General features: G+C 67.0%; 33 protein-coding genes and 1 pseudogene. 17 read left to right on the top strand and 17 right to left on the bottom strand.

The features are described from left to right. The 3 genes from U9979_RS09815 to U9979_RS09805 all read right to left on the bottom strand — a co-directional run. Nucleotides 1-451 (bottom strand): glycosyltransferase (locus U9979_RS09815; RefSeq protein WP_416219837.1); only part of this gene is annotated, 451 nt, incomplete at its 3' end. Then, nucleotides 448-1731, bottom strand: coding sequence for a glycosyltransferase family 4 protein (locus U9979_RS09810; protein WP_322779118.1), 1284 nt, complete (start codon nt 1729-1731; stop codon nt 448-450). The genes U9979_RS09815 and U9979_RS09810, both read right to left, overlap by 4 nt. 111 nt (nt 1732-1842) lie before the next feature. Then, a complete protein-coding gene (locus U9979_RS09805; protein WP_322779117.1) occupies nt 1843-3156 on the bottom strand; it encodes a nucleotide sugar dehydrogenase in 1314 nt (437 codons plus the stop codon). 162 nt (nt 3157-3318) lie between these two features. On the opposite strand from U9979_RS09805, the gene U9979_RS09800 reads away from it, so the two are divergent. Beyond that, nucleotides 3319-3999 (top strand): protein tyrosine phosphatase, encoded by a 681-nt coding sequence (locus tag U9979_RS09800; RefSeq protein WP_322779116.1) that lies wholly within the window; start codon nt 3319-3321, stop codon nt 3997-3999. Here U9979_RS09800 and U9979_RS09795 read toward each other — a convergent pair. Then, nucleotides 3938-5539, bottom strand: coding sequence for a bifunctional diguanylate cyclase/phosphodiesterase (locus tag U9979_RS09795; RefSeq protein ID WP_322779115.1), 1602 nt, complete (start codon nt 5537-5539; stop codon nt 3938-3940). The genes U9979_RS09800 and U9979_RS09795 overlap by 62 nt on opposite strands. Before the next feature lie 1044 nt (nt 5540-6583). On the opposite strand from U9979_RS09795, the gene U9979_RS09790 reads away from it, so the two are divergent. The 6 genes from U9979_RS09790 (at nt 6584) to U9979_RS09765 (ending at nt 13532) form a co-directional block, all read left to right on the top strand. Continuing rightward, nucleotides 6584-7897: an O-antigen polymerase gene (locus U9979_RS09790; protein WP_322779114.1), complete on the top strand. Its 1314-nt coding sequence runs from the start codon at nt 6584-6586 to the stop codon at nt 7895-7897. 230 nt (nt 7898-8127) lie between these two features. Then, on the top strand, nt 8128-9054 hold the full coding sequence (locus U9979_RS09785; protein WP_322779113.1) for a hypothetical protein: 927 nt from the start codon (nt 8128-8130) through the stop codon (nt 9052-9054). Continuing rightward, on the top strand, nt 9048-9941 hold the full coding sequence (locus U9979_RS09780; RefSeq protein WP_322779112.1) for a class I SAM-dependent methyltransferase: 894 nt from the start codon (nt 9048-9050) through the stop codon (nt 9939-9941). Before U9979_RS09785 ends, U9979_RS09780 begins: the two co-directional genes overlap by 7 nt. Nucleotides 9942-10161: 220 nt before the next feature. After that, nucleotides 10162-10989: a glycosyltransferase gene (locus U9979_RS09775; RefSeq protein ID WP_322779111.1), complete on the top strand. Its 828-nt coding sequence runs from the start codon at nt 10162-10164 to the stop codon at nt 10987-10989. A 114-nt stretch (nt 10990-11103) separates the two neighbouring features. Continuing rightward, a complete protein-coding gene (locus U9979_RS09770) occupies nt 11104-12432 on the top strand; it encodes a glycosyltransferase family 4 protein (protein WP_322779110.1) in 1329 nt (442 codons plus the stop codon). 134 nt (nt 12433-12566) lie between these two features. Continuing rightward, nucleotides 12567-13532, top strand: a complete 966-nt coding sequence (locus U9979_RS09765) for an NAD-dependent epimerase/dehydratase family protein (protein WP_322779109.1) — start codon at nt 12567-12569, stop codon at nt 13530-13532. 195 nt (nt 13533-13727) lie between these two features. Here the strand turns inward: U9979_RS09765 and U9979_RS09760 are convergent, their stop codons facing one another. Together U9979_RS09760 and U9979_RS09755 are read right to left on the bottom strand one after the other, a co-directional pair. Next, complete coding sequence (locus U9979_RS09760) at nt 13728-14951, bottom strand: DegT/DnrJ/EryC1/StrS aminotransferase family protein (RefSeq protein WP_322779108.1); 1224 nt, start codon at nt 14949-14951, stop codon at nt 13728-13730. A 79-nt stretch (nt 14952-15030) separates the two neighbouring features. Next, on the bottom strand, nt 15031-15681 hold the full coding sequence (locus U9979_RS09755) for a sugar transferase (protein WP_322779107.1): 651 nt from the start codon (nt 15679-15681) through the stop codon (nt 15031-15033). A gap of 280 nt (nt 15682-15961) precedes the next feature. Between U9979_RS09755 and U9979_RS09750 the strand changes: the two genes are divergently transcribed. Beyond that, the gene (locus U9979_RS09750; RefSeq protein ID WP_322779106.1) at nt 15962-16639 is read left to right on the top strand and encodes an acetyltransferase; all 678 of its coding nucleotides are present in this window, start codon (nt 15962-15964) and stop codon (nt 16637-16639) included. Between the two features lie 26 nt (nt 16640-16665). Here U9979_RS09750 and U9979_RS09745 read toward each other — a convergent pair whose 3' ends face one another. The 3 genes from U9979_RS09745 to U9979_RS09735 form a co-directional block, all read right to left on the bottom strand. Continuing rightward, entirely contained in the window at nt 16666-17847 is a 1182-nt protein-coding gene (locus tag U9979_RS09745) for an RNA polymerase sigma factor (protein WP_322750238.1), read from the bottom strand. A 40-nt stretch (nt 17848-17887) separates the two neighbouring features. After that, complete coding sequence (gene dnaG / locus U9979_RS09740; RefSeq protein ID WP_322750237.1) at nt 17888-19783, bottom strand: DNA primase; 1896 nt, start codon at nt 19781-19783, stop codon at nt 17888-17890. A 239-nt stretch (nt 19784-20022) separates the two neighbouring features. After that, nucleotides 20023-21273: a deoxyguanosinetriphosphate triphosphohydrolase gene (locus tag U9979_RS09735; RefSeq protein WP_322768771.1), complete on the bottom strand. Its 1251-nt coding sequence runs from the start codon at nt 21271-21273 to the stop codon at nt 20023-20025. A 95-nt stretch (nt 21274-21368) separates the two neighbouring features. Here U9979_RS09735 and U9979_RS09730 point away from each other — a divergent pair, with 95 nt between their 5' ends. Next, a complete protein-coding gene (locus U9979_RS09730) occupies nt 21369-21524 on the top strand; it encodes a hypothetical protein (protein ID WP_322750235.1) in 156 nt (51 codons plus the stop codon). Nucleotides 21525-21567: 43 nt separating this feature from the next. Next, nucleotides 21568-22107: a PH domain-containing protein gene (locus tag U9979_RS09725; protein WP_322750234.1), complete on the top strand. Its 540-nt coding sequence runs from the start codon at nt 21568-21570 to the stop codon at nt 22105-22107. A gap of 132 nt (nt 22108-22239) precedes the next feature. On the opposite strand, the gene U9979_RS09720 is transcribed toward U9979_RS09725, so the two are convergent. Both U9979_RS09720 and ppdK read right to left on the bottom strand, forming a co-directional pair. Next, the gene (locus tag U9979_RS09720; RefSeq protein ID WP_416219830.1) at nt 22240-24114 is read right to left on the bottom strand and encodes a transketolase; all 1875 of its coding nucleotides are present in this window, start codon (nt 24112-24114) and stop codon (nt 22240-22242) included. A gap of 221 nt (nt 24115-24335) precedes the next feature. Continuing rightward, nucleotides 24336-27029, bottom strand: coding sequence for a pyruvate, phosphate dikinase (gene ppdK, locus U9979_RS09715; protein WP_322779105.1), 2694 nt, complete (start codon nt 27027-27029; stop codon nt 24336-24338). Nucleotides 27030-27247: 218 nt separating this feature from the next. On the opposite strand from ppdK, the gene U9979_RS09710 reads away from it, so the two are divergent. The 4 genes from U9979_RS09710 (at nt 27248) to U9979_RS09695 (ending at nt 32003) form a co-directional block, all read left to right on the top strand. Further along, nucleotides 27248-28348 carry a hypothetical protein gene (locus U9979_RS09710; RefSeq protein ID WP_322779104.1) on the top strand — a complete coding sequence of 367 codons (1101 nt, stop codon included), beginning with the start codon at nt 27248-27250 and terminating at the stop codon, nt 28346-28348. Beyond that, a complete protein-coding gene (locus U9979_RS09705) occupies nt 28348-29598 on the top strand; it encodes a toxic anion resistance protein (protein ID WP_322779103.1) in 1251 nt (416 codons plus the stop codon). Before U9979_RS09710 ends, U9979_RS09705 begins: the two co-directional genes overlap by 1 nt. Next, on the top strand, nt 29595-31229 hold the full coding sequence (locus U9979_RS09700; RefSeq protein WP_322779102.1) for a substrate-binding domain-containing protein: 1635 nt from the start codon (nt 29595-29597) through the stop codon (nt 31227-31229). Before U9979_RS09705 ends, U9979_RS09700 begins: the two co-directional genes overlap by 4 nt. 75 nt (nt 31230-31304) lie before the next feature. Beyond that, nucleotides 31305-32003, top strand: coding sequence for a hypothetical protein (locus U9979_RS09695; protein ID WP_322779101.1), 699 nt, complete (start codon nt 31305-31307; stop codon nt 32001-32003). A 17-nt stretch (nt 32004-32020) separates the two neighbouring features. On the opposite strand, the gene U9979_RS09690 is transcribed toward U9979_RS09695, so the two are convergent. The 4 genes from U9979_RS09690 to recO form a co-directional block, all read right to left on the bottom strand. Further along, nucleotides 32021-33439 (bottom strand): glycine--tRNA ligase, encoded by a 1419-nt coding sequence (locus tag U9979_RS09690; RefSeq protein ID WP_322750410.1) that lies wholly within the window; start codon nt 33437-33439, stop codon nt 32021-32023. A 132-nt stretch (nt 33440-33571) separates the two neighbouring features. After that, the gene (locus tag U9979_RS09685; RefSeq protein WP_322750406.1) at nt 33572-33898 is read right to left on the bottom strand and encodes an antibiotic biosynthesis monooxygenase family protein; all 327 of its coding nucleotides are present in this window, start codon (nt 33896-33898) and stop codon (nt 33572-33574) included. Nucleotides 33899-33966: 68 nt separating this feature from the next. Next, nucleotides 33967-34785 carry an isoprenyl transferase gene (locus U9979_RS09680; RefSeq protein WP_322779100.1) on the bottom strand — a complete coding sequence of 273 codons (819 nt, stop codon included), beginning with the start codon at nt 34783-34785 and terminating at the stop codon, nt 33967-33969. Between the two features lie 117 nt (nt 34786-34902). Next, the gene (gene recO, locus U9979_RS09675) at nt 34903-35634 is read right to left on the bottom strand and encodes a DNA repair protein RecO (RefSeq protein ID WP_322750404.1); all 732 of its coding nucleotides are present in this window, start codon (nt 35632-35634) and stop codon (nt 34903-34905) included. Nucleotides 35635-35935: 301 nt separating this feature from the next. On the opposite strand from recO, the gene U9979_RS09670 reads away from it, so the two are divergent. Together U9979_RS09670 and U9979_RS25160 are read left to right on the top strand one after the other, a co-directional pair. Next, nucleotides 35936-38590: a S8 family serine peptidase gene (locus tag U9979_RS09670; protein WP_322779099.1), complete on the top strand. Its 2655-nt coding sequence runs from the start codon at nt 35936-35938 to the stop codon at nt 38588-38590. A 23-nt stretch (nt 38591-38613) separates the two neighbouring features. After that, nucleotides 38614-38835, top strand: a pseudogene (locus U9979_RS25160) (NUDIX domain-containing protein); the annotation flags it as partial. A gap of 304 nt (nt 38836-39139) precedes the next feature. On the opposite strand, the gene U9979_RS09660 reads toward U9979_RS25160, so the two are convergent. Beyond that, complete coding sequence (locus tag U9979_RS09660) at nt 39140-40075, bottom strand: N-acyl homoserine lactonase family protein (protein ID WP_416219847.1); 936 nt, start codon at nt 40073-40075, stop codon at nt 39140-39142. Between the two features lie 89 nt (nt 40076-40164). Here U9979_RS09660 and U9979_RS09655 point away from each other — a divergent pair, with 89 nt between their 5' ends. Then, entirely contained in the window at nt 40165-40971 is an 807-nt protein-coding gene (locus tag U9979_RS09655) for an ABC transporter permease (RefSeq protein ID WP_322779097.1), read from the top strand. A gap of 79 nt (nt 40972-41050) precedes the next feature. Here the strand turns inward: U9979_RS09655 and U9979_RS09650 are convergent. Further along, nucleotides 41051-41356: KH domain-containing protein (locus U9979_RS09650; RefSeq protein WP_322779096.1), on the bottom strand; the 306-nt coding region annotated here is incomplete at its 5' end.

Genomic DNA, 41356 nt, shown 5'->3' with positions numbered 1-41356 from the left:
CGCACACCGCCACCAGATCGGTCGCGCCGACGTCGATCAGACCTCGGTCGACCACGCGCGCCAGGCGTTCCCCGGCCGGACCGGTGCGTCGCCAATCCTGGCCGGTGTGGAAGTGGGCGACGCGCCGCGACACGCCGGCCACTCTGGCAAGTCCGAGCACAGCCCCCGAGGATGTCGGCACAGATGAATGCACGACCGAGGGCCGCAGCCGGCGCAGGAGTCGGATGAAGGTCAGTGGGAAGGATGGGCCGGGTCGGCAGTGGTGCACCTCTCCGCCGAGCGCGTGGATTTCGTCCTCCCACGCTCCCGGCTCGCCGGCCAGGGCGCAGAACACCAACCGGAACTCATCTGGATCGAGCCTGCGCATCAGTTCGACGGTACGACGCTGCGCACCAGCCCGGTCCATGGCGCCGACCACGTGCAGCACCGTCCGCGGCGCTCCCACGCTCACGATCGCGACCCGGGCTCGGTCACCCGACGGGCGAACTCGACGTAGAAATGCCGGGCGCGTTCCTGGAGGAGCCGGGCACGATATCCCTCCGCCGTCGCCCTGTTACGAACAGACATTGCGGCCAGGCGCCCAGGCGAGACGAGCACCTCCTCGATGCGGGCGGCGAGCTGGGCAGGGCGTCCCGGGCGCACCAGATCCGCACCCGCGAGCAGTTCCACCGTGCCGCCGACGCTCGAGGCGATCGCGGGAACGCCGCGGGCCGCGGCCTCCAGCAGCACCCGGGGAAGTCCTTCGGTGCGCGAGGGCAGAACGAACAGGTCGGTCTCGTCGAACGCGGCGCGTATCCCGGGCCGGTCAAGCACGGTCACGAAGGTCACGACACCGCCGATACCGAGATCGCGCGCCCGGGCCACCAGCGCGTCATGGCGGCGACCAGTGCCGACAATCGTCACAGTGATGCCGTCGTCGCGTCGGGCGATGCGGGCCACCGCGTCCAGAAGCACGTCATGGCCCTTGTGGTTGTGCTCCTGGGAACCGATCGCCAACAATCGGGCGGGTGCCGGCGGGCGGGCGAGCTGCCCACGGGGCCCGGCGCAGTAGTCACTCTCGTCCAGCCGGACCGTCGAATAGGACGTCGTGAACGCATCGTCCGGTGGCGGGTGGTCACGCTGTAGTACCCGACTCGTGACATAGCTGACCGCGACCGCGCCCGTGCGCTGGCGGGCGAACTGGCGCCGAGCCGGTCCGGCGGCCCACCCGCCGAGGATCTCCCCGGCCATGTTCGCCGGGTCACCGACCACCTCCAGCGCATACGGAATCCCGCGCACCCGCAACGCGGCGACCAGCGCGGTGCTGACCAGGCTCGGCATCCTGGCGATGTAACAGGTGCCGGACGCCGCCGTACCGGCTGTACCGGCCGGGCCAGTCGCGCCGGCCCGACTGGCGTCGCGGCACACCCGTCCGATGGCGCGGCGCAGTGCGGGCAGGGCGCACAGATAGCCTCGCGCGCCGCGATAGTCGGTGAGCGGGTGGACGGTGACCCCTGGACCATCGGCCCGCTGAGTGCTGATGATTCCCTCGGTGATCTCGGCGTCGGTTTGGCGCGGGCCGCGCGACCAACTCGGCGGCGCCGGCGCCGCCACTCTGGCGAGCACTGTGACGGAATCGAAGGCATCGAGGTAACGCGACCACATGGGATAGGCGTCAGCGGGTGTAGGCGATCGGATGCTGCCGTCGGGCAATCGGTGCAACCGTGCGTCCGTCGCGACGACGACCCGCATTCCACCTGCCCTCCATACCAGACCGGACCGGGCCGGAGCACTCCGGCCGGCACGCACATCCTCGCACCCAAACTGTAACCTACAGCATTTGTAAGACCACCTGTAGTTACGTTACAGGAGCGTGATGTCGGCTTCGCCTTCGGCGGCTACCGCGGTGCCGTCGTGGCGTGCGGACCGCGGTGAGGGCAACCAGCAGCGGGTGTCGAGCACGGCGCGGGCGTAGCGTGCCACTAGGTCCCGCCCGAAGGCGTCGTGATCGACCAGGACGACCACCAGGTCGGCAGCGGCCAGTTCCTGGGCGTCGGCCTCGACGAAGGTCACCCCCGACGGCAGGCACGAGTCGTCGACGTGCGGGTCCGCGGCCCGCACGTCCGCGCCGAGCGCATCAAGGAGCACGGCGACCCGCACCGCCGAGGACTCCCGCGCGTCACCGGTGTTCTTCTTGTAGGCCAGACCCAGCAGGAGAATCCGGCTTCCGTTCACGGCCATCCGACGACGGTTGAGTATTTCCACGACCCGCCGTACGACGTGGTCGGGCATGTTGTCGTTGACGTCGTTGGCGAGCTCCACGAACCGGAAGCTGCGCCCGAGGCTACGGCGCACCCGCCACGACAGGTAGGACGGGTCGATGGGCAGACAGTGCCCGCCGACCCCGGGGCCGGGGCTGAACCGCAGGAAGCCGAACGGTTTCGTCGCCGCCGCCTCAATGGCCTCCCAGACGTCGACGCCCAGCTCATGGGCGAACATCGCCAGTTCGTTCACCAGTGCGATGTTGACGTGGCGGAAGGTGTTCTCCAGCAGCTTGGTCAGTTCCGCGGTGCGCACGCAGCCCACCGGCACGGTCCGCTCGACCAGGGTGTCGTAGAACTCCCGAACGGCCCGCAGCGACGCCACGTCGATCCCCGAGACCACCTTCGGGGTGTTGACCAGGTTCCAGGTCGGGTTACCCGGGTCGATCCGCTCGGGCGAGTACCCGAGGAAGAAGGAGCCCCCGGCGACCAGCCCGGAGAACTCTTCCAGGATCGGCCCGAACAGTTCGTCGGTGGTTCCCGGGTAGGTCGTGGACTCCAGCACCACGGTCGCCCCGGGCGCGAGGCGCGCACCGAGGCTGCGCCCGGCGCTTTCGATGTAGGACAGATCCGGGATACCTTCACGCAACGGCGTCGGTACCGTCACCACAGCCACGTCGAACCCGGCGGCGTCCTCATAGTTCGACGATGCGTAGTACCGGCCGCTCTCCAGAGCGGCGGCCACCGTCGAATCCGGGACGTCCTCCACGTAAGACTCGCCGATTCCCAGGCGCTTGACCCGGCCTTCGTCGATCTCGATCCCGACCACGGACCAGCCAACCTCGACCGCCCGCATCGCCAGCGGCAGGCCCACATAGCCCTGACCCACCACCACCAACTTTCCGCAACGACTCATATACAGATCGTGACAGACCTAACGCCCCCTGGAGGGATGTCGTGGCAGGTGTCGCGCCCCAGCAACAAGCAACCGCATTAGCAAGCGACACATCAACTACATTGAGTAATATTATTGATACTAAAAAACATCCAAGCCCGGACCCGAGGAGGGGCGGACGACGTGGCACTTTCGGCGACGATCAACCAACCAATCTCGTCCACGCCGCCCTGGCAGGTGCTGGTGGTCTGTACGGGCAACCTGTGCCGATCACCGATGACCGAGTATCTCGCCGTCGCGGCATTGCGGGCAAACCTTGGCACCGAGGTGCATTCGGTGACCGTCAGCAGCGCCGGAACACACGCCCGTAACGGCATGCCGATGCACCGGCATGCCGCCGCAGTCCTGGCAGAACGAGGCATCAACCCGGCCGGCTTCGCCGCGCGCCGCCTTGACGGCACGATGGTGAGCGACGCTTGCTTGGTGCTGTGCGCCGGGCGCGAACACCGCAGCTTCGTGGTGGCAATGGCGCCGAAGGCGGTGCGCCGTACCTTCACGCTCCGAGAGTTCGCCCGGCTGACCGCCGGCATCGCCTCCACCGGCATCCCGGCACACACCGGCCAGGCGAACCCCTGCCCAGCGGAGACGATCCGGGCAGACGGTGTCCGAACCTGTGGAGACGCGCTTGTCGCCCACGCGGCGGATCACCGGGGTCGACTCCGGCCCGAGCATCCCACCGACGACGACATCGCCGACCCGATCGGAGCATCGATCGAGGCGTTCCGATCCTGCGCCGAGCAGATCAGCGCCGCGCTGGCGCAGCCGCTGGCACTGCTGACCCGCGCCGTACAGATGAACACCTGACCCCCGCCGGCACACCAACACCCATGGTAATCATGGCCGGGGACAACCCGGTGCGACTGGCCCACTGGCGTAACCAGGGGAGAACCTGGTCGCCATGCATCGGCCGGGACACGAAGTAGCCCTGTACCTCGTCGCATCCCCAGGCCGCCAGTAGCGCCCATAGGCCGGTTGTCTCGACGCCCTCGGCGACCATCCGCAGTCCGAGCGTGTGCGCCAGGGCGATGGTCGAACGGACGATCTCCGCAGCGGTCGAGTCCCGTTCGACCTCTCGCAGGAAGGCCCGGTCGAGCTTGAGCTCATCGGCCGGTAGGTCGCGCAGGTAGGCCAATGAACAGTAGCCGCTGCCATAGTCGTCGAGGCTGACCCGGACGCCGAGCATCCGCAGCCGGGCGAGCGTGCGCTGAGCATGTTCACGCCGCGCCATCAGGGAATCCTCGGTGATCTCCACACACAGCGCAGCGGGCGGCACATCCGCCTTACCCAGGGCGTCACGCACCTCCAACGCGAAGCCGGAATCGACGATCACGGATGCCGGAACGTTCACCGATACTGACAGCGCTGCGCCGCCGGCGCGCCAACGTGCGCACTCGTCCAACGCGGTCCGAAGGACGAGCGCGGTCAGCGCCGGCATCAGGCCCATGGCCTCCATGTCGGGGAGAAAGAGATCTGGCGAGCGGACGCCGTCGACGGGATGTCGCCACCGCACCAGCGCCTCCATGCCGGTGACGCAGCCGGTACGCAGATCGGCTTTGGGCTGGTACCGCAGTTCGATCTGCCCACCTCGCAGTCCCGCGCGCAGCTCAGTCCGCAGCCGCAGCCGGGCCGGGCTGGGCCGGACCAAGCCCGTGTCGTACACACGGTGACTAATGTGTGACTTCTTCGCCTCGCGTAGGGCCAAGGCGGCATTGCCCAGTAGCTCGCTGACATCGGTACCGTGATCGGGAGCTATGGCGATACCTACCTTCACCTCAAGTGGTGCCCGCATACCGGCCAGTACGAACGGCATTCCCAGCGCATCCCGGACACGGACCGCCACATGGTCGACCACCGTCCGTGCCTGTTCGCCGTCGATCCCACGAAGCAGCACGGCAAACTCGTCGCCACTGATCCGTGCGAGCAGGTCACCGGGCCGTCGGACCGCACTGATCCGCCGGCTCACAGCGACCAGCAGACGATCGCCGTACTCATGACCGAGGCCACCGTTGATCTCGCCAAAACGGTCGACGTCGATCAGCATCAGCGCCGTGGTCGGCCCGGACACCCGACGGCCAGGCGATAGGCCGCCGCTCCCGGCACCTACCGCTGGTGGCTTCGGGACGTCGGTGAGCAGGCGTGCGGCCTCCTCCAGAAACCCACGCCGATCGGTCAGCCCGGTCAGTTCGTCGATCCGCGTGAACTCACCGTCGGTCTGTTCCGCCCGACGCGCACGGGTCCGCAGTACTGTCCGAGCGATCACAAAAATGACCGACAGCCACAGCAGGTCAACGACCCATACGGCAACTTCGCGGCGCAACATGATCAAGATCGGCAATCCAGCCATGATCGCTCCGATGGGCACCGAGGTCACCGGTGCACCGTGCCCAACACCTGCACCGGCACCGGCACCGGTTGGCCGAGCGGCCCGGTGGATCCGGTCGGCACAACCCGACAGGAGTGACGAGCCCTCCGCCGACGCAGCCGAGTGAAGCTTCCGGTGCCGTGCCCTGTTCGCCGACATGAACATCGCAATCATTGAGCTGATAATGTCGCGATGAGCTCACTGCCGGCGCATCCTGTGCCATTGCCAAGCATCGAGTCCCCCGGATTTCGAACGTGCTGATTGTTCAGCGTGACCCGTCCGAGGGTAACGGGTTGCTCTTCCCCTATATGCGGCACTTCGGTCGCAGTCGATCAGCTTCAAGCCGCACTACCAGGCATTTCCCGCGTATGAGCTCGGTCCGCGTCGAAGACAACCACCGGAAGCCACAACGTGGTCCGTTTAAAAGCCCACAGCGTGGCTGCCCGAGGGGACGTCAACACCGATCGGATCGACCGCACTGTGACGTCGCTCTGCGCGCAGTGGTTGCTGGCCAGGACAGAAGTGCCGCGAACGGCACTGATAGCAGTAACGGCGGCGCCAGTCGCTCTAAGTATACCAATTAATGCCATATGCCCACAGCGGGCTGGGTATACGCCGCCGCGCCACGCAAGCTAATACCCAACGTAACCCCATTGCTACGCTAAGATTCATGCCAGCAGACATCGAGGCCCGCACCCAGCCTCCAGACGCTGTCGCCGAGGAGAGGCCCGTGAAGTTCCTGCCCGTCATAGGCTCGTGGCCGAGCTAGCTCGCATAGACCGCAAAACTCGGGCCGCCCGATCATCATGCCGGGCTCCCCACCGGAGGTCGGCTTCGGTAAGGCTCGAGCCCGGCTCACACAAAGCGCCGGAGGATCGGCAGCGGATGCCCATGCCCATGCCCATGCCCTGACATCGGTGCCGACGGTGACCTCGTTCCGTAACACGGACCGCGTCGCGGCAGGCCGAATCTCCGGAGCTCCAGTTTTCGACGTTCTGGACCTTCAACCATGCACGGAGTATTAGCTTGTCCACTGACGGGATCATCGCCCTCACTCTGGCTGCCATACTGTGCCTGACGACAAACATAGTCACGAAGCGACGCTCAGGGCGAGTCAATCCGGTCTTCATTCACAATCTTGTCTGGATTGCCGCGCTCCTGATCTTCGCGGCCGGCCTCATCCAGTACAATCATCTTTCACTGCACGCCTGGATGTTACTCGTCGCAGGGCTTGCCGGGGCGAACCTTCCCGCGCTCCTGCCTCCCGGGCCGGCGGTCGCGGGCACGAATATTCACTCCACCAAGCCCGCCACCAAGCCTTGGCCGGGATGCACGCTGATCCTTCCAGCACTCTTCGCCATCGGATTCGTGTGCTACCTACAAGCCATCAGCGGCACCTACGGCATCGGCCGAATACTCTCCGATCCAGCATTCATACGCAGCAGGCAGGGCAGTGACCAGTTTGTTGATTCATTTCCACTCTACGCACGACTGCTCTACTTCCTGGGGCCGTTCGTATTCTTCTGTTATGCGAACCCGAAGATCTCCGGGATCCGAGCGCCGCGTACCGTCCGCTGGATCGTCATCATTTCGGTGAGTGCCGCGCTCCTGATGTCACTGGGACGTACGCTGCCCTTCGTCGCCCTTGCGTGGCACAGCACCGCCGCTCTGCTCACGAGCCGTCAGAAAGTTGACAACAGGACCAGTCGTAAGCGACGCCTTGCCATACCGCTCATCAGCGTCATAGCCGCCCTTGCGGCTTTTCAGTACATCGGGTCGCAGCTCGGCAAGCTGGGTTCAGCCGACGCACGTTATCAAAGCTATGTCACCAGCACAAGCCTGCAAGGCAGCCCATGGACATCGTTGATCGTATATGCGACTAGTGGAATCCCGGCCTTCGGAAGCCTTGTCGACGATCCCACGTCGCACCTGGAGTACGGCCGCCAGACAGCCAGCCCCCTCCTGAAAATCGTTCCCATAACGACAGCCGGGAAAGAAGTCTCACAGTTTGTCAACGTCCCGTTCCCAACCAATGTATACACGTGGTTCGAGCCATATTACCGTGATTTCGGCGACGTCGGCGTCGTGGTCTTCTCCCTCCTCATCGGTTTCGCGCTCACCCATACCGCCGACCGAGCATCGGAGGGGCCGATTCAACTCTCAGCAGCCGCCCTGCTAATTGGCCTCAGCGCGTGGGCGCCATTCGTCAATAAATATGTGTCCTCGTTTACCTTGGAATATCTTGTAATTCTTGTGATTATTCACAGGTCGCGAAAACAGCTGGCAACCGACCGAACGACCCCGGAACTTGCCGCCACGGCGCGGCTGCGGCCGGCATGAGGCAGCGCCTCATTGGACTTCTGGTCAGCCTGTCGGCCGCCAGTTACCTCACCAGCTTCCTCCGGGAACGGTTTCTGTATCGCAAGGCAGTCGGTCTTCCCGCGCTCGACCACGCTGTCATCGTCCTCGGCTCTGCAGCAGTGTTCGCCAACGTCCTGGGCCTGTTCCTGGGGACCTTGTGGCTTACCGGCCGACTACACCGAGCCAGATGGCCGTTCCTTGTTCCCGGCATGGCGACGGCTCTCGTCGTTGTTGTCGCCGAGCCAGCCTTCTTCATCATCATGGTACTGGTCGGCGCCGCGGCTACCTACGAAACAAACCGACAACGCTCCGCCTTCGCCGGACGGCAGTCGGTGGCCCTGTTCGGCGCATTGACCGCCATTATTCCCACGCTCACAGTCTGGTCCGTCCTGGGAACCACTACCGTGCCACGTATTCTCGATGGCTATGCCGCCGGTGCGTTCTGGCAGGCGTCCTTCGCGACCGCCGCCGCATACGGCACTACCCAGCCGGCGGCGAATGTCCAGTCCCGCCCGGTACTCTGGCCAGTCGCATATATTGCAGCCACCCAGATCCATGCGATGATTGATCGCTTTCTACTGGCGGGTACTGGAAACGGTATGGCGGCATCCGCCGCCTTCGGATATAACCTGGCCGATGCCGTTGTGCTGGTATTGGCCGGTCCGCTTGCCGCCGAGATCGTCGCCGGACGGCTCTCCTTCGATCGGTCACGGCGCCTGCTGCTCATCGGTGGCGTTGTCACAGCCACGTATCTTCTGTCGATACCCGCTGTCCTGGGAATAGCAGTCAAGGGCGGTAACGCAACGGGTGAAGAGTTCGATCAGCTGGTGCTCTTCGCGCTTCTCTACGGAACAGGAATGATTCCAGCTCTCTGGTGGATCATTACAACCCGAGAGATGCTCAGTCACCAGATTTGGTGGGCGCTTGCAGCACGCACCGCAGGCCTGATGCTCGTCGTGCACTGCGCCTTTTCGGTCCTGCTCCGGGTCATGGGAGCTTCGCAATTGATCCCATTCGGCTGGCTCATCGGTACTGCCGCCGGTGCGATGATCTGCCGACGTCCAACGTCGCTGCGACGAATTCCTAAACATGCTGTGCGATCCGAGCACAGAGAGGAGAACGTTCCATCATGTTGACGCAAACCGTCATCCCTCCGTCGGTGATGCACGCTCATGTGGTGAATATTGTCACCGCCGAGGTGCGCGACTGGGAACGCGGACAGAAGCTACGAATTCTAGACGTCGGCTGTGGCGACGGACGGTTCATCGGTTTCGCGCATCAGCGGTTGCCTATCATCACCGAGCGGCCGGTCGAAATCTACGGCTTCGATGTCTCAGACGCCGGGCTGCAACGCTCCGACTTCTTCGCCCGCACGATCGACGGACTGACCCAGATAGATCCTACAGTCAACTGGCCGGCGAGACTACAGCAGGTCACGTCAGGGGACCCCTGGCCGTTCTCTGACGGCTGGTTTGACATTGTGGTGTCAAACCAGGTCGGAGAACACGTCCGGGACATCAGTCGGTTCCTGGCGGAGGCTGCCCGCGTAACAAGGACCGGGGGGTTTTCCGTACATGTGTTCCCGCTTCGCGGCTATCTGGTGGAAGGGCATACCGGTATTCCATTTGCCCATCGGATCCTGTCACACGACTTCCGCGAAACCTATCTGCGAACGGTGGCGAGGTTTGGCCTCTCCCGGATCGGTCCGCTGCGCCAAAACCCCAAAGAAAGCGCAACAGAATTCGCGACCACGCGGTCTGACTACGTCTCGTTCGAGACGTGTTACCACACCTGGCCGGAGCTTGCACAAGCCGCCTGTGCGGCGGGATGGCGAGCCTCCTACAGGTACACACCCAACGTATATTTGCTCAAAGCCGGCTACCTCGCCGGAGTCGATCTGGCCAATGTTTATCGTCGTCCCCGGCCGATCGTTGATGCACTGACCTTCCGACCGCTGAGTCGGATTTCAAGCGTGACGGTATTTCTCGAGCGGAAACATACATACGATGCTGATTCAGTCTGATCACCCTGTACTGCATGTGGTGACCCCATATGGACCGGGCGGAGGCAGTTCCCGGGTGCGGGTGCTTGACTGGCTCCGGTGGCTCCGGCTGGATGCCGAGGTACACGATTACCTCGGCCGACACAATGCAGACCCCCGCGCGTTGGCCTGTCAGCCGCTGGCAGTTGCCGGCGCTGAACGAGCGACACGCAGACTACGGCGTCGACGAACCGATCGGCTGTTGCTGCACCGTGAGGCGAGCCCATTTAGTCGTGGCCACCTCGAACGGCAGATCCTGTCAGCCGCCCGCCTCGGAATCTATGACTTCGACGATGCGCTGCAATGGGATTCGGGCGGCGGATGGACACGGAACATCATCCCGAAGCCAGCGAAATGTATCGCCGCGGTCAGGGCAGCGGACAGAGTCGTCGCCGGCAATGACGTGCTCGCGGACTGGGCCGCTGGCTTCAGCCGAGACGTGGTCATGATTCCAAGCTGTGTCAACCCGGAAGCCTATACACGAAAGAATCTCTACACGCTTTCCGATCCGCCGCTGCTGGGCTGGGTCGGCAGTCCGAGCACTGAACGCTACCTCCGCCTTGTCGAACGTCCGCTTCTCGAACTTCATCTCCGGACCGGGGTCCGTTTTCGGATCGTCAGCGCCGGCGCGGCGTCCCTCGGCGCCCTCGACGTCATGGTCGAGCGGGTACCCTGGAGACAACTCGACGTCAGCCGCCACCTTGCGGAAATGGATGTCGCCATCGCTCCGCTCGACGACGGGCCCTATGAACGTGGTAAATGCGCATACAAAATTCTCCAGTACGGAGCGTCCGGCGTGCCCGTTGTCGGTTCTCCGGTGGGCGCGAACCAATTGGCGCTCCAACGGCTGGGTGGCACGGCAATCACCGAGCCTGGCGACTGGTTTGATGCGATATATACCCTTCTCACCATGAGTGCCGCTAAGCGCGCACAAATCGGTGAACACGCCAACCTGGCCGTCCGAGAACACTACTCGTTCGCTTCCTGGGAATCGAGATGGCGCAGCGCGGTTGGGCTCGATCCCTGCTGACGGACGGACGCTGAGAATCGCTCCTCCAACCCCTGGAAATTCGTCCGACAATGACCGAATCCTGCGGCCGATCCGAGCAGATCCGAGCAGATCCGAGAAAACACCCGCTTCCAGATGCTCGCTTTTTGCAAAACATCCACTACCGTGAGTAGTATGACTATCACGGATATTCCGCATGCCAGCGGCCCCGGTGGAACTTCAGCGCAAGGGGTTGCCATCAGACTGATGTTCATCGTGACCGTTCCGATGAGCGCCCGTATCCTGCTCCGTGGCCAGCTCGCCGATATGAAAAGTCGTGGCTATTCCGTAACCCTCGTCTCGTCTCCAGGACCTGACCTGTCGGCAACCGGTCAGCGCGAGGGTGTCAAAGCCATTCCCGTGCAAATGGAACGTCAGATATCTCCCTTGCTAGACCTGCGGGCACTATTCGATCTCATCCGCGTCCTGCAAAAGGAGCAGCCGATGATCACAAAGGTCGGGACACCCAAGGCGGGGTTGCTCGGCGGGCTTGCGGCCGTGGCCACCGGTGTGCCCTGCCGTGTGTACGTACTGCACGGCCTACGCCTGGAAACCGCCACCGGGCTGAAACGCGCACTCCTGTGGAGCGCGGAGCGCGTTGCCTGTCTCAGCGCACATCGAGTCCTCTGCGCAAGCCCGAGTTTGCTGCGGGAGGCCGAACGACTTCACCTGCTGCCTCGCGGAAAAGGCGTTCTTCTCGGTGGTGGCACCACCAACGGAGTCGACAGCAGTCGATTTACAGCCACCGAAGAACGCCTGCGTGCGGCTAGTACACTCCGCGAAGGACTTGGGGTTCCCGAGGATGCCAAGGTCATTGGCTTCGTGGGTCGGCTCACCGGCGACAAGGGTGTCGTGGAACTACTCGCGGCGCACCGAATCCTCAGGCGCAGTTTTCCCGATCTGTGCCTCCTGCTTGTCGGCGAGCCGGATCCGGACGATCCGCTACCCGCTCATGCGGCGTCGATGCTGGCCGCACCAGGTGTGATCATGGCTGGCTGGATGGTTGACACCGCGCCGGCATACCACGCAATGGATGTCCTGGCGCTTCCCACTTACCGAGAGGGATTTCCGGGCGTCCCACTTGAAGCCGCCGCTGCGGGTCGACCGGTGGTCACGACAAGCGTCACGGGTGCAGTTGATGCGGTCGTGGAGGGCGTCACCGGGTACATCGTCCCGCCGAGGGATCCGGGCGCCCTCGCCGATGCGCTGGGCCGTCTGCTCGCCGATCCGGCCCTGGCTGTGGAGCTGGGGAGGAGCGGGCGAGAACGGGTCGGACGTGATTTCAGTCAGGCCACTGTCTGGGATGAGAATGCTGCCCTTTTCCGGGAACTTCTCACGGAGCGGAGCAACAGCATGAAAACCGATACGAGACTCAGGAGGATGGTGAAGCGAATTCGTGGAACAGCCGCGGTTGGGAGTACTTGAACCGGCTGCGGACAGCTGGCGGCTGGCAGAGACGCAGCTACGGGACGCCGTCTCCCTACGACCGAGTCAAGGTTTTCATCCGAAATTCTTCCTTTAGCTCAAGAATCGATCGAGGTGGCGCAATGAGGATAGTCGTGACCGGTGGTGCCGGGTTTATCGGCGCGAATCTGTGCAATACACTTCTCGCGCGGAAGGTGTCGGAGGTGATAGTGATCGATGACTTCAGCACCGGAACCCACATGAATCTTGAGGGACTCGCCGTGGACGTCCACGAGGCCAGCATCCTTGACCGCAGCGCAGTCGACAAAGCCGTCGCACGAGCCGACACCGTCATCCATCTAGCTGCTCGTCCATCGGTACCACGGTCACTGGCCGATCCGCTCGCCTCGAACGAGGTGAACGTAACGGGCACACTTAATATTCTCGAAGCGGCGCGACGAGTGGGGGCTCACGTGGTCGTCGCGTCATCGTCCTCCGTCTACGGCGGTAATCAGAAGCTGCCGAAAAAAGAGGGCATGTTGCCCTGCCCGCTGAGCCCGTACGCGGTAAGCAAGCTCGCGGCTGAAAACTATACCCTGGCGTATGCCGCCTGCTTCGAGGTACCAGTCCTCGCAATTCGCCTCTTTAACGTGTTCGGCCCGATGCAGTCCTCCGGACATGCTTATGCAGCGGTCATCCCACAATTTGTCGAGGCTGCGGTTCGAGGACACGAACTGCAGGTCCACGGAGACGGGCGGCAGACCCGGGACTTTACCTACGTGCGGTCGGTGACTGAGATTCTAGCCGATGCGGCGCTGCGGCGGGTTGTTCACAACGGCCCGGTAAACCTGGCATTCGGTACCCGGACGAACCTGCTGACAGTGATTCAGATTCTTGAGCGAATAATCGGCCGTCGGCTGGATGTCGAGTATCTCACGCCGCGGCCCGGTGACGTCCGTGACTCGCAGGCTGACACCGGAATCCTGCGGACGCTCTTCCCGGCGGCGACGCCATATCACCTGGAATCTGCATTGGCCTCGACCGTCCAATGGTATATGAACAGATTTGCCACCGAATACCGTCGGCCCGGTGAAACGCCGATTTCACTCGCCGCGGAATGAGGATACGATAAGAGGGAGTCGCCCACGGTGTTCCGTCGGCCGCCGCGCACCTGCCCCTCGTTGTTGTCGCTACAGATACATACCGCTGGCGCGGCACCCGATACATGGGGTTTTCCGCGTCGACGGTGCTGCGGCGGTCGATCTCGCTTCCCCGGGTTACCCGCCGGCGTGGCAGCGGGCGTCCCCGGTGGCTATTCATGCTGTGGCGACGGCGAGTACCTTTTCGACGGCGTCAGCGACGTCGGCCATATCGCTCAGGTCGATGGTCGGATGGACGAGAAACGCCAGCGAGGTCTCACCGAGTTCGCGGGCCACGGGTAGCCGGGCCGGCGGGCGGAGGTCCAGCCCGAACGCCCGCTCCAGATAGACCTCACCGCAGCTCCCGACCGCGCACGGAACACCTTCTGCGCGGACAGCCTCGACAATCCGGTCACGGCTCCAATCGGCCCGCAACCGCTGCGGGTCGAGATAGGCGTACAAACGGTAAAAAGATGCTTCGAGGTTTTCTCCGTCGGGTGTGGGTACCCGCAGCGACGGCAGTTCCGAAAGCCGCTTCGCCAGTGCCGCCGCATTCTCCCGCCGACGTTCGATCCACCTGGGCAGGTCGGGTAGGACGACTCGGCCCACAGCCGCGGCAAGCTCATGCATCCTGGCATTGCTGCCGAAGGACGTGTGGGCCCAACGAAAACCGGATCCGTGGTGCGGGGTCGCGAGGATATCGGGGTCCTTACCATGGTCCTTGTACGCCCAGACGGCCCGCCAGATCGCCGGGTTGTCGGTGGTGACCATCCCACCCTCGCCGGCAGTAGTAAGAATCTTGTCCTGACAGAAGGACCAGGCGGCGACGTCACCAAGGCCGCCGACCGGCCTTCCGTCGTAGCCGGCGCCGTGTGCCTGGGCGCAGTCCTCGACCACAGCAAGACCGTGCGTACGCGCCACACTCAGGAGCGGATCCATGTCAACCGGCCAGCCTCCCAGGTGCACGGCGATCACGGCACGGGTCCGCGGCCCGATCGCCGGACCTACCGTCCCGGTGGTGAGGTTGCCGGAATCTCGGTTGACATCGACGAAGACGGGCCGGGCACCGACGGCGATCACGCAGGTTGCCGACGCCACGAACGTCCGGCTTGGCACCAGCACCTCGTCGCCCGCGCCGACACCGACGGCGCGTAGGGCAAGCTCGAGCGCGAGCGTGCCGTTCGCGACGGCTACGCCGTGGGCGACGCCGACCGCGGCGGCGTACTCACGTTCGAAGGCCCGCCCGTGCGATCCGGTCCAGTAGTTGACCAACCCGCTCCGCAGCACCTCCCCGACCACGGCGATCTCCTGTTCGGCGAACCGCGGCCAGCCGGGGAAAGCTGCCCGGCGGACGGGCATTCCCCCGTCGACGGCGAGCTGGGCCGTGGTGATGCTCCGCATGAAAGCTCCCGTGATTTCGGTCGAGGTTACATACCTGTTCGCAGGCTGCAGTGACGATTCACGTCAGGGAAGACTCGCGTCAGTGACGATTCAGCGGGGTATCCGCGGTGGCAGCATCGGTTCGCTGTGCGGGAATACTTGTCGTAGCGGTGTCGGATTCAAGGTCCGGGTTCAGGCCGCCGGCTCCGTACGTGCCGTCTCCCCGGACAAGGGTGACCAATGTGCGCGCGATGATCTGAAAGTCCAGCCAGGTGCCCCGGTTGTCCACATACCAGACATCAAGGTCGATGCGGCGTGCCCATGGAATCCCGTTTCGGCCGTTGATCTGTGCCCATCCGGTGAGGCCTGCCGGTACGTCGAGGCGCCGCCGCTGAAAAGGCGTGTACCGGTCCACCTGGCTGCGTACCGTTGGACGCGGCCCGACCAGACTCATATCATTTCGCACCACATTGATCAGCTGAGGCAGCTCGTCGATGCTGGTCGCGCGCAGCAGGCGACCCACTCTGGTGATGCGGTCGTCTTCGCGGTGTGTGACAAGACCGAGGCCTCGACTTTCCGCATCCACGACCATTGTCCGGAACTTCAACATTGTGAACGAACGGCCGTTCTCCCCGATCCGTTCCTGGCGGAAGAACACCGGACCGCCGTCTTCAAGGCGAATTGCCACGGCTGCGGCCAGCAGTAGGGGCGCGCACCCGACAAGGCCGACGACCGCCCCGGCGGCGTCCACCGCCCGTTTCGCCCGTCGACTGCGGCGCTCATACCTGACAAACCGATCACAGCGGTCACAGCGGTCACAGCGGGTCGCGGTCGCCGTCGGTGTTGGCTGGGCCGTGGGTGCGGGTGCGGGTGCGGGTGCGGGTGTCGGTTCCGATACGAGGACACGACCCGGTACGTTCGCTGCTGGCGCGTAGGAGGGGCCGTCGGAGGAATGGGTGACGCTCATAATGCACGCACAGTAACACTACTGAGCGCGCTCGTACGACTACCAATCGGCGAAGGAGGCGGGTGTGGGCCACGATCCAACGACGCTGGTCGTGGTCGGGGCCGGCGGCCACGGCCGGGAACTGATCGATGTCGTCGAAGCCGTCAACGCGGTCTGCCCGACCTACGAGCTGCTCGGGGTACTTGACGACAACGAACCCGACCCGGACAGGCTGCGCCGACGCGGGGTGCGCCATCTGGGCCCGGTACGGCTCCTCGCCGAGATCGATGCGGCCTATGTCGTCGGCGTCGGCGCGCCCGCCGTACGCCGAGCCGTCGACTCGATGGCAACCAACTGGGGACGCCGGGCGGCCACGCTGGTGCACCCTCGGGCCGTCATCGGGCGGGACGTGCTTCTAGGCCCAGGCAGTGTGGTCTGCGCGCTGGCAAGCATCACCACGAACGTGCGGACCGGCCGGCACGTCCATCTGAACATCGGAGCAACCGTCGCGCACGACTGCCAGCTCGGAAACTACGTCACCCTGTCTCCGGGCGCGCATGTCAGTGGCACGGTGACGCTCGAGGACGACGTGACGATCGGCACCGGCGCGACGGTGATCCAGGGACTGACCGTCGGAATCGGTACGACGGTCGGGGCCGGCGCAGCCGTGGTCCGTAGCCTTCCAGCCGGAGTGGTCGCGGTCGGTGTACCCGCCCGTCCGCGGGCAGCGGTCATCGCGCAGCAGAACCCCGCGGACTCGTGATCCGTGTCGACCGCGAACCCCAACTACTACTCCAGGTAGTCGCGCAGCTTCTGCGACCGGGACGGATGGCGCAGCTTCGACAGTGTCTTCGACTCGATCTGCCGGATGCGCTCGCGGGTGACCCCGAACTCCCGGCCGACCTCCTCCAGCGTGCGCGGGTGGCCGTCGGTCAACCCGAACCGCAGCTGGATGACTTTCTTCTCCCGGTCGGAGAGGGTGTGCAGAACCGAGTCGAGCTGCTCCTGCAGCAGGATGAAGCTGGCCGCGTCCACCGGCACGACCGCGTCGCAGTCCTCGATGAAGTCACCGAGGTGAGAGTCTTCCTCCTCACCGATCGGGGTCTCCAGCGACACCGGCTCCTGGGAGACCTTGAGGATCTCGCGTACCTTGTCGGGCGTGAGATCCATCTCCTTGGCGATCTCCTCCGGGCTCGGTTCGCGACCGAGGTCCTGCAGGAGCTGCCGCTGGATGCGGATCAACTTGTTGATCGTCTCGACCATGTGCACCGGAATGCGGATGGTGCGTGCCTGGTCGGCGATGGCACGGGTGATCGCCTGGCGGATCCACCAGGTGGCGTAGGTGGAGAACTTGTAGCCCTTGGTGTAGTCGAACTTCTCCACAGCGCGGATCAGACCGAGGTTGCCCTCCTGGATGAGATCCAGGAACAGCATGCCGCGGCCCACGTAGCGCTTGGCGATCGACACCACAAGCCGCAGGTTCGCCTCGACCAGCTTACGCTTGGCAATCTGCCCGTCACGCTCAATCGCCTCGAGGTCACGACGCATCTGCGGAGAGGTCTTGCGGGTCGCCGCCGCGATCTTCTCGGAGGCGAACAGGCCGGCCTCGATCCGCTTGGCGAGGTCGACCTCCTCCTCCGCGGTCAGCAGCGGAACCTTGCCGATCTCCTTGAGATACATGCGGACCGGATCGGAGGTCGGCGCTTTGAGCGCCAGCTCCTCCTCCTCACGGCGACGCCGGGCGAGCAGGTCGGCCTCGTCGGCGTCCTCCCCACCCGCCTCGAGAATCTCGATGCCCTCGTCGTTGAGGACCTGCAGGACGGCGTCGGTCTGCTCCGGTGGCAGCTCGGCCGCCTGCAGTGCGACCGTGACGTCCTCGGTGGTGAGGAAACCGATCTCCTTGCCCCTGGTGATGAGGTCCTTGACCTCGTCCACCTGGGCCTCGCGCGGTAGGACGGCTGGACTGCTCATGGGCGGAATCTCGTCACTTCCTTCTCGGGATCGACCCAGGTTACGCGGCACCCAGGCCCCGTTCCCGGAGCTGGCGCTTGTGCTGTTCCAAGGCGATCAGCTCACCATATGCGCGCTTGAACGTCTCGGCGTCGGTCACGGGGTTGAGCCGCTGCACACGCGACTTCACCTCCGTGATACGACGGGTCACATGCAACTCCTGTATACGTGACATCTGCTCATCGACATACCTGTCGTCGACATCGTGGTCGCAGAACACGGCTTCGACGGCAAGCCCGGTGACGAACCGCCGCAGCTCGTCGTCGCCGGCTGCCGTGGCCACCATGCCAACCCAGCCAGGGACATCACCGGCCGCGGACAAGCCCGCGCATACGCCACCTGCCGTAACGACGGCCATACGGACAGCACGGTGCGCGGGAACTGTGAACAGCTCGGCCGGCAACGTGTCGAACGCCGGGCCGGCCAATCCGGGATACTGGAGCGCAACCTTGAGCACCTCCCGTTCGACTGCCACAGCTGCGTCGTCCGCAGTGCCCTCGCGCGGCCGCAACCGCGCCGGGCGGGCGGGCGCGGAGCCACCACCGGACGCGTCACCACCGCCACCGCGTACGGAGTGCTCTGCGACCCGCCGCACCACAAACTCTTCATCCAGAAAACCGAGCCAGTTGTCAAGGTTAACCGCATAACGGTGTCGCAGGCCCCGGTCTTTCAGCCTGTTAATCAGCGGCGCGACCGCGTCCAGCGCCGCCAGCCGTCCCTCGGTCGTGTCGAGGTTGAACTCGGCCAGTTTCCCCCGGATCGCGAACTCCACCAGCGGGACGCGCGCGGCGACGAGATCGCGAACCGCCTCGTCGCCGCGGGCCAGCCGCAGGTCGCACGGGTCCAGCCCGGACGGTTCGACTGCCACGAAGGTCTGGGTGACGAACCGCTCCTCGAACTCGAAGGCACGAATGGCGGCCTTGCGGCCGGCCTCGTCGCCATCGAAGGTGAACACGACCTCACCGCGGTGCTCGCTCTGATCCATCAGCAGGCGCCGCAATACGGTCACGTGCTCGCTGCCGAACGCGGTACCGCAGGAGGCGACCGCGGTCGGGACGCCGGCGAGATGACAGGCCATCACGTCGGTGTAACCCTCGACGACCACGACCTGATACCGCCGGGCGATCTCCCGCCGGGCGAGGTCGGCACCGTAGAGCAGGCTGGCCTTCTTGAACAACGGGGTCTCGGGGGTGTTGAGGTACTTGGGTCCGGGATCGTCGGCGGCGAGCCGACGGGCGCCGAAGCCGACGACATCCCCGGCGAGGTCACGAATCGGCCATACCAGCCTCCGATGGAACCGATCGATGAGGCTCCCGCGACTGCTTTGTTTGGCCAGGCCGCCGAGGACGAGCTCCGCGGCGGTGAAGTGCCGGCCCATCAGGTGACGGGTCAGGGTGTCCCAACCTGCCGGCGCATAGCCGACGCTGAACCGCGACACCGCGTGCTGGTCGAAGCCCCGGGCCGTGAGAAAATCCCAGCCTTCGCGGGCGTCGGCTGCGCTCAGCCGTTCGGCGTAGAACTCGGCCGCCACGCGGTGAGCGTCAAGGAGCCGCTGGCGCTGGCTGGTGACCACACGGCTGGTCACCCCGCCGCCTTCGTAGCTCAGGGTGATCCCGGCACGACGGGCGAGTCGTTCCACCGCCTCCGGGAACGACAGCGCGTCGATGGCCCGGACGAATGCGATCACGTCGCCACCGACACCGCAACCGAAGCAGTGGTAGGCGCCGACCTGCGGACGGACGTTGAACGACGGGGACTTCTCGTCATGGAACGGGCACAGACCGCGCAGCTGACCGCTGCTGACGGGACGCAGCTGTACATAGTCGCCGATGATGTCCGCGATCGGCGAACGGTCACGCACGGCGGCAACATCTGCGTCGCGGATGCGTCCGGCCATACGTCCCTCCCTGCATCCCGGGCGGGGTGTCGACGGGCCGGGGTCACACCGGGGTCCGCTGCCCCTGCACTGATGCCCTCGGCCTGCCACCGCCCCCGCGGGTCCGCCCTTTCCCCCGTGATGGTACTTGTCAACGGCGCCAAGGTGCCGATCTTCTGACCGACCGGCCACCGTCGATGACCCGGAGCGTTCGGCCTCCGGCGATGCGACAGAACCACGATCGCATCGCCTTCGGTCCGCTAGAGGGCGACCGGCCAGGGGCGCCCGGTCAGCTGCGCGTGCCGCCGGCCGGCGCTCGCGTCGGTGAGGCGGGCGACCTGGTCGACGGCGACCCGCAGACGGGCCGCGTCATCGCAGGCGGCCAGCCAGGCCGGGCGCAGCAGGGGGTCGAGCGCCTGCGGTGCCCGCACGAGGAGCAGCGCGAGAAGCTCGGCGATGACCTCGCGCTGGCGGCGCTGCCGGACGTGCGCGTCGCGGCGGTCCATGACGAACCGGGCCGTCACCCCTTTGAGCAGGCAGCACTCGGCAACCGTCGCGGCGGGCACCACGAGGTCGGCGTGGTAGCGCCGCAGCGGACGATCGCCGTACGCCTGCCGGGTGGCCGCGACCGCGGCGACGCACAGCCGCGCGATCAGCTCGCTGGTCATGGCCCGCACGGCGCGCAGCGCGCTCGGCGTCGGCACCGGCCCCGCGACCCACCACGGCTGCCGCCGCAACCGGTCCAACGCCTCGTCAAGCGCGCTCTGCGACGCCGCCGGATAGCGGTCCGCGGTCGAGGCCACGAGATCGGCCCGCGCTCCGGAGTCCGCCAGCCGGCCCAGGTCGATCAGGCCGGCGACGACGCCGTCCTCCAGGTCGTGCGCGCTGTACGCCACATCGTCGGCCCAGTCCATCAGCTGCGCCTCCATACACCGTCGACCGGCCGGCGCGCCGTCGCGAACCCAGGTGAAAATCGCCATGTCGTCGGCGTAGACGCCGAACTTCGGCGTGTCGTCCCGCTTGGGCCAGGGGTACTTCAGCGACGCGTCCAGGGTGGCCCGGGTGAGGTTCAGACCGGCCTCCCGGCCGTGGACATCCACGATCTTGACCTCAAGACGGGTCAGCTCACGCAGGCTCTGGGCGTTTCCCTCGAACCCCCCGCAGTCGCGGGCAGCCGCGTCCAGGGCAGCCTCGCCGTTGTGACCGAACGGAGGGTGTCCGATGTCATGCGCCAGGCAGGCGGCGTCGACCAGGTCCGGATCGGCGCCCAGCGAACGGGCCAGGCCCCGGCCGACCTGAGCGGTCTCCAGGGAATGGGTGAGCCGGGTACGCGGGAAGTCGTCGTCGAACGGACCGACGACCTGCGTCTTGCCGGCCAACCGGCGTAGTGCGCTGGAGTGCAGGACACGCGCGCGGTCCCGCTCGAACCACGTTCGATCGTCGGGTGTACTCTTCTGTCGCTCCTCGCCCCAACGGACCACGTCGGACGCTTCGTACCACTCGCCGGCCACGGCGCCGAGCGTATAGGCGCGATTTCCATACGTCCGAGGTGCGAAGCGGCGATACTTTGTGGTCAGCCGTCCCAACTTCGGCCCGGAGGCCCGCCGTGGACAAGATCGTCAAATACGGTCTCATCGCGTTCGTCATCTTCTTCGTTGTCACCGCACCTGAAAGTGCGGCAAACATCATCAACCGGGCCATTGACGGTCTGCACTCCGCTGGCAGCGGCTTCTCCAACTTCGTGACCGACACGGTCCTGTGAGGAGACGCGAGCTGTCGGTGCAATCCCGGCGACGGCGGTGGCCTTGGTGAGACTCCGGATCCCTGACCCCGCAGCCAGGGACGACAAGTACCTCGCCACTCGCGAACGACTGGTCATCATGGTCCGGATGCACTGGGCCGTTCTGCTGCCTGTCTTCCTTCAGACACTGGGCTCCATCGTGCTCGCGGTCCTACTCACGATCCTGCTCAGCGGGCTGAACCTCGGCAACGTCGTTGCCGCCCTCCCCTGGTGGTTCGCACTCTTCATGCTCTTTCGGATGCTGTGGCGTGTCGCCGACTGGCACTTCGACCACTTGATGATCACCGACAAGCGCCTCCTGAAGGTCTCGGGGATCTTTTTCCGCAAGGTGCAGACCATGCCCCTGGAGAAAGTGACAGATCTCACCTACAACCGGGACCCGATGGGTCGGCTTCTCGGATACGGCGAGTTCATCGTCGAATCGGCCGGACAGGATCAGGCTCTATCAAAGATCCAATTTCTACCTCGACCGGACCGGCTCTATCTGACGATGTGCGACATGATGTTCGGGGGCGCGCCGGCGCCCAGCAGCTCCGACGACTGACCAAGCAGTACAAGACAGTACAAGGTAGTACAAGAACAGCGAGACTCCCCTGCTACCGGGATGCCGGGCGCAGGGGAGTCTCGTCGTGTTCCAGCGTGTTCCAGTGCGTTGTGACGATCAGACCTGTGAAGATCAGCGCAGCAGGGCGCGGGCCGCCGCCACGATGTGGCTCGCCGAGATTCCCGCCGCGTCCAGCAGCTCGGTCGGCGTACCCGACCCCGGTAGGTCGCGGACGGCCAAGTGGCGCAAACGCACCGGCACATCGGCAGCGGCGAGTGTCCCCACCACCGCGCTAGCGATGCCGCCCTCGGGGTAGTGGTCCTCGACCACTACCAGCCGGCCGTCGGTCGCCCGCGCGGCGGCCACCACCGTCGCCTCATCCACCGGCTTGACCGAGTAGAGGTCGATCACCCGTGCTGCAATGCCTTCGGCCGCGAGTGTCTGCGCAGCCGCCAGGCACTGGTGCAGGGTGACGCCGGCGCCGATGAGGGTGACCACATCGGCGTCCGACCGGCGCGGCACCTTCGAGCCCCCGACGGTGAAGGACTCGTCCGGACCGTAGATCACCGGGTAGGCACCACGAGTCGTACGCAGGTAGCTGACCCCGTCGAGATCGGCCATGATCTCAACAAGCTTGGCCGTGCTGGTCGCGTCACTGGGATACAGGACGGTCGAACCGTGCACCGCCCGCATCATCGCAAGATCTTCCAGTGCCATCTGGGACGGACCGTCCGCGCCGATCTCGACACCCGCATGCGAACCCGCCAGCCGGATGTTCGCCTGTGAGATCGCGGCCATCCGGATGAAGTCGTATGCGCGCGAGAAGAAGGCTGCGAACGTGGAAGCGAACGGAATGTAACCGCGTACCGACAGTCCCACCGCTGTCGCGACGAGCTGCTGCTCGGCGATGAACATCTCGAAGAATCGCTCCGGGTGGACCTTGGCGAAGTCCTCGGAGTGGGTGGAGTTGCTGACCTCGGCGTCCAGGGCAACCACAGCTGCCCGCGCTCCGACGGCGACGAGCGCTTCGCCGTATGCCTTTCGAGGTGCGACCTTCGCACCGAGGGGGTAGGTCGGCAGTTCGACCGTAACCGGGGCGGGCGCCGGCGGCCGCTCGATGGACGCCGGTGGCACCGCTCCCCGGACGCGCAGGTTGCGTTCGCCACCGAGTTCGGCGATCGCGCGCTCGGCCATGTCGGGCGGCAGCGCCTTGCCGTGCCATCCGTCGGCGTCGACGATCTCGGAGAAGCCCTCCCCCTTACGGGTGCGGGCGAGGACGACCACCGGGCGGTCAGCTTCGGCAGCCTCGGTCAGGACCTTGTCAATCGCGGCGATGTCATGCCCGTCGACCATGAGTGCCCGGCAGCCGAACGCCTCGACCCGGCGGGCGTAGGCGTCGAGGTCCCAGCCGAGCTCGGTTGCGCCACGCTGACCGAGGCGGTTGACATCCACGACCGCCGTCAAATTCGACAGCTGGTAGTGAGCCGCCTTGTCCAGCGCCTCCCAGATCGAACCCTCGGCCATCTCACTGTCGCCGCACAGCACCCACACCCGGTAGGGAAGTCGGTCAAGGAGTCGCCCGGCGAGTGCCACGCCGACCGCGTCCGGCAGCCCCTGCCCGAGCGATCCGGTCGCCACGTCGACCCAGGGCAGAATCGGCGTCGGATGACCCTGCAGGCGCTGGCCGAAACGGCGGTATCCGGTCATCAGTTCATGATCGGAAACCACGCCGACAGCCTTGAACATCGCATACAGCAACGGGGACGCATGCCCCTTGGAGAAGATCAGGTGATCGTTGGCCGAGTCGTCCGGTTTGTCCCAGTCATACCGCAGGTGCCGTCCGAGCAGAACCGCCATCACGTCCGCGGCTGACATCGACGACGTCGGGTGGCCCGAACCCGCGGACGTCGACGATCGGACCGAATCGACCCGCAGTTGCTGAGCCAGTTCCCGGATCTGATCAAGATCGGTTGGATCAATCATGATCTCGGATTCGGGAGTTACCACGCCAGCCTCCTAATACGCCTGCGTATCCGTACATGGATATCCGCCTACGTGCGCTCCCGCTGCCCCGACCGGTCCGCTGTTCCTGGACGGTCCAGGCCATACCCCGGGTCCCACAGTCCCGAACGGTACCAGCGGCAGAAGTTCACGACGGTGACGAACGGGCCATGACTGGGGGGCCGTTCGCGGGACCGCAAGCACCTTCGTCCCGGCCGGAGTGCCCGCTAACCGCCCTGGCCGGCACGGTCCAGGATGGCCGCCCGGCCGGCTTCCAGCCGGGCGATCGGCACCCGGAACGGGGAACACGAAACGTAGTCGAGTCCGACCTGATGGAAGAAGTGCACCGAATCCGGGTCGCCACCGTGCTCGCCGCAGACACCCAGTTTGATCTCAGGCCGGATCGCACGCCCCTCCTCGACCGCGATACGCACGAGTCGGCCGATTCCATCGCGGTCAAGCGACTCGAACGGGGAGACGCCGAAGATCCCCAGCTCGAGATAGCGGGAGAAGAAGGAGGACTCCACGTCGTCCCGGGAGAAACCCCAGCCCATCTGGGTGAGGTCGTTCGTGCCGAACGAGAAGAACTGCGCGGCCTCGGCGATCTGGCCCGCGGTCAGGGCGGCCCTCGGTACCTCGATCATCGTCCCGATCAGCGCGGGAACATCGACCCCGGTCTCGGTCGCGACCTCGCGCAGCACCTGTTCAGCCTGGTCGCGGACGACCTCCAGTTCCTGGACCGCGGCCACCAACGGCACCATGATCTCCGGATGTGGATCTCCGCCGGCCCGGCGGCACCGCACGGCCGCCTCGGCGATCGCCCGCACCTGCAGGGCGAACAGACCCGGGATGAGCAGCCCCAGCCGTACCCCGCGCAGCCCCAGCATCGGATTCTGCTCGTGCAGCCGGCGGACCGCCTCCAACAGCGCGCCATCACCGTCCGACACCGGCTGGCCGGTGGCGGTGGCGACGCCCAGGCGCACCGAGAGTTCGGTGAGATCCGGGAGGAACTCGTGCAGCGGAGGGTCGATCAGGCGGACCGTCACCGGCAGACCGTCCATCGCCGTGAAGATCGCAACAAAGTCGTCACGCTGAAGCGGTAGGAGTTCAACCAGTGCGGCAGCGCGGGCCTCGGCGTCAGCGGCGAGGATGAGCCGCTCGACCAGCTGCCTGCGTTCACCCAGAAACATGTGTTCGGTACGGCACAGTCCGATGCCCGCGGCGCCGAACCGGCGGGCGCGGGCGGCGTCGTCGGCGGTGTCGGCATTGGCGCGCACGCCGAGCCGGCGGGCCTGATCCGCGTGGGTGATGATCCGGTGCACCGCGTCGACCAGGGGGTCGGTCCCGTCCGCGACCAGCGTCCCCTCGAAGTACTGGACAACCGGCGACGGCACCACCGGCACCTCGCCGAGGTAGACCGCGCCCGACGACCCGTCAATCGAGATCACGTCCCCTTCGCCGATGACGATGCCGCCCGGCGCGACCGCGCGGCGGGCCCGGGTGTCGACATCGATCTCCTCGGCCCCGCACACGCAGGTCCTGCCCATGCCGCGGGCCACCACGGCGGCATGGGAGGTCTTCCCGCCACGCGATGTCAACACGCCGCGCGCGGCAATCATGCCGTCGAGGTCGTCGGGAGTGGTCTCCCGGCGCACCAGGATCACCGGTGTACCGGCGGCGGCGAGCTCCACGGCCCGGTGCGAGTCGAAGACCACCTGACCGACGGCCGCTCCGGGTGAGGCGTTCATACCCTGGGCAATCTTCTCGGCCTGCCCCGTCAGCCCGAACCGGGGGAACATCAGCTGGGCGAGCTGGGCGCCGGTGACCCGCGTCACCGCCTCATCCATACTGATCAGGCCCTGATCCACGAGCTGGACCGCGATCCGGAAGGCAGCGCCCGCGGTACGTTTGCCCACTCTTGTCTGCAACATCCACAACTTGTTGCGTTCGACGGTGAACTCGATGTCGCACAGGTCCCGGTAGTGGTGCTCCAGAATCGTCATTATCTCGGTCAACCGGGCGTACGCGGGTGGGTCGATGGACGCCAACGCCGTCAGGGGCAGGGTGTTACGAATTCCCGCGACGACGTCCTCGCCCTGCGCATTCTGCAGATAATCGCCGTAGCCGCCCTGCGCACCGCTGGCGGGATCCCGGGTGAATGCCACGCCGGTGCCCGAGTCCATGCCGAGGTTGCCGAACACCATGGCCACGATATTGACCGCGGTGCCGAGGTCCGCCGGAATGCGCTCCTGGCGGCGGTAGAGACGGGCCCGCTCACCGTTCCAGGAGTCGAAAACCGCACGGATGGCCGAATCCAGCTGTTCCCGGGGGTCCTGCGGGAAATCCCGCCCGGTCCGGTCCCGGATTATCGCCTTGAAGGTCTCGGCCAGAATCCGCAGGTCGGCTTCGTCGAGATCGAGGTCGCTCGTGGTCGCCCGTGCCTTCTTCGCCGCGTCCAGAGCCTGGTCGAACAGTTCGCCGTCCACGCCGAGGACCGTCGTGGCGAACATCGCCAGCAGGCGGCGGTAGGAGTCCCAGGCGAAGCGCTGCGAACCGGACTGCTTGGCCAGACCGGAAACCGAGGCGTCGGACAAACCGACGTTGAGGACGGTGTCCATCATCCCCGGCATCGAGAACTTCGCGCCCGACCGGACCGAGACCAGCAGCGGGTCGTCCGGCTGCCCCAGGCGCTTGCCCATCACCTGCTCAAGGGCGCCCAGGTGCGCGCTGACCTCATCGCGCAGCGCCGCGGGTTCCCGGCCATGCGCAAGATACTCGCGACAGGCCTCGGTCGTGATCGTAAAGCCGGGCGGGACGGGAAGCCCCATGGTCGTCATCTCGGCGAGATTGGCACCCTTGCCACCGAGAAGATCTTTCAAGTCCTTGCTTCCCTGGTGGAAGTCGTACACATAGCTGCTCATGGCCGCCCTCTCGTCTCCCGTCCCCGCGAACATCCCCCGCGAACCGCCGTCACGAACCGCCGTCACGCACCGCTGTCACGAACTGCCGCCGCCCCGGCCGTGGCACGCCGGTCGGGAGCCGGGTCGGGAGCCGGTCGGGAGCCGGTCGGACATCACGGATGGAGCATGATGCAGACTGACATACCCGGACCGACACCAGCGAACGAAAGGAAGGCGCCGTGCACGGTCGCCGAGTTCTCGGGCTCGTGCTTGCCGGGCTGCTCACGGTCGGTGTCATCGCTGTGGTCGTCGTCCCGCGGATGCGCTCCACGCCGAACAGCGGCGAAGTCAGTGTCCGTGCGCTGATCTCATCGGAAAAGCAGGCCTTCTTCTCGGACCCGGACGTGATTGCCGCCCTCGCCCGGGCCGGCTACCGCATTGAGATCACGTCCGCCGGATCGCGCGAGATCGCCACCACCCGCGACCTGTCCGGCTTCGACCTGGCCTTCCCGGCCGACGGGCCGCAGGCGGACCGCATCAAACGCGATCGGAAGATAACCGCGTCCTACGTACCCTTCTTCACGCCCATGGCGATAGCCACCTTCACCCCGATCGCGACGCTGCTGACCGCGGCAGGTGTCAGCGTCACCGATGGCGACCATTACCTGTTCGACATGCGCAAGTACCTCGACCTGGTGGCAAAGGACACCCGGTGGTCGCAACTGCCGGGGAACACCGTTTATCGGACCGACAAGTCCATCCTCATCAGCTCGACGGATGTGCGGACGTCGAACTCGGCCGCCCTCTACCTGGCGATCGCGTCCTATGTGACCAACAACGGGAACATCGTCACCGACGCCGGGACGGCCGACCGCATGACCAACATACTCGCGCCCCTTTTTCTCAAACAGGGCTATCTGGAGGCGTCGTCGCAGGAACCGTTCGACGATTTTCTGACGATCGGCATGGGGAAAACGCCGATGGTCATGATTTATGAGGCCCAGTTCAGCGCCCACGCGCTCGCGCGAGACGGTTCCCTGATCGGCGACAAGGTGCTGATGTACCCGAATCCGACCATCTACGCCAAGCACACCGTCGTCCCGCTCACGCCCGCAGGCGACGCGGTCGGGCGCCTGCTGAGCACCGACCCGGAGCTACAGCGCCTCGCCGTGCGGCACGGGTTCCGGACCGCGGACGCCGGCTACGGCCGGCAGTATGCCGCCGAACGGGGGACCAATCCCCCACCGCAGCTGGTCAACGTCGTCGAACCACCGAGCGCGGAGATATCCGAGCGAATGATCGCCGAGATCGAGATGAAGTACCAGAAGGGCCCGGGTTGATGAACCTGCCACCGCCGACCCCGTCACCGGCCGCGGGCGGCCCCGGCACGCAACTGGTCCTGGTGCCGCCCGAGCCCGTCGCGCCGGTCGCGCCCGAGCAGGCCGGACCGGCCGTTGCGATCAGTGCCGAGGTGGCGTCGCGCCTGAGCAGCCAGGCGGTGGCCTTTGCCGACGCGCTGGTCGGCATCGACCCGAGCTCGCCTGGCTTCACCTCCAAGGTCGCCGCCGTGCACCGGATGGGCGAGAAGGAGATCCGCGCGTCGGCGGCGGTATCCAACCGGCTGCTGGACAAACCGACGCGCGCGATGAACTCGGGCGCCTTCGACGCGACGTCGTCGGTGTCGACCTCACTGGTGGAACTACGCAGGGTGATCGACGACCTTGATCCGTCCAAGGTGAACCTGCTGGGCCCGAAAAAACTGCTCGGGATGATTCCGTTCGGGAACCGCCTGCGGGACTACTTCGCGTCCTATCAGTCGTCACAGACACATCTGGACGCCATTCTGCACGCGATGCAGAACGGCCAGGAGGAACTGCGGCGGGACAATGCCGCGATCGAGCAGGAAAAGCACAACCTGTGGACCACCATGAGCAGGCTGCGCGAGTACGCCCAGCTGGCCTCGGACCTCGACGCCGAGCTCGTCACCCGGATCAACCGGATCGAGGCCGCCGACCCGGATCGGGCCCGAACGCTTCGCGAGGACGTCCTGTTCTACGTGCGGCAGAAGCACCAGGACCTGCTCACCCAGCTCGCGGTGAGCGCGCAGGGTTACCTGGCCCTGGATATGATCCGGCGCAACAACCTCGAACTGATCAAAGGTGTGGACCGGGCGAGCACCACGACCGTCGCGGCGCTGCGGACCGCGGTACTCGTCGCGCAGGCCCTGGCCAACCAGAAACTGGTGCTCGACCAGATCGCCGCGTTGAACCAGACGACCGAGCGCCTCATCGTCGGCACGTCCGAGCTGCTGCGGCGCCAGACCGTCGAGATCCACGGGCAGGCGGCGTCCTCGACCGTGTCGGTGCAGGCCCTCCAGCAGGCGTTCGCCAACATCTATGCCACGATCGACACGATCGACGGGTACAAGACCGCCGCCCTGGAGACCATGCGGACAACGGTGACGGCCTTGTCGCAGGAGGTGGGAAAGGCAGCCGCATATCTGGACCGGGCCGCCTCGACCGCTCCCGTCGAGATCGCGCCGGCCTCGTCAGCAGCCGGCGAACTGGAAATCTCCGGCGGCGGGCCGTGACCGGACGCCGTGTCCACCCGGTCGCAATCGGCCTGCTCGCCGTGTGCGCGGCTGCGTTCACCCTGACCGCCTGCGGTTCCGGGTCGGGGTCGGCGTCTGGGTCGGGGTCGGCGTCTGGGTCGGCCCCCGGCCCCGGCAAGCCGGGTGTGCTGCGGATCCTCGCCGGCTCGGAACTGGCCGACGTCGAGCCGCTGCTGGGCGACCTGCGCGCGGCCACCGGCGTCACGGTGCAACTGACCTACACCGGGACACTCGACGCCACCGATAAGATCATCAAACATTCCGCGGGCACGGACGCCGCCTGGCTGTCCTCCGACCGTTACCTGCGCCTGCTGCCCGGTGGCGCGCAGGCGGGCAGCGTCCGCACTCCGACCATGACATCGCCGGTGGTCCTCGGTATCCGGACCTCGCTCGCCACGAGGTTCGGCTGGACGGGTACCACCAGCGTCACGTGGGCGGACGTCGCCGCGAAGGTTGCCGCCGGCGAGCTGACGTACGCCATGACGAACCCGGCGGCGTCCAACTCGGGGTTCAGTGCGCTGGTCGGTGTCGCGGCCGCGCTCGCCGGGACCTCGGACGCGCTACAGGCCTCCGACATCCGCCCCGACGCGCTGACGTCGTTCTTCTCGGGGCAGACGCTCACCTCGGGCAGTTCCGGCTGGCTCGCGGACGCCTTCGTCGACAGGCCCCAGGACGCCGGCGGTATGATCAATTACGAGTCGGTGCTGCTGTCGCTGCAACGCTCCGGCCGACTGCGGGAACCAATCACGATCATCTACCCCAAAGACGGCATCATCACAGCCGACTACCCCATACTCCTGCTCGACCCCGCCCGGCGGGACGAATACAGCCGGGTGGTGACCTGGTTGCGCAGCCCGGAAGTCCAGCGACGGCTGCAGACCACCACCAACCGCAGGCCGGCCGTCCCCGGTGTCGCGCTCGACCCGCGGTTCACCACGACCGCCCTGGCCGAACTGCCCTTCCCCGCCACCCAGGCGGTCGCCGATGAGCTGATCACCTCCTACCTCGACCATTTCCGTCGTCCGTCGCACGCGATCTTCGTACTGGACGTGTCCGGTTCCATGGCCGGCCGGCGCCTGGCCGATCTGCAATCCGCGCTGGCCGGGCTCGCCGGTGCCGACACCTCCCTGTCCGGCCGGTTCACCCGGTTTCGTGACCGTGAAAAGATCACACTTGTGATTTTCAACGGCTCGGTCGTCGGGTCACGCGACTTCACGGTGACCGACACCGGGGCATCCTCGCCCGATCTGGCCGCGATCCGCTCCTACATCACGAGCCTGCAGGCCAACGGGGGAACGGCCATCTACTCCGCGCTCGCCGATGCCTACCGCCGCGCGTCCGATGCGGTCGCCGCCGAGCCCGGCTACCTGACGTCGATCGTCCTGATGACGGACGGTGAGAACAACGCGGGCCTGTCAGCTGGTCAGTTCCGCGCCGGTTACCAGGCCCTTCCCCCGGCTGCGCGAGCCGTCCGCACCTTCTGCATCATCTTCGGCGAGGCACGTCCGGACGACCTGCGCTCGATCGCCACCGACACCGGTGGCGCGACGTTCGACGCACGGACATCCCCGCTGACCGACGCGTTCAAGGACATCCGTGGCTACCAGTGACCCCGGGTCCGCCATACCCGGTGGCGGCACCGGTGAGAACCGGGCCTCCTGTCAGGGCTGTCAGGGCCGGCTCGGATGACGGCGATCTGGCTGCCGCGGCCTGACCCACCGCCGCCTCCTCCCGCCAGGGGAACCCGGGAAAAGGCGCTGACGTGGATCGGATCGCTGAAGAACATCGCCGGGTGCACCGGCGCGCTCGGCGGGTTGGGGCTGACCGCCGCCGGCGTGGTCGGATCACCGCAGTGGCCGTTGGTCGTAGCCGTCATGTATGCGATCGGTGCTCTGGTCGCGCCAGCCCGTCGCCCGGCACCGGGCGGTAGCCAGCCGAGCGTCGCCGAACTTCGCGCGACCGTCGAGGCCCAGCTGCGGGTCCTGACCGGACTCGCGCCAACCGAGGTCACCGCCGCCGCGGCCCAGGTCGTCGACGCGCTGCGCGAGGTGCTGGACCGCCCGCACCTACTGCGCGCCGGCTCGCCCGAGACGTTCGTGGTCGTGCGGACCGTCGCCGACTACCTGCCCACCGCCCTGGAGGTCTACCTCGGCCTGCCGGCGCGGTACGCCCAGACGCACCGGTTGGACGACGGACGCACGCCACGCGAGGTCGTCATCGGCCAGCTCGGCCTGTTGGAAAAGGGCATCCGCGACGTCACCGAAGCGGCTGCGGCCGGGGACACCGCGAAGCTGCTGTCCCACGGACGTTTCCTGGCCGACCGGTTCGGGTCGAGCGAGCTCGACCTGTCGAACCCGTCCCCCAATCCATCACACACACCCTAGCCAGCTAGGGACCGAAGCTAGCAGGGACCGAGTCGGGCGTTGAGGTAGGACACCGCCTGATCCATGGACACGCGCTCCTGCTCCATGGTGTCGCGCTCCCGGATCGTGACGGCGCGGTCCGCCAGCGAGTCGAAGTCGACCGTGAGACAGAACGGCGTGCCGATCTCGTCCTGCCGGCGGTACCGACGCCCGATCGCGCCGGCATCGTCGAAGTCGACGTTCCAGTGCTTACGCAGCTCCGCGGCCAGATCGCGGGCGACCGGTGACAGGTCGGCGTTGCGCGACAGCGGCAGCACCGCGGCCTTGACCGGAGCAAGCCGACGGTCGAGGCGGAGCACGACCCGGCGGTCCACCCCACCCTTGGTGTTGGGTGCGGTGTCCTCGGCGTAGGCGTCCAGCAGGAATACCAGGGTGGCGCGGTCCACCCCGGCGGCCGGTTCGATCACGTACGGCGTGTACCGGGTGCCGGTGGCCTGCTCGAAGTAGGTCAGGTCCGCGCCGGACGCCTTCGCGTGTACGGACAGGTCGTAGTCCGTGCGGTTCGCGATACCCTCCAGCTCGCCCCACTCCAGGCCGGCGAAGTCGAACCGGTACTCGATGTCGACGGTCCGCTTCGAGTAGTGGGAGAGCTTCTCCTTCGGGTGCTCGAAATGGCGCAGGTTCTCGTCGCGGACACCCAGGTCGCGGTACCACCTCGTCCGCTCACCGAGCCAGTACTCGTGCCAGGTCTCGTCCTCGCCCGGCGGGACGAAGAACTCCATCTCCATCTGTTCGAACTCGCGGGTCCGGAAGATGAAGTTTCCCGGGGTGATCTCGTTGCGGAACGACTTGCCGATCTGACCGATACCGAACGGCGGCTTGCGCCGGGCGGTCGCCTGCACGTTCGCATAGTTGATGAAAATGCCCTGGGCGGTTTCCGGCCGAAGGTAGGCCAGGCCCGACTCGTCCTCGACCGGCCCCAGGTAGGTCTTGAGCAGACCGTTGAACATCCGAGGCTCGGTGAACGTGCCACGCGCACCGCAGCTGGGGCAGTTGACCTCGGTGAGCGCGGTCGGCGGCCGGCCGTGCCTGGACTCGAAGGCCTCCTCAAGATGATCGGCGCGAAACCGCTTGTGGCAGGTGAGGCACTCGGTCAGCGGATCGACGAAGACCTGCACGTGCCCGCTGGTCTCCCAGACCTCACGCGCGAGGATCACACACGAGTCGAGGCCGACCACGTCGTCGCGGCCCTGAACCATGGCCTTCCACCAGGCACGCTTGACGTTGTTCTTCAGCTCCACCCCGAGCGGACCGTAGTCCCACGATGCCCGCAGGCCACCGTAGATCTCGCTTGAGGGGAAGACCAACCCCCGGCGCTTGCACAGACTGACGATGGTGTCCATGCGGTCGGACGAACTGGCCACGCGGGCGCTCCCTTCCCACTCACCCGCCGTCATCGGCGACGTCGGGTGGTCGTGTCCTACGCACACCTGCTCCACCTGATGATCAGAAGGGCAAGTGCCGATCAGACAGACAAGTGCCCAGCGTACGGGCTGCGGGCACAGCCGGCGCAGACAGGTCGGGCAACGTCAGGCACGGTCTGAGCCGTGGCGGACGGCACCCGTGACGCCGTCGTGGGCGAGCAACACCTCGAACGCGCCCGGCTCATCGACGGCGTAGATCATCAACGGCGTCAGCTCCACCCGGACATCGAACGCGGACAGGGCCCGGCGCCACGCACCCACCCCGTCCCACTCGGATGTGATCACCCACAGTTCAGGTTCATCCACGGCACGTCCCAGTCGAGCGGACCCGTAGCCGCGCTGCCCAGCCAGTGCGACCAGGGCCCGGTCCGCACGCTCGCGGAAGGCTTCGGCCTCCCCGACCGGAACCCGCAGCCGCATGACAACAAGCACCGCACGGTTCTATCAGGTCGCGTCCGTCAGCTCCTCAGCCCTCCCCAGCCCGCCACCCGGTCGGCCCGTCACGGCGTGGCCGATCGGGCCCCCGACGGACGGGCCACGACCCCGCCATATCGACGGTCCCGCTTGGCGAAATCCTCACAGGCCGCCCACAGATCGCGCCGGTCGAAATCGGGCCACAGCCGCTCGACGAACAGGAACTCGGCGTATGCGGCCTGCCAGAGCAGGAAGTTGCTCAGCCGTTGCTCCCCCGACGTACGGATCAGCAGGTCGACGTCGGGCATCTCCGGCTCATCGAGATAGCGGGCGACGGTCTTCTCGTCGATGCGGTCGGCCCGCAGGCGGCCGTCACGGACGTCCCGGGCAATGGCGGCGGCCGCATCGGCGAGTTCGGCGCGCCCCCCGTAGTTCACGCACATCGCCAGAGTAAGGCGGTCGTTACCACAGGTGCGTTCCTCGGCCGCCTCCAGCCGTCGGATGACGTTGCCCCACAGGCGCGGACGCCGGCCGGCCCACCGGACCCGGACCCCCAGGGAGTCCATGTCGTCGATGCGCCTGCCGAACACCCCGTCGGTGAAACGCATCAGGAACGCGACCTCGTCCGGCGAGCGCTTCCAGTTCTCCGTTGAGAAGGCATACACCGACAGCCACCGGACGCCCAGCTCGATCGCGCCCTCCACACAGTCGAAGAGTGCCTCCTCACCGGCCTCGTGGCCCTTCGTGCGCGGCAGGCCACGCATTTTCGCCCAGCGGCCGTTGCCGTCCATGACGATGGCGACATGCCGCGGGATCAACTCGGAAGGAATCTCCGGCGGACATGCGCCGGAAGGATGCGGATGCGGTTCACGGAACCGTCCGACTCTCCCGTTACGTCGACTCACCGGACACCTCCCTTCTACCGCCAGTCAAAGGTAGCGCGATCATCATTCCTCCCGCGCCCACAAACATCATCGACGCATCATCGTCGAACGCGCCACCCCCGACGCGTCCGGCCCGGTTCACGCCCGCTCCAGATGAGGCAGTGCACGTAAGCCGTACTCGAGATGCCACTGCAGGTAAGCGGCGACACATCCGCCAGCCTCGCGCCGGGTGCGGACCTCGCTCACATCGGCGGCGGCCCAGTCGCCGGTAAGCAGGTCGGACAGCAGCGTCACGGCGGCCGGCGACATCGAAGCTGCACCGTGCGGTCGGCACTGCGGGCACACTACGCCGCCCGCCGCGATGGAAAACGCCTGGTGGGGCCCTTGCTGGCCGCAGCGGGCGCACTCGCGCACCGCCATCCCGTAGCCCGAGACCGCCAACGCACGCAGCAGGAAGGCGTCCAGGACGAGGCCCGGCGCACGTTCGCCCTGGGCGAGGGTACGCAGACCGCCGATCAGAAGCAGGAACAGGCGGATAGCCGGCTGGCGTTCCTCGCTGGTCAGCCGTTCGGCGGTTTCCAGCATGACGGCCGAGGCGGTGTGCCGCGCATAGTCGGCAGCGATCACCGCGCCATAGGGGCGCAGGATGTCGGCCTGCGTGACCGTGTCGAGCGAGCGCCCCTCATGTAGCTGGAGGTCGACGTGGGTACCCGGCTCCAGCCGGGCGCCGAACCGGGACGACGTGCGGCGCACCCCTTTGGCCACCGCGCGCACCCGTCCCGTCCGCCGGGTCAACACGGTGACGATGCGGTCGGCCTCGGCGAGCGGCGTCGTTCGCAGGACGACACCTTCATCGCGGTAGACCGGCACCCACCCATGGTTGCACGCATCCCGGTAAGTGGTCAGGACACGGTCGCCCCGGACCGATTGTGACATGCCGCTGCCGGCGGACCGGTCCGAGCTGTCTGCCGGGCCGGCGGCCTATCGCCGGGCTGGCGTCGGGCTGGCGCCGGGCTGGCGGGGCACCTCGCGACGCCGGATCCGCGCTGCGATGCGGACCCCGCCGACTCCGGACTGTCACGCCCTGCAATAGTCACTTTCAGCATCCACGAGAGAACAGGGAGTAGGAGTGCTGGCGGTACGGAAAAGATTTGTATCTTTTTGTAGCTATTTGACCGTTTTCCCACTGACCCTCACCTTGATCGTGATCCAGACCCATGCCGCCGTGGCCGCGGCCGCCCAGACCACGGCCACTCAGGTCACGGCCACTCAGGTCACAACCGGTCAGCCGACAACCGGTCAGCCGACAACCGGCCAGACCGCGGCCACCCAGACCGTCACCGTCTACCTCGCCGCACCCGACCGTGGCGGTCTGGATCACCTCGCGCGGTCGGTCGCCGGCGCGGTGAGCGCATCTGCGCAGGACCGGGCGACCCGTCTGAGGGCGTTTCTGCCCTCAGACGCGACCCACGACACGGTCGCGAACGAGCTCGACACGCTCGGCCTGACCGTCACCCGGACCACCGCATGGAGCGTCACCGCCACCGGCGAGGCGGACCGCCTCCGGACGCTGTTCGGCAGCGCCCGCGACTCCCGTCCTGCCCTGCGTTACGCACAGAGCCTGCCCGCCCTCCCCGCATCCCTGCACGGTCTGGTCTCGGTCGCCGTCGGTGGTGACGAGACCCGACCGGCATTCCGCCACCTCGGTACACGTGCCGCGCGGACAGGGCCGGCGACTGCGCGCAGCGCGGCCGCGGTGCCGCCCGACGCCGGCTACAGCGGCGCCGACCTGCGTGCCGCCTATGGCGCGCCGGACGGCCACCGCGGCGACGGCGGGCCCGACCCGACCGTCGCCAGCCTCCAGCTGTCCGGCTGGGACCCGGCCGACCTGCGCGCCTACGCGGCGGCAGCAGGCATACCGGACCCGGTCGCGGGTGGGCGTTACACGGCCGTGAGCGTCGGTCGCGCACCCGCCTACAACGCCGCCCTGGACGGCGACGGGGACAGCGAGGTCGCCCTCGACCAGGAGGTACAACTGGCAGTCGCGCCCAGCGCGCGCCAACGTGTCTATTTCGCGCCCAACACCGACCAGGGCTTTCTCGACATCCTCGACCGGGTCCGCCTCGACGCCGCCGACCCGAGCGCGAACCTCGTTGCGTTCAACGCGTCCTGGGGTCTGTGTGAGCCGTACAACAGCGCAGCGTTCGTCCGCACCGCCGAAACGTTGCTGGCGGCGATCGCCGCGGCGGGCGTCACCACCTTCACCGCTTCCGGGGACAGCGGATCCGACGACTGCGGCAACGGTACCGCCACCGCGAGCTACCCGGCGTCGTCACCATCAGTGATCGCGGTAGGTGGCACGACGATGCTCAACCCGACCGGCGCGACCGTGTCGGAGACCGCCTGGGCCGGCTCCGGTGGCGGCTGCTCAGCGCTGTTCGCCCAGCCGGACTGGCAACCGGTCACGGCCTGTACGTCGCGCGCGCTGCCCGACCTCGCCATGAACGCCGACCCGACGACCGGCTTCGCCATCTACAACCGCCGTTACTGGGAAAGCCACGGCGGCACGACCGTGCCCGGCTGGATGCGTTTCGGTGGCACCAGCCTCGCATCACCCGCCGCCGCCGGGATGCTCGCGGCCGAATGGGCGTCGACCGGCCAGCAATCAGGCGGGTACGGCGACATCCATGACCGGCTGTACAAGGCACCTGTTTCAGCCTTCCGGGACATCACAGTTGGTAACAACGGCGCCCACCGCGCCACGGTCGGCTACGACCTTGTGACCGGACGCGGCGCGCCCCGGTGGAACAGGCTCGCCTCCACCGCGCTCACCACGACCCCAGCGACGACCCCAGCGACGACCCCAGCGACGACGCCCGCCGGCCGACCCCCGGGCCAGGACGAATACACGATCGCCGTCGGCATCGGCACGGACCACGCCGTGTGGGCGAAGCGATCCGGCCAGGTCGCCCCCGCGTCGCTGGGCGGTCGGGCCACATCCGTCCCGACGGTGATCCAGGCTGCCGGCAGGGTCACCTACATCGTGGGTGGCACCGACGGGAACCTCTGGATGCGGGACGAGACCGACCGCGCGTGGTCGCCGTTCGGCCCTCCCGGAACACAGTGTTACGGGCAGGCCGCGATCGTCGTCGGATCAGCCCTGCACGTCGGCTGCCGCGGCAGCGACCGCGCGCTGTACGTCAGCGCCGTGCCCGTCGACGCCTCCGGCCGGCCGGCCCAGCTCACCTGGTGGGCGAACTACGGCGGGCAGACCGACGCCGCTCCCGCGGTGGCCGTCGTGGACGGCGTCGTCACCTGGTTCACAACCCGCGCCACCAGCAACGTCACCCGCACCACCAGCAACGTCGCGCCCGCCGCCAACCTCTACCGGCGGACGGCCGCCTCGGCCTGGACGGTGCTCGGCGTCCGCTGCGACGGGGGGCCGGGTGCCGGCGGCAACAGTCCCTACGCCGACGGTCCCTCCGGTGGCTACGGTCCCTCCAGTGGCCAGGATGTCCGGCCTGGCCCGAACGGAACCGGAACCGCATACGGGCCGGCGTTCGTCGGCTGCCGGCTGGGCTCGGGAGCGCTCGCCTACGCCGCCGCGCCGTTCATCCGGTTCGTCGACGCCGGTGGGATGATCGTCGGACTGCCCGCCTTCGCTGCGGCCGGGGACGGGACCGTGGACGTGTTCGTCGCCGGCACCGACCACGCCCTCTACAACCGACACATGGGCGCATCCGCCCCGCTGGACGGGGGCTGGACGAACCTCGGCGGCAGGTATCTCCTCGCGGTGGGCGCGGCCCGGATCAACCAGGGACCATAGGAATATCGACGTCGACGGCGCAGGTGGACTCTCACCAGACGCCGAACCCGGCGCCGGACCATGATGGACCGGTGCGAGTGGTGCGACGGGCAGCCAGAGCGATTCTGATCGATTCCCGCGGACGGCTGGTCGTTTTCCGCCGGACCCTGCCGGGCCAGCAGCCCTACTGGGCCACTGTGGGCGGCGGGGTCGATCAGCAGGACGCCTCGGTGGAGGCAGCCCTGCACCGGGAGCTCGCCGAGGAGCTGGGCGCCGCCGTCGACCGGGTCCAGCAGGTGTTCCTCACGAGCACGACAAAAACGAGCACGACAAAATACGGCGGAAGCAGCGGAAGCAGCGGAAGCAGCGGAAGTGAAGGCGGCGGTGGCGGTGGGCCGGGCATCACCGTCCAGCACTTCTTCGTCTGCCGGCTCACTTCGATCGATCTTGCAGCCAGGACGGGCGACGAGTTCACCAACCCGACGAAGGGACGCTACGACGTCGAACGGATCGACCTGCACGGCGAGGCCCTGACCCGTTTCGCACTGCAGCCGGGCGCGCTCAAGGACTTCATCCTGGCGAACCGGGAGGCCCTGCTTGCGGCAGTCGCGGATCCGACCGCGGACCCGACCGCGGACCCGACCGCGGACCCGACCGCGGACCCGACCGCGGATCGTGCCCCGGGCCCCGATCCGCGGTCGGATCCGCCAGCTCGGCGGTGAGCGCCGGCCACGCGACCGGATCGTGGCCGGGGAGCAGACGCAGGCCACGGGCGGACGCGATCGCCTTCAGCCGCCGGATCGGCTCGATCGTCGCCTCCGGCGGAACTCCGATCGACCCACCGACGGCCCGCTCGAAATCGATGTTCTCCTGCAGATCCGCGGCGTCGAACGCGAAGACATACCCGCCGCCGCCCACCGTGGGATCCATCTCGACGATAAAGCTCTGGTGACCTGGGGTGTGCCCGGCAGTGCGGACCGCGGTCACCCCCGGGGCGATCTCGGTGTCGCCGTCGGCCACCTGCCAGGTGATCGCCGGGTGATCGAAGTCGACCCGGATGATGCCGTCGGCCTCCAGCTGCGCCGGGTGGGTACCGAGCCCGTGGTCAAGCTCGCGGCCCTGAATGTGGACGGGTGTACCGCGCCGGGCGAAGTGGCGCAGCCCGCCGGCGTGGTCGCTGTGCAGGTGGGAGACGGCAACCACGTCGATCTGGTCGAGGGTGAGCCCGACCTGTTCCAGCGCACCCTCCAGCGGGTCGCCGGCGCCGGGCGGGAGCCACACCTCCACGCCGGTGTCGCGGTGGAAGCGGCGGCACAGGGCCGCGTCCCGCACGAATGCCGGGTTGAGCCCGGTGTCGATCAGCAACCAGCCCCCGTCGACCTCCACCAGCAACGCCGGGACGGGCTGACGTAGCCGGATGTCGTCCGCAGCGCCGTGCACCGACATCGAATACGGCACCTCGACCCAACCCAGGGTCAGCGGGACCACCCGCCGCACGCCAGCCATGGCCGTCACTATCCGCCATCTGCCTGCCTGCCGGCCTGTCTACCTCCCCGCGTGTGTGCGGGCAGGTAGACAGGCCGCACAGTGAGCCGGTGGACAACGTCATTGCGATGGCCGTGGGCCTGGGTGCTCTGCTTGCTGTAGCCGTCGGCTGCCTCACCATCGCCGGCGTACGGTTACGCCGGGCGGTGATCGTCGCCGCGGTTCGGGCCGGCGCCCAGCTCACCCTCGTCGGCCTGGCGTTGCGCGGGGTGCTCGCCGCACCCGCGACAACGGTCGCGGTCCTCGTCGTGATGCTCACCGTAGCGACCCTGACCGCGGCGGGCCGGCTCACCGGCTTCCCCAACGCCCGACGGTCCGTGCTTGCCGCCAGCACGGCCGGCGCGGCCGTCACGCTCGGGATCATCTTCGGCGTCCCGCTGCTCGACCGGTCCGCGCGCTATCTGGTCGCGGCCGGCGGCATCGTGATCGGTGGCACCATGACCGCCAGCACCCTGGCGGGTCGGCGATTGTTCGAGGCGATGGTGCGCCGCCGCGACGAGGTCGAGGCCTGGCTCGCGCTCGGCGCCACCCCACGCCAGGCGGTCGCGGACCTCGCCCGCACCGCCATCCAGGAAGCCCTGCTGCCCGCCGTCGACCAGACCCGCACAGTCGGGCTGGTCACGCTGCCGGGCGCCTTCGTCGGCGCCCTGCTCGGCGGCGCGAGCCCCACCGACGCGGCCCGGTTCCAGCTCGTCGTCCTCGTCGCCCTGCTCACCGCGGAGACGCTGGCGGCCGTCACCCTCGTCTGGCTGTTCGGCGCACCCACCCACATCCCGGACGCCGACGTGCCCAACGCTCACGGTTCCAGGGCCGGCGGTCCCAGAACCCGCGGTCCCAGGGCCAAGCGAAGGATGTGATTCTGCTGCTACTCCAGCAGCACCAGAATCACATCGTTGGGGTTGGGGATGGGGATGGGGCCGCTCCGGGCACCAGCACTCAGAAACCGAGTTTGCGGAGCTGGCGGGGGTCGCGCTGCCAGTCCTTGGCGACCTTGACGTGCAGGTCCAGGAAGACCGGCGTCCCCAGCAGCGCCTCGATCTGGGTGCGCGCCCGCGTCCCGACGTCCTTGAGCCGCGCGCCCTTAGCACCGATGACGATCGCCTTCTGGCTCTGGCGCTCGACGTAGACGTTCACATGGACGTCGAGCAGCGGGCGGTCGGCGGGTCGGTCCTCACGCGGGATCATCTCCTCCACGACGACGGCCAGGGAGTGCGGCAGCTCGTCGCGCACGCCCTCCAACGC

This window comes from Protofrankia sp. Cas4, from assembly GCF_963555915.1.
Lineage (GTDB): Bacteria > Actinomycetota > Actinomycetes > Frankiales > Frankiaceae > Protofrankia.
Note: the sequence above shows the minus strand (reverse complement) of the source record. Positions and strands in the feature narration are given on the sequence as shown.

Bases quoted from the DNA above. Each gene is read 5' to 3' on its own strand.
- dnaG (WP_322750237.1), bottom strand. From the start codon at position 19,783: ATGGCCGGACGCATCCGCGACGCAGATGTTGCCGCCGTGCGTGACCGT.
- U9979_RS09770 (WP_322779110.1), top strand. From the start codon at position 11,104: ATGCTCGCTTTTTGCAAAACATCCACTACCGTGAGTAGTATGACTATC.
- U9979_RS09795 (WP_322779115.1), bottom strand. From the start codon at position 5,539: ATGGCTGGATTGCCGATCTTGATCATGTTGCGCCGCGAAGTTGCCGTA.
- U9979_RS09695 (WP_322779101.1), top strand. From the start codon at position 31,305: ATGACGGCGATCTGGCTGCCGCGGCCTGACCCACCGCCGCCTCCTCCC.
- U9979_RS09760 (WP_322779108.1), bottom strand. From the start codon at position 14,951: ATGCGGAGCATCACCACGGCCCAGCTCGCCGTCGACGGGGGAATGCCC.
- U9979_RS09660 (WP_416219847.1), bottom strand. From the start codon at position 40,075: ATGGCTGGCGTGCGGCGGGTGGTCCCGCTGACCCTGGGTTGGGTCGAG.
- U9979_RS09785 (WP_322779113.1), top strand. From the start codon at position 8,128: ATGGCGACGGCTCTCGTCGTTGTTGTCGCCGAGCCAGCCTTCTTCATC.
- U9979_RS09810 (WP_322779118.1), bottom strand. From the start codon at position 1,731: ATGCGGGTCGTCGTCGCGACGGACGCACGGTTGCACCGATTGCCCGAC.
- U9979_RS09705 (WP_322779103.1), top strand. From the start codon at position 28,348: ATGAACCTGCCACCGCCGACCCCGTCACCGGCCGCGGGCGGCCCCGGC.
- U9979_RS09745 (WP_322750238.1), bottom strand. From the start codon at position 17,847: ATGAGCAGTCCAGCCGTCCTACCGCGCGAGGCCCAGGTGGACGAGGTC.
- U9979_RS09805 (WP_322779117.1), bottom strand. From the start codon at position 3,156: ATGAGTCGTTGCGGAAAGTTGGTGGTGGTGGGTCAGGGCTATGTGGGC.
- U9979_RS09690 (WP_322750410.1), bottom strand. From the start codon at position 33,439: ATGACGGCGGGTGAGTGGGAAGGGAGCGCCCGCGTGGCCAGTTCGTCC.
- ppdK (WP_322779105.1), bottom strand. From the start codon at position 27,029: ATGAGCAGCTATGTGTACGACTTCCACCAGGGAAGCAAGGACTTGAAA.
- U9979_RS09780 (WP_322779112.1), top strand. From the start codon at position 9,048: ATGTTGACGCAAACCGTCATCCCTCCGTCGGTGATGCACGCTCATGTG.